This is a genomic window from Bacillus sp. EB106-04-02-XG92, assembly GCF_058791995.1.
Genome location: NZ_JBYTEA010000011.1, coordinates 1 through 54,895, shown reverse-complemented (window position 1 = coordinate 54,895; position 54,895 = coordinate 1). Strand labels below are relative to the sequence as shown.

Genomic DNA, 54,895 nt, shown 5'->3' with positions numbered 1-54,895 from the left:
GGAGAGACAGAAACGCCAGGTGGAGAGACAGAAACGCCAGGTGGAGAGACAGAAACGCCAGGTGGAGAAACAGAAACGCCAGGTGGAGAAACAGAAACGCCAGGTGGAGAGACAGAAACGCCAGGTGGAGAGACAGAAACGCCAGGTGGAGAGACAGAAACGCCAGGTGGAGAAACAGAAACACCGGGTGGAGAAACAGAAACGCCAGGTGAAGAAACAGAGAAACCGGGTGAAGGAACAGAAACGTCAGGTGGAGAAACAGAAAAGCCAGGTGAAGAAGTAGGAAAGCCTAACTTACCAGAAAAAGAGCAAGGCAGTTCCAATAATCAAAAACTTCCAGCTACAGGGCATAATACAAATTACCTTCCATTTATAGGTGTAATTCTTTTGTTATTAGGAATGCGTTTAAGATTTATGACTAAAAATGGCTAATAGGTTTATAAAAGGCAGAAGAGAATGTTATCTTTTCTGCCTTTAAGTTTTTAAATAGAAGAAATAAGGTAAAACCTTCTGTATTGACCTGCAAACGCCCTTCAAGTAAACTAAAGAGAGTTTGCAAATGAAAAGGTGATAATGTTGTTAATTTCAATTAAAACGTTACAAGATGATCGTTTTTTACGTCCGCTGCAAAATATTAGCGGCTTATTTTTTGAAGATAGTACGATTGGATTTGAACAAGAGGAAGCAAATCTTATCGTTGATATACACATTGAAGAGAATGTAAAAGCATCTGCTCGTTTAACAGATGTTGCGACTAGAAATGTGTATGAAGAAACATTCGCAAAAGATTTATCTGCTTTCACAGATGAAAAAGAGCGTATGAAGCAAGTGAAACACGTTGTTTCTTATGTATATCTTTCTGTTCTTCAGCAGTTAACTGGCATTGAACAAAGCTGGGGTATTTTAACGGGAGTTCGTCCGACGAAACTTCTTCATAAAATGCTTCAAAATGGTATGTCAAAAGAAGAAGCGCATCAAGAACTTCGTGAAAGCTATTTAATTCATGAAGAGAAAATTGAACTTCTTCAGCGTATTGTTGATTGCCAATTAGCGGTAGTTCCAGATTTATACCGTTTGAAAGAGGAAGTAAGTATTTATATCGGTATTCCATTCTGCCCAACAAAATGTGCATATTGTACATTCCCGGCTTATGCAATTAATGGACGCCAAGGCTCTGTTGATTCATTCTTAGGTGGTTTACATTATGAAGTTCGCGAAATTGGTAAGTTTTTAAAAGAAAAAGGTGTAACAGTTACGACGATTTATTACGGCGGCGGTACACCGACAAGTATTACAGCAGAAGAGATGGATATGCTGTATGAAGAAATGTATGAAGCGTTCCCAGATGTGAAAAATGTGCGTGAGGTAACAGTTGAGGCAGGTCGCCCAGATACAATTACGCCAGCGAAGCTAGAAGTGTTAAATAAATGGAATATTGACCGTATTAGTATTAATCCGCAGTCATACCATCAAGAAACATTAAAAGCAATCGGACGTCACCATACTGTAGAAGAAACAATTGAGAAGTATCATTTAGCTCGTGAAATGGGAATGAACAATATTAATATGGACTTAATTATTGGTCTTCCTGGTGAAGGGTTAGATATTTTCAAGCATACGTTAGATGAAACAGAAAAGTTAATGCCAGAATCGTTAACAGTTCATACGTTATCATTCAAACGTGCTTCTGAAATGACGCAAAACAAACGTAAATATAAAGTAGCAGGTCGCGAAGAAATTACAGCGATGATGCACGAAGCAGAAGAGTGGACGCAAAAGCATAATTACGTACCATATTACCTATACCGTCAAAAGAATATTTTAGGTAACTTAGAGAACGTTGGTTATGCAATGCCGACGCAAGAAAGTATTTACAACATTGTTATTATGGAAGAAGTTCAATCAATTATAGGACTTGGCTGTGGTGCATCAAGTAAATTTGTTCATCCGAAGACAGGTGCAATTACGCACTTCGCAAATCCGAAAGATCCAAAATCATATAACGATGGCTTCGTAAAATATACAGAAGATAAACTGAAAATTTTAGAAGAGCTATTTGTATAAGAAGAAAGAGGTTGTTCCAATTTGGAATAGCCTCTTTTTTATCCTGCTATTTGCGGGAACCAATCGGTGTAGGCCGATTAAAGTTCCACTTTATTTTGTCAGTTTTTGTCGGTAAGTCGATATATTCGAAAAATCGCTGATATAAATGGAGTTACGGTCGATATATTCGAAAAATCGCTGATATATTTCAATTTACGATTGATATATTCAAAAAATCGCTGATATAATTTCACTTACCGACAAGCGGAACCTTTTGTAAAACTATGTCGATAATAATCAGAAAAATTAGTCAAATCATTAAAGGACAATGTCTACTTATGGACGAAATGATAGATTTATGAAAGAGAAAAGGGGGAAATTGTTGGCATGTACATGACGATAGGGAGAATATTCGATTTAGCTGTTGGTAAGTATCCGAATAAAGAGGCGTTAGTAGAGCCGGAAAAAAATATTCGCTGGACGTATAAAGAGTGGGATGAGCAAATAAATAAAACGGCGCAAGCTTTATTGAAAGAAGGGGTAAGAAAGGGAGATACTGTATCTGTTTACTTATATAATTGCCGTGAGTTTGTAAACGTTTACTTAGCCTGTGCGAAAATTGGGGCAATCTTTAACCCGATTAACTTCCGTTTAAAAGCAAAAGAGTTATCGTATATTCTCCAGGACGCAGCCTCGAAAGTAGTAGTCTTTGAAAAAGCGGTTGAATCAACTGTTGCTATCATTGAACGGGATTTTCCAAATTCGTCTTTTTGGTATGTAGAAGACGATACACCTTCCTATGCTAGTTCTTACCATGAAAAAGTGAATGCAGCATCTTCTGACAAAGTAGATATTGAAATTGATGAAATGGATTATTGTTCTATGCTATATACGAGCGGTACGACAGGTCATCCGAAAGGCGTACTACATCGCCATCGTGAAATGGCTGAGCATAGTATGATTTGTACGTATTTCTTAAAATATAATAGAGATAGTGCCGGGCTTGTAGTGGCGCCTTTATATCATTGTGGTGAGTTAAACGCTGGAATCATTCCGCGCATTCAAGTTGGTGGAAAGAATGTTATTTTACATCACTTTGATACAGATAGAGTATTACATACGATTCAAGAAGAGAAGATTACGACATTTTTTGCAGCACCGACGATGTGGAATATGTTACTGCAAAAAGATTTAACGCAGTACGATTTAACATCGATGAAGATTGGTATATATGGAGGAGCGGCGATGGCTCCAGCACTAGTGAAAGAATGTAAAGAACGTCTTTATATTGATCTTGTACAAATATACGGAATGACAGAAATGGGACCGGTTGTTGCGTTTCTCGTAGAAGAAGATCAAATTACGAAAGCAGGTTCAGCGGGAACACCGTGCTTTAGTCATGAAATTCGAATTGTAAAACCAAGCGAGGATGCACCAGCAGAACCAGATGATGTATTACCTCCTTATGAAGTAGGGGAGATTATTTTGCGCGGCCCAACTATGATGGCTGGTTATCATAACCGAGAAGAAGCAAATGCAAAATCGATGTATAAAGGATGGTATCACTCTGGTGATTTAGGTTACTTCGATAAAGATGGCTATTTATTCGTCGCAGATCGTGTGGATGATATGGTAATTAGCGGAGGCGTTAATATTTATCCACGTGAAATTGAAGATTTCCTTCATAGTCATCCTGGTGTATTAGATGTTGCGGTGCTTGGCGAGCCAGATGAATTATGGGGAGAACGTGTTGTGGCTGTTGTCGTAAAGAAAGATGAAGCGATTACAGAAAATGATTTAGAAATATATTGTAAAGAAAGTGATGAATTAGCGGATTATAAACGTCCGCGTCATTATTTATTTGTGGATGAACTTCCGCGTAATGCGAGTGGAAAATTACAAAAATTTGTCCTGAGAGAGTCATTGAAAGGTGCGAAAAAATAGAAAGTGCCGGATGTACTATACCTATGTGATTTTCGCCTGTTTTTAAATAGACGAAGCAATATCTTTGTTCTTTTGTAGAGGTGGAGAATTAAGTGAAGATCAATCAATCTTCACTTAATTCTCGTTTCTTTGTAAAGAAGAGTAATTTATGTATTTGAAACAATGTGAAAGAACTAAAGGGATGTAATGTACAAAAAAAGACACCCTAAGGTGCCTCTTTCCGACTTGAACCATTTTCATTTCATACGATTCTATCCGTATTACCCCTTTGTTATAAGTGTAAACACATACTATAAAACAGAATCGTCTATATACACTAATTGTTAGTTTAAAAAATAAAAGAGATTTAAACTTAGTATTGGAGTAACGCCACATCCCCTATAATGATTGATATGTTACGCCTTTTAAAAGAATCTGCTTTATAGAACGTGTCCACAGATTTTATTTTACTACATGTAATATTCATTTAGTTTATTTTTTGTGAATATGTATAATTACATAAACTTCATAAGAAAAAGGGAGTATACTTTGTTATTTTATAATAAAGGAAAAGCCCGCCTACAAATAGGGGGCTTTTCTTATTTTTTATAAATATTTATTCCAATTATATTATCAGATGAATCTAAACGAACATACACGTCATCTGACAAAAGGTGGGCATTATATATTCTTTGTTTATACGTTGATATCTCAAAGCGTTTTCCATTTGATTCACATTCCAAAATAATCATATCTCCATGCTCTTTCCAATTTACTAATCTAGCAGTTGTATTCATTTTTAATCCTCCTCTAAATCATGTTATGAAAATTAATAGAGATAGTGTGAGGAAGGAGTTTATATAGTGAAAAAGAAAGGTGAAGAGATTGTAACATAGTAACTTTTTGAAAACGAAATATTTAATTATATAGATAATAATATTAATTAATATAATGTATTAATTTAACAGAAGGGAGGAATAGCCATGCAATTAGTTTGTTTTAAAATAGTAAGTGGTCAATACTTCTTATTTGTAGAAGGTATTCAAATTCCTGTACCAATTCCAGCAGTAGCTGCAGCTCTATTAATTGGTTTAGGAATAATTCCACTTTGTTCTTAATGTAAGAACTTTCAGCGGTTCTACTTTTTGGTTAAAAACCCCTCAAGCATATGAATGTTTGAGGGGTTTTTATTGTTATAAAAATCGTTGAATGAAATGGGGTTCGCAACATTGTTTGATGGTCATGTTGGAATGCCCACTTTCTACTTTTATTTACGTGAAAATCCTTCTTCATCAAGGTATTCCGCAGCTTCTGGATAAGAGTTGAATGTACCGTCTAAGTTTACACCAGCGTACACGTTCCACATATCGTCCTCTGAGATAAGAGTAAGGATATGACCGTCTTCGTTATGCCATTCTTCTTCTTTCGCAGGTTCTACAGGAACTACTACTTCTTCTTGTGAAAGTAATTCAATTGATTGCTCGATTACTGAGCGTAATTCATCTGCTGAAAACTCGCGGATGTTAACCATACCTTTATCATCCGTTTTGTAACCTTTAATACCACTTGCATATACAAATCCGTTTCCGTTTGGATGTAAGTGATAAACAACGTTCTTTTTATCTAAACGACTTTCTTCAAAGTGAAAGTTCACGCGTTTTAATGATACGTTTTTTCTTTCTAATTCAGGGAAAGATTCAATGATTGATAATTTTTCTTCAAAAGTTAGCATAGTGCCTCCAAATATATAATAAAAGATTTAATTTATCTATTATAGCATAGTTATAATGGTTTCCAAAGGTAAGGAGAGGCTATAATTGAATGCGTTTACGTCACGATACTGTAAAAAGTGGACTAACGAATGTATTCTTTTAGGTGTACAATGGAATGTGGACTTAATGTGAAGGTGGTTATTTATATGTTTCAAAAAATAGCAAAGGAATGTTTAGCAGGTTTTACTGTTGCGATTGTTGCGTTGCCACTTGCCATTGCATTTGGTATTGCAGCAACGGGAACGTCTGAGGGTGCACTAGTCGGATTGTATGGTGCGATTTTTGCAGGTTTATTTGCGGCGTTATTTGGTGGTACACCTGGACAAGTTACAGGGCCAACTGGACCGATTACCGTTATCGCAACAGGAGTTATTGCAACGCACGGATTAGAGGCGAGTTTTATAGCGTTTATGATGGCGGGACTGTTTCAAATTTTATTTGGTGTATGTAAGCTTGGTTCTTACGTTCGATATATCCCATATTCTGTCGTTTCAGGATTTATGAACGGTATCGCATTAATTATTATTTTAGGTGAAATAAAGCATGTGCAAAATAGTTTTCTACTCGTAGTATTAACGATTATTGTCATGATTGTTTCTGGAAAGTGGATTAAGGCGATTCCATCTAGTTTAGTTGCATTAGTAGGTGTGACAACTATGCTTCCTTTATTTTCTTCGGCGTTAGAAGGGCTTACAGTGAAGTTACCGGTTATCGGAAACTTGTCATTAAATAAGGTGATTGAGAAGATTGGGACGATTCCAGAAGCGATGCCGACGCTTCATATTCCATCTTTAAGTGGAACAGGCATCGCAGAACTTATTTTACCAGCGCTTAGTATTGCTTTATTAGGATCGATTGACTCGTTGTTAACATCGGTTGTAATGGATAATGTGACGGGGACACGTCATAAAAGTAATAAAGAACTGGTCGGACAAGGTATTGGTAATATGGTGAGCGGGTTGTTTGGCGGATTAGCAGGGGCAGGAGCAACTGTACGGTCTATCGTGAATATAAGAAGCGGCGGTAAAACGGCGCTTTCAGCAAGTATGCATAGTGTTATATTATTTATTTTCATTATGGGACTTGGGTCAGTCGTGCAATACATTCCACTTGCTGTGTTATCAGGTATTTTAATTTTAACTGGTATTGGCATGTTTGATTGGGAAAGCATGAAGAAAATGCATGTAGCACCAAAAGGTGATGTTATTGTTATGCTCGTAACGATGGTTGTCACAGTGAAGTTTGATTTAATGATTGCTGTTGCGTTCGGTATTATTCTTTCGTTCATTATATACATGGTGAAATGTAAAGAACGTAAAGCTTCTATTGTAAAAGAGAAGGAAGCAACATATAAAATTAAAGGCCCACTTTCATTCCTAACAGTGGATCGTATTTTTTATGCTTTACAAGACGTAAAGTCTCCGGTTATTTTACGTATGAAAGATGTGCGCTATATGGATGTATCGGGCGCAATGGCGTTGCTGAACTTTGTTGAGCAATCGGATAAAGTAGGTGCGAATGTGACGCTGGAGCAAGTGCATCCGAGTATTGAACAAATAATTGTGACGATGGCAAGTGCTGAGCAGAGGGATCAATTACAATTTTTAACGGCCAAAACAAGTTAGAGATAAGGACCCTCACGTGATAAAATGTGAGGGTTTTTGATTATTCGTATATGTATGTATTGAATTTGAATATCTGGATGTTATACGTCTGTTGACAATTATTACACTTAGCAGTATAGTAACATCTTAGATTAGCAGTATGCTATCATAATAAGTGTAAGAATTTTAAGATTTCTTTATACTGAAAAGAAATCGCTTTAAGCTGGAGGGAATATTTGATGTACAAACAGTTACCACATGGAGTAAAAGTCGGGATTACACGTTCAATCGTTGCTTCTTTTGAGAAGTATATGAAGGAAATTGAATGGAACGAAGCAAAGTTTGACATACAACAATTTGTTGAACAGTGGAAACAATATCTATATACAAAGTCAACTTGGATTAATAAAGTAGATGACAAGTTGAAAGAACATCCAGATTTCCATCAAGCGTTAGCAGTGAAAGTGAATGAAAAAATTAACGAGCTTATTAATGAAGAGCCAACTGAAGAGCAATTGAAAATTTTAAAAGATCACGAAGTAAACAATATAGAGGATTTTTGTAAGTTGGAAGCAGCGTATCATATTGAACGTTTGTAGTTGAATTACATAAAAGTTTACATAGGAAAACGCGTCGTATTCATAAAAGAATACGACGCGTTTTTGATTATTCGCTTAGCGAGTAATGACGGTTATTGTGGGATAAAGGCTTTCCACTTAGATAAATCGATTGGTTCTTTTGATACTGAATCAGCCGGGAATGTAAAGGTCCAAGGTTTCGTAGAATTGGCCTTAATTTGAAAATCTTTTAATACAAATATTCTTTCTGCAACGGTAGATTCAGAGCGATCTGAAATATGCAATGGAAGTTGCTCAAGGGTTATATTTTGGTTATAGCCATTACGAATTAAAATAGTTGCGTTCAAATCTCCGTTTTCTTCTACAACTGCGTTTAGCCCTTGGAAGTTAATTTCATCTTCTGCAGGTGGATTTAAGTTAGCAACAATTTCTTGTAATTTTATTATTGCACTTGCAGGTAGCTTTTCTTGCCATATAGGATCTAAATCTAATGAATGTTTTCCTTTTAATTCAAATACTAGTTGCCAGTCTTCAGCTGATAGCGTTGCTCCCGTAATTGAATTTTCTTCAAAGACGAAAGTCCAAGGCATATTTACATTTGATGGGATTTCTTCTAAGTGTGATAAATCAAATGTTTGACGCGCACACGTTTCTCCATTTTTATTTAATAAAGAGAGAGTAAGAGTTTCAAATTGAATTGGATGTTTTACACTGCTACGAATGAAGGTAGTAATATAATAAGCATTTTCATGTTTTTTACTTTCAATACCAGCTAGTGAAATTTGATTTTCTTGTAAGGTAGGCAAAGATTTGTGTAAAAATTGATAAATATACTTCTGTTCTTGTGAAACCTCATTCCAAGAAGGATGGAAGTATAAGTTAGGTTTTACGTTTTTTGTATGATTACTATTTTCTTCGGTTCCTAATAATTGAGAACCAGAAATTACAGAGTCTCTACCTTTTTTTCTTGCCTTTTTTAAAAATGATAGCATGCAATTCACCTCATTATATATTTTGTGGGACATTTATATATCTTGCTAAATATAAAGCAACCTCTTTTTCAAAATGGCTAAATGTGTGTAAAAAGATTTCAAAACCTTCTTTTTGATAAAGGCGTGCCGGATCCTCTTGTTGGTATTGTCTTAAGCCAATACCTTCTTTTAAATGTTGCATTGCACTTAAATGGTTTGTCCAACCAGAATCAAGGAAGTGCAAGCTAATTTGACGTAATACTTCTTGTGCATCTTCATTACTTTCTAAATCTTTAATACGCTCTATATAACTTGTAAGAGTATCTTTTAATAGCTCTTGTAAGTCCTCAGCGGAATGAACGTTATTAGCAGATAATGCTGGAATTTCTTCGGTAGATAAAACTTCTTTTAAAGCTTCTACTAGTTTAGTGAAATCCCATTCTTCAGGAAGCATTCCTTCTAATAAATGATCTTTAGCAATAACAGTTAGTGTATTTTTGATCATTGGAATGACAATCTCTATCATATTTACTTCTTCGTTTAAAAGGTTATTACGAAGTTTATAAACTACATTACGTTGGTCGTTTATGACATCATCTAATTTCAAGTTGTATTCACGCATTGAAAAATGACTACCCTCACAAATTAATTGTGTACGGTTAATTAAATCATAAATTTTAGTATTTAGAATTAAACCGTTTTCATCAGATTTAAGTGATTTTTTTAGCTTTTCTACCTCTTCACCTGCGTAGCGTTGCATCATTTCATCTTCTAGTGAAAGGAAGAATTGAGAACTCCCAGGATCGCCTTGTCGTCCAGCTCTCCCTTTTAACTGATTATCGACGCGGCGAGATTCATGTCTTTCGGTTCCGATTACATGTAAACCACCAAGCTCATGAACACCTTTTTCTAATAGAATATCCGTTCCGCGTCCTGCCATGTTTGTAGCGATTGTAATTTTTCCTTTTTTGCCAGCTAATGCAATTAAATCAGCTTCTTGTTCAGCACTTTTTGCATTTAATAATTGATAAGGTAAATTCGCTTCATCCAAATAACGAGCAACGGCTTCTGATTGAAGGATAGACATCGTACCAATTAATATAGGGCGTTTCTTCTTATGTATATTTATTACTTCTGCACAGACAGCTTTATATTTCGCATCGGCTGTTACATATACGACGTCTTTTTTATCTTCACGAAGTATAGGACGATTCGTTGGAATTGAAATAACTTCCATATTGTATACGCGGTTAAATTCTTTCTCTTCTGTTTTTGCAGTACCTGTCATACCAGATAAGGCTGGATACATACGGAAGAAATTTTGAATAGTAATAGATGCTTGCGTTTGATTTTCATCTGTAATTGGTAAGCCTTCTTTCGCTTCAAGTGCTTGATGTAACCCATCACTTAAAGAGCGACCATCCATAATACGTCCTGTGAAAATATCAACAAGCATAATTTTTTCGTCTTCGATAATATAATCGACGTCTAGTTGGAAAGCTACGTGTGCACGTAATGCTTGAATCATATAATGATATAAAGTTTGATGCTCTATATCATATAAGTTATCAATATCAAATAAATCTTCAATCTTTGTAATTCCATCTTCTGTAAAGTTACATGCTTTTGTTTCTGCATCGTAAGTGTAATGTAAAGTGTCTTGGAATGATTTCATTACTTTCGCGCATAAATGATGGAAATCAGAACTGCTTGATTTTTTCCCAGCGATAATAAGAGGAGTTTTAGCTTCATCAATTAAAACGCTATCAATCTCATCTATTATAGCAAAGTGATAGGGGCGCTGTACTTGTTGTGACTTAGATGATGCCATATTGTCACGAAGATAATCGAAACCAAACTCAGTGCCAATTCCGTATGTAATATCAGCTTCATAAGCGCGTTTTTTGTCCATAGATTCCATTTGTGCCATATTTAATCCAACTGTTAACCCAAGAAATTCATGAACTCGTCCAATCAATTCCTTATCACGCTTTGCTAAATAATCATTTACTGTAATAACGTGAACACCTTTTTTCTCAAGAGCACGTACGTAAGTAGGTAAAGAAGAAACGAGAGTTTTTCCTTCCCCTGTAGGCATTTCAGCGATGTTTCCTTCTAGTAATACAAGGCCACCGATTAACTGAACATCGTAGTGACGAAGACCAAGCACTCGTTTTGCAGCCTCTCGAACGACAGCAAATGCTTCTATTTTTATATCGTCAACTGTTTTTCCATTTTGTAACATATGTTGGAAAGTAACAGTTTTTTGGCGTAATTCATCATCTGATAATGTTTCCATTACAGATTCTAATTGATTAATATCATTCACAAGTTGTTCATAATTTTTAATCTTTCTTTTTTGTGAATCTCCCAATAATTTCTTGACCGAATTCAGCATTTTTGTAACACTCCTCTTACTGACAATAGATACATTATAGTATAGTTATACTAGAAAAAAGTAGAAATGGAAAGTGGTAGGAAGTTTGAGTGAACTCGTTTTTGGAGTAAGTATACTTTCAAATTGCTGTAAAAAAGAAAGTATTCAATATATAAGAAATTTGGTATGATAATTTAATGAGATAAAATACGGTCTCTATAATTTGTAACAATACGCTTAAGAATATATGTATAAAAGAAAAGAGAAGGTACATGAATAAGAAGTTTGTAAAAGGTGCAGCAATTTTAACAATTACAACTTTTTTGTCGAAATTACTTGGTAGTTTTTTTCAAATTCCGTTACAAAATATTGCAGGAGATGAAGTGCTTGGTATTTTTCGCCTCGTATTTCCTGTATATATGATTGCTCTCACATTGTCAGTAGCTGGTGTTCCGCTAGCAATTTCAAAATTGATTGCAGAGTTAAAAGAAAAAAATAAAGAAAAACAAATTGCAAAGTTATTTAAATCTGCATCGATTATAGGAATGGCTTTCGGTGCATTTGGATGTTTGGTGATTATATTATTTTCTACTGAAATTGCAAGTATGCTTGGTGGACAAGAAACGAGGGGGCCCTTACTAGTTACGTCATTGGCGTTACTCGTTGCACCGTATATGGCGGTTTATCGTGGATATTTTCAAGGTTTCGGTGATATGAAACCGACGGGAGTTTCACAAGTCATTGAGCAATTTGTACGAGTATTTTTTATGTTAATCATCGCTTATATATTAGTATATTGGAATGAAAGTAGTGCTGTTATTACTAGTGGGGCAATGATTGGATCTTTTCTTGGGGTAATAAGTTCACTTATCTATTTACGTATGACGTATAATAAGAGTGCATACCATTATAAGGGAGATTCATATTCTCTTAGAGATTTGAGAAAAGATGGAAAGAAAATATTGCAAGTATCTATTCCAATTGCTATTGGAGCTTTATCCATGCCATTGTTAAATTTGGTAGATTCGCTGACAGTGCCGCACGTGCTACAAGGATCTTCGGCCGAAATTCAAGCGCAATTTGGTATATATAGCCGTGGTTCTGCATTTACACAATTAATTGTTGTTTTTGCAAGTGCAATTGTATTTCCATTAATACCATTATTAACGTCTGCGCTAGCAAAAAAAGATATGAATTTAGCAAAAATGACAGTTCAAAATACGAACTCACTTATGCATGTGTTAACAGCCCCGTTAACGATATGGTTAATGGCATTAACGGTTCCGTTAAATGTGGGATTGTTTACAGATGCGAAAGGAAGCAGTATGTTAGCTGTTATGATTGGTAGTTCGTATTTCACGTCAGTTATGGTATTATCAATAGGAGTTTTACAAGGAATTAACCGCTCTGCCCAAGCTGCATGGATTGTTATTGGTGCAAGTTTTGTGAAAGTATTGTTAAACATTGTGTTAGCAAGAAAGTTTGGTATAGATGGAGCGGCGTATAGTACATTGATTATATATGTGTTAATCTGCATCATAAATCATCTGTACATTCGAAAATATCTTTCCTATTCTGTTCATATAGGGAGATTTTTTATTGTAATAGGTGTATCTTGTATTTTAGGATTAGGACTATATGAAATATCTACTATGATAGATGTTACATCTTCAAGAATTATTGCGTTATTATATAGTGGTATAGCAATTACCATTGCAATAATTTTGTATGCGGTATGTGCTTTGAAATTAAATTGGATATCAACAAAACAAATACCATTTTTGAAAAAATAAATATAGAAATATGAAATGTAAGGATTGGAATTCGGACGGGCTTATTGTGATGATGCTTTTTTAGGTAAGGAGTTGGTGCCAGTTATGACGTGTGAAATAATTGGTTACCAAATGTTGGAGGAGATTAAGAGTGCGGTTAGTTTTATCAGGATATTATGGTTTTTATAACGTTGGAGACGAAGCTATTCTACAATCGATTATTGAATCGTTACATAAAGAGAATCCGAATATTGAACTCGTTGTGCTGTCAAATGACCCTGACTATACAAGGAAAATGTACGGAGTAGAAGCGGTGGATCGTTGGAGTATCAAATCGGTTTATGATGCAATTAAAAAAAGTGACGGGCTTATTAGTGGCGGAGGGAGCCTCCTCCAAGATAAAACGAGTATAAAAAGTATTTTGTACTATACGGGTATTATGGGGTTTGCTCGTATGTTAAAAAAACCATATTACATTTATTCACAAGGAATAGGTCCAATCACCAAAAGGCATAATCGACTATTAGTGAAATGGCATTTGTCGAAAGCTGCATATATATCAGTTCGAGATGAGGATTCATTTTTATACTTAAAAGAACTTGGCATGAAAAGGGATATTGAACTTGTTCCAGATCCAGTTTTAACATGGAAACGAAAAAAACAATCAGATTGGCTACAAAAACATTCTCTGCATGGGAAAATAATTGCAGTGAGTGTGCGTCACTGGAATGCAAAAGAAGATTATATAAAAAAGTTAGCGATTGCTTTAAAAAAATTAAAGCAAGAAGGGTACCAAATTTTATTCGTCCCGATGCATGGCCCGTTTGATCAAAATGCTTCGCGTGATGTAGTGGATTTAATGGGGGAAGAGACGTATATGCTTCCGTATAAAATGGATATTGATGAGAAAATATCTATTTTATCAGAATGTACCCTTTTAATTGGTATGCGTCTTCATGCTCTTATTTTTTCGGCTGTCGCGAAAACACCGATGGTTGGAATTTCATACGATCCAAAAATCGATTCATTTTTAAGACAAGTGAATCAACCGGTTATAGGAAGTGTGGATGGAGACTGGAGTGCTGACGATTTATATAAAATTGCGAAGAAGCAAGTGATGCAGCATGAAGAAATACAGCAATCTCTGCAAAGAAGAGTAGATGAGCTGCAACTTCAAGGAGAACAAGCGGCTCAGAAAATTATTTATCATATAGAAAAAAACACTCTACAGAAAAAGTAGAGTGTTTTTTTTGTTAGTGTATTTCTTTACGTCGAAATCTTTCTTTCGTATATTGTGTAATGAGATAGACACCGTAACCTTGTATGATCATAAATGTCGGTATGATAAAGTAGCGATAACGCGATTGAATTTCAATGAAGAAGTGCACGCCTGCGTAACCTAAAATTAATAATGAGAAGAACAGTAACGTTTTATTTCGTTGTTCTTTTATCGTTTTCATAGAAGCTATGCAAGCGAATAGGCACATGCTTACGTAGCATAATCTTTCTAACGTCCACAGTAATTTTGATAATTCGGGTTTTGGATGTCCTTCTAATCCCCAATAAATGGCTGCGTCATAATCTCCCCACATAACTTTAAATTTATCTTTGAATAACAATAATAGTTGTCCTTTATCGGAAGTTCTTTCTTTAATGAGCTGTTTTTCAATTTCGAAACGTTCCTCGCCAATTGGATATTGAAAAACAAGTTTATGGTCAGGGAAAGAAAATCCACCTGTTGTTTCAGGATTGAATCCGACTACAAATTTCCAATAAGGGTCTCTACTAGACAATGGATATTGTGTAACCCCTGTAGCGATTAATGTATAGCTAAAGATGAAATGCACGATATAAAAAATGCCAATCATGCCAATTAGCTTTGATATAACCATTTTTTTATTCAATTTTTGATCACCAATTATATGAGTGATCAGTAAGAAAAGAATGAGAGCTAGTAAAATAACAATACCAATCGGTCTCATAATATCGCCAAATGCAATAAGGATACTAACGAATATCCATGCATATGAATGCGAGATTCCTTTTTTTACGAGAAGATAAAAACCAGCATAGAATAGAAATGTTGCGAGATGCTGATTTGTTAGTACAGAAGTCATCATAATGTTAGGAATGTACACTGCGAAAATAAGTGCGGCAACTCTACCGCTAAATTCATTAAATAGATGCGTAGCTATGCGGTATATAAAGTACGTAATGCCAGTGCAGTACAGTATGTTTAATAATTTTATCGCGAGTACACCTTCACCAAACAATTTGATGACACCAGCTTGGTGCATTGTAAAGCCTAATTGATATACCCAAGTAGTAAAATATGCTTTGTCTGCGAATGAGAAATTGTTATTTGCTGCATCAACGGCTCCGTTATACATTTGTTCGAAATCTTGTACGACATTTGTTTGAACTGTTAACACCCATGCGAGACGAAGGGTGAATGCTAGTAAACAAAGAAATATGATAAATTGTGTTTGAGTGAAAAATCGATTCACGATGATAGACATGAATATAATACCGATTAGAACGATGATAAGTGCCACTATAAGGAAATAGGGATGATTGTACTTCGGTTCAGTTATTAAAAATTGCAATGAGTATATAAGAGTCATTACAAAAAATAACAATGTTAATATTTGCAGTGATTTAAATGCAAATGCATATAATCTAGGCATAATGATCCTCCGTCGTATGTAATATCTTTGTAGTTATTTCTATATAAACAGAAATAACTACGTCATTATATCATAAAGGGTTTCACGGTTGTAAAAGGAAGGGGATACATAAGAAGGTTAGTAGGGAATACGTTATTTTTGTATAATAAAATACTTATTTTAAAATGGCTGTATGTTAATTTTTGTTTATCATGTTTATATAATTAGTATATAATCGGTGTTGGAATAATAAATTCGTAGATTACGAGGAGGATTACATAACCGTGAAGAAATTTTCAAAAGGTATTACAGCAGTTGCGTTAACGGGGTCATTGCTTTTAACTCCTATTTCAAGTTATGCGGCGAGTGATGATATTACAGGTCATCTATTTGAGCAGCATATGCGTACTCTTATTAATAAAGGCATTATGTCAGGGTATGGAAATAATGTATATTTACCTGACAAAGAGATAACGAGAGCGGAGTTTGCTACATTAGTAGCGAAAGCCCTGCAACTTCCACAAGCAGATTCGAATTTTAATGATGTGCCTAAATCATACGGCTTATATGACGGTGTAAGTAGAGCATTCGGAGCAGGAATTATTAAAGGGCGTAGTCCTGAGACTTTTGCACCAAACGATGTGATTACACGTGAAGAAATGGCAGTAATGGTAAAACATGCATTAGACTATAAAAATATTAAAGTAACTGTAAACCCACTTACATTTGCTGATACAAATCGTATTAACTATAAAGAACATGTACAAGTTATGGTAGCTACTAAAATTATTAGTGGATACCCAGAAGATAATACATTTAGACCACAATTATCAGCAACAAGAGGTATGGCTTCGGCGATGCTGAACTTAATGCTTGATAAAATTGGAAATAATGGTGGGGAAACACCAGTAGAAACAAAGAATTATGTATTGTTAAATGATGCAGGCAAAATAGTAGAGCGTTACACTACATATAAAGAAGCTGTTACAGCCGCACAAAATAAAGGCATCAATGCAGTGAAATATGAAAATGAATACGTATGGATTAAAGGTGGCTTTGCCGCGGCGAAGCAAATTTCTGGAGATACAATTAATGTGTACGGTGATAATTTACAAACAGTATATACGTACATTCAGTATGGAACTGAATTTAAAGTGTTAGAAGTTGGAGAAGATCGTGTGAAAGTGCAACTCTCTGACCTAACTGGTTATGTAAAGAAAAATGAAGTTACTTTAATTCCTGAAAATGAAATGAAGAAGTCATCTTATTACGTAAAATCAGATGGATATTTATATCACAGATATTTCACGTATAATACAAGCACACCTAAATATACAGAATATAGATTTGGTGCAGCCCCTTCTTTCATGAAGCAAGGGCAATCAATGTATAGTGTAGATGGAAAAACATTCGGAAATGAAACATTCTATCAATATTTTAATTACGTATCATTACGTACGAAAACAGAGTACACAGCAGAACAATTAGATAGTTATATAAAATCAGTTAAAGCCGATTCTCCATTGATCGGTTTAGGTGCGAAATTTAAAGAAGTAGAAAGTAAGTATAATGTAAATGCATTATTCCTATATTCATTAGCCGCTCATGAGAGTGATTTTGGGACAAGTAGGCTTGCACGAGAAAAAAATAATTTATTTGGCTTAAATGCAACAGATAATAGTCCATTTGGTAACGGTCTATCATTTAATTCAAAAGAAGATTGTATTGAACATGCTGCAAAAGTATATATGAGTGAAGGTTATTTAAATCCAGGACATTGGCGTTATACTGCAACATATACAGGTGATAAAGCAGGCGGTTTAAATATGAAATATGCATCTGATGCAAACTGGGGTAAAAAAGTAGCTGGGCATATGTTCCGTTTTGATTCGTACTTAGGTAAAAAAGAGTACAACAAATATAAGCTTGCACGTGTAACGAATAAGGTAGAAGCGAAAAAAGATCCTCGTACGTCGAATGAACGACTGTATAACTTAGCAGCAAATAAAGTTGTTACGATTACAGGCGAAGAAACGATAAATGGACAAGCATGGGTTAAAATCATTTCTGATGATCCTGCTGTAAATGAAGCGTATGTTGCAAAAGAAAATGTGCAGTACGTAAAACATTAATAAAGAAAACAAAAAGACTGATCACTTAGGTGATCAGTCTTTTTGTTTTTCGAATAAGATGCAAGAATGAGTAAAATGCTATTTAATAACATTTATATGAAAAAAATTCCGTTTTATAGAAAATAATAACAAATAATTCGACAAAATAACAAAAATAAAGCTAATTGTTGTCGAAGGATGTCGATAATTTTAAAAAGTGTAGATTGTCATTTCATTTGTATTATGTGCTATAATGCTATTTGTATATTAAATACAAACGATGTATATACGTTTACATATTAGAAAAGTTGATAAATATACAATTCGACAAACATTATAAATTTGTCGAATTATGCGATAAAAAAATCTTTTAAAAAAAAGAATTATGACGTATTATATACATGGTTTAACTTTTTGGAAAAAGATAGTATTTATTATGGCTGATAAATTACTATTTTTCAAAAAGTGTTTGTAAATTAATATATGAATTTAGTAAATAACTAGTTTTTCAAATACATATTTCTAAAGCTAGTATTATATTTCTCAAGGAGGAAATAAATCAATGGCAAAAAATAAGTCTTTTAACAAATTAATGGCTGGTACAATGACAGCTGCAATGGTGGCTGGCGTAGTAGCTCCAGTTGCTACAGCAGCAGAAGAAAGTGCATTTAAAGATGTTCCTAAAGGACATTGGTCTGCAGATGCAATCAACGCTATGGCTGCAAAAGGTATTATCTCAGGTATGGGTGATGGCCTATTCGGATTTGGTGAAGATGTAACTCGTGCTCAAGTAGCTACTTTCATGGTAAAAGCGAAAGGTATCGAAACTGGTTCAACAAAAACTCCATTTACAGATGTAGATGAAAAAGAATGGTATGCTCAATTCGTTGCAGCTGCTGAAGCTAACAAAATCATGGGTGGTTTAGGCGACAATAAATTCGGTCCAAAAGATAAGTTAACTCGTGCACAAATGGCACAGCTTCTTGTTAACGCATACGGTTTCAAAGCTGACGAAAACAACAAAAAAACTTTCAATGACATCGATGGTTTATCTTGGGCAACTGCAAAATCTTCAATTGAAACTCTTGCAAGCCTAGGTCTTATCGCTGGTGAAGGTGAAGGCAAATTCAATCCAAACGCTGTTGTAACTCGTGAGCAAGCTGCTCAGTTCATCTACAATGCTATGAACTATCATCCAGAAGTAAAAACAGATGCTAAAGTTGAATCTGTAAGTGCAATCAACGCGCAAGAAATTAAAGTTACATTCACAAACCCAGTAAATGAAAAATCTGCAATTAACGAAGGTAACTACATTTTCAAACAAAATGGTGCTGATTTAACATCTGCTGATTTTGAAGGTGAAGCTGGTAAAAAAGGTGTTCTTTCAAAAGACGGTAAGAGCGTAACGTTCAAATTAGTAGCTGGCAAAGCATTTGCTAACTCTGACAAATATGCAGTACATTCAACTACAGGCGTATTAGGTGCTGATTCAAAACCTGTAGAAAAATACCTTGATTCAGAAAAGACATTCTCTGATTCAAAAGCTCCAGAATTATTAGGTGCACGCGTAGTTGGTAACGCAGTTGAATTAACATTTAACAAACCAGTAAAAGAAACTGCTGACGTTAAAATTGACGGCGTTAAAATCGAAGGTGCAAAAGTTGCAAGTAAAACACCAGGTGTATACACTTTAACAACTTCTGCAATTGCTGATAAAGGAATCTTCGCAAAAGGCGATCATGAAGTAGTTGTATACGATGCTGAAGATACATTACGCGTAAATGCTAATAAAGCATCAATCTTAACTACAAAATACACTGTAGCTTCTGATACAACAGCACCAGAAGTGAAATCAGTTAAAGCAATTAACAACCGTTCTTTCAAAGTTACATTCTCTGAGCCATTAAGCCAACACCCAGAAGTAACTGTGAAAAAAGGTAACTACACATTCCCGACAGCAGCATATGATACGGTTGGTGGTAACGGTGTAGTACAATTTACAATTGATCCACAAGATGCAACTTCATACATCGTTTCTATTAAAGAAGATACAAAGGATGCTCGTAACCCATTATATGCAAGCGGTGAAAAGAACGTTGACTTAAGTGTTAACCTTAAAAACTTCAAAGATACTGTAAACTTACTTGGTAAACCAGTTGATATGAATGTTTCTTTAACTGAAGATACTGCTACACCAAAAGTATCTACTGATAGCTTAAACAAAATTGAAGGTAATAACTTACTAGTTAAATTCAATGGTAAAATTGCTGTGAATGATGCTAATCAAATCGTAGTACGTGACAAAGGCGGAGTAGTTGTAGAATCTACTTTCGTAGCTGAAGGTGACGTATTAAAAGTTACTCCTAATAATGGTAAAGTAACAGATGAGCCTTACTCAGTAGAATTAAAAGCTGGTGCTATTAAGTTTGCTAAAAATGAGGAGTTAGCTTCTTATTCTGTAAACACAAATAGCAACGAAGCATTTATTACAACTGTTGGTAAAACAGGTATCGTAACACCTGTTGTAGAAAAAACTGCTGACATTATTTCAATCGCAGGCGATGTAATCACTGTAAATTATGGTGAAGACATGAGCGGTAACGCGAAAGATGTAGAGAATTACAAAATTGACGGTAAAGCATTACCAGCAGGTACAACTGCAGAATTCGTTGGTAACAAACAAATCGTTAAGATTTCTTTACCTAAAAACTATTTCGCAAAAGCTCAAGATGCTAAATTTACAATTAGCACAAACGTATTAACTGCTTCTGGAAGCAAAGTAGTAGCTAACGCTCAAACAAAAGCTCCAGTTGAAAGCTTAATTAAATTCTCTGATAACACAGCTCCAAAATTAGCAAGCGCTGTTTATGTGAAAGCTACGAATGAAGCTGAAGTTTCAAACACAATTAAAGTTACATTTAATGAAAACGTTAAAGAGTTCGCTGCAGATGACGCTCAATTTATCAATGACTTAAAAGTTGTTGTAAATGGCAACAATGCAGCAGTTAAAGGTATTAAGCATGGCGGCGAAAAAGAGAAAAATGTTGTTTACTTAACAACTGAAAAAGATCTAAACGTTGCTCAAGCTGCAACAATTAGTGTAGTACCAAAAGGTGCATACAACCCAGAAATCAATATTACAGATGCTGCAGGTAACAAGTTATCACTTGGTAACGTAACTGCATCAACTGCTGTAGTTGCTAAATAATAATAGATTCTATATCTATTATTGATGAAAACCCCTTGTAGGAAATTTCCTACAAGGGGTTTTTCTATATAATGCAGTTATTTGCAAGCGGGAGATTTATCCCACTTTAATGGGCAGGGCTAATAATCAGTGGGGGATGAAGAAAACCCCCACTGATTAAAGTTTCACTTTATGCTGTTTGATTGTTATGAAGTATAAAAAATGCCATGCCCTTAAAATAGGGGCATGGCATTTCAATGTTATTCAATTTCCAAATCAACAACCATATAAGCAAGTATGACAGTAAAGAATATACTTACGGCTGGTGCTGTTAATACGTGTCCAGACATAAAGCCGATCCCGAGTGATAGGACGAGTGTGCTAGCTAGTAGCATATGTTTTACGCTAAATAGTTTCTTGAAGTTTGTGATGATGCGAATGAATATTTTTATACCGAAATAAAGAAGCGGCAGTAAGTACATAAGGAATCCGACAATACCAAATGCGAAGAATAGGTCGTGGAAGTCCATTTCGACTAACTTCATTTTCGTTGTATAGTTCCCAGCGTATCCCATTCCAAATAGTTTTTGAGATAGTGGTGCTTCTTTATAGTATTGTTTATATACTTTTAAAAACTTGTCGCGATCACTATAAATTAAACTTTTCATTTCAGAGTCTGTTAGTTCGCCTTGTTTATGTTCTTCTTCTTGAACTTCTTTTCCTTCTTTTCGGTCTTTTTCTTCTTGTACTGATTTTTTGTATTCATATATTTGTAAGTGTATGCTCATGTTTTTTGCGATAGGAGTTTGCGGTGTAAGAACGAGTAAACCACCTAATACGACAGCAGCAACGACTGTATTTACAAGATATGTGAATCCTTGTCCTTCTTTTTTACGATGCATCATATATTGAATGAATGAGAATAGTAGCGCAACGCCGAGCGTAACAATAATTGCACCATATCCGACTTTCGTTCCGACCATAAGGCTTGCATACATCGCGAGTACAGTTGGAATCCAGTAATAGAATTTTGAGAAAGACGTTGTTTTATGAATTGAGTATAAGACAACGATTGGGAACATAATTGCAAAAATAGCACTTAAATCATTCCCTGCAAAGAACCAGCCTCTTGAACCGATTTTTGAGTGCGGGTAGCTTTGGAAGTCTGTACCTGTTACCATTGCTGCAATGAGTGAAATACTCAAAATTAATGTTGCATATAAGAAATACGTAATGATTTTATGAAATACATATTCATTATTTTTTAATTCTTTTAGTGCGATAATATATCCAAACAGTAGTACAATTGGATATACACTTTTCAAAATAAATTTCACTTCTTCTCCAAATGAAACTGGAGATTTAACCATTACATTATTCACAAGGCCGATTGTGAGTACGATGCCAAAGAGACATAAATAAAGAATATACTTTTTCGCGCCTTGTTGTTTATGGTGAAGAAGTAGATAACCTAATGCAAGAAGCATAAAGGCGAAACGGACTACGATTCCGACTGTTGCACTCATGTGTAATACATAGATTGAAAAAGATGTTAATAAATCTAAAATTGGTTGAAACACAATGAATAGCAGTAGGAAATGCGGGAAGGAGTTAGCCGTCTGTTTTAACTTTGTAACCATATGTGCCTCCATTTCTTCATTCCTTTATTTCAGCACTTCTATATAATAGGAAGGAAAATGAATTTCTATATTTGATTTTTTATATCAAACTTAAGAATACACCATTTCATTGTAATGGTAAATAGATGAAAAGTATGGATAAACCGACTTTAATTGCTATATTTTTCAACGGAATTGTATGTTTTATACAAGATTATATGCAAATTACGCGATTATTAGACAGAAAATTAAGAAAAAAGAAGGGTTTTTCAATGCCTTTCTATAATTATATAAGTATAATCTTTATGTAGAAAAGAGGGGTATATATAATGGAAGTAACAAGTAAAACAGAATCTGTCATTGTGAAATATGAAGGGCACGTTGCAACGGTTATGGTCAATCGCCCAGAGGTGTTAAATGCATTAGATGAGCCAACGTTAAAAGAGCTATTACAAAAATTGAAAGAAGTAGCGGAGAGTTCTGCACATATTGTTGTGTTATGCGGAAATGGCCGCGGTTTTTCTGCGGGCGGAGATATTAAATCGATGCTTTCAAGTAACGATGAAAGTAAGTTTGATGGTATTATGAATACTATTTCTGAAGTTGTCGTGACTTTATATACGATGCCAAAGCTTGTTATTAGTGCGATTCATGGACCAACTGCTGGTCTTGGATTAAGTATTGCATTAACAGCTGATTATGTGATGGCGGATATTTCATCCATTATTGCGATGAACTTTATTGGAATCGCTTTAATTCCAGATGGCGGCGGCCATTTCTTCCTGCAAAAGCGCGTTGGTGAAAATATGACGAAGCAAATTATTTGGGAAGGAAAGAAATTATCAGCGACAGAAGCGCTTGATATCGGTTTAATTGATGAAGTAATCGGTGAGGATTTCCAAACGGCTGTGAAGCAAAAAATTAGTGAATGGTCACGAAAGCCGATTAAAGCGATGGTTCAAACGAAGCAAATTTTATGTGAAGTTAATCGTTCTAACTTAGAACAAACATTGCAACTTGAAAAACGCGGCCAATATGCGATGAGACAAACAGCGGATCATAAAGAAGGCATTGCTGCATTTTTAGAAAAACGTTTACCAGCGTTTAAAGGGGAATAAAGTGAAACTTTAATGAATGGTAGTTTTACTACCCGTTAATTTAGGGTAAAGGGGAGAAAGTGCTAACACATTTTAGTATAATTGTGTTAGCACTTTTTTTAAGGAGTAATATATGAAAAAAATTATCGGTGTTATCGGCATAATTGTAATAGCATATTATGCGTTGCATAGGACACCATCTATGGCGGTGCGAACTGCGTTGTTTTTTGAAGGGCATCCAAGCGTTGCGTTTTCTGGCGAAGTGACGAAAGAAACAGATGTGAAAAAAGAAGCAATTCCAGCCGAATACCAAACTTTATATGGCAAGGAAGAAGAATCAGAGCACTATTTCTTTCCGCATGTAAGGGCACATGGATCAGGAATTGATATGCTTAGTGCATGTGTGAAGAAAAAATGGTTTTTCTATAAAGCAGAGCTCGGATGTTATTAAACATAGGAGGATGAATGATGTCAGCATATAACAAGTTAGTAAGAGATCGTGTTCCGGAGAAAATTTTAATGTCTGGAAAAACATATACAGCACAAAAGTTAACAGGACAAGCATACATACAAGCTTTAGCGAAAATTGGAACGGAAGAAATTCGTGAATTTGCTTCTATGAAAGAACGTGAACATGCACTTGATTCTCTTGCAGATGCACTGGAAGTAATTATTTCATTAGCGCGTGCAGAAGGGGCAACAATTGAAGATGTAGAACGTCTTCGCAAGCAAAAAGAAATAGAGCGCGGTGGCTTTGAGAGAGGCATTTATTTATTAGATGTGTCAGAAGAATAGGTTGCTAGAAAGCATAGTGTTCATGAATAACGCTATGTTTTTTTGTTAAAGCGAATTTTAATATAATTTAGAAAATTAAACTATATTAGTAGAGGATTTATAGTAAATTCGGTATACTAAATAGTAGAGAAAATGAGGAGGAAACGACAATGGCACATCATACGAAAGAAACGATGGAACTGATTAAGGAGCTTGTCTCTATTCCAAGTCCGTCTGGGAATACAGAGAAAATTATTCGTTTTATTGAAAACTACGTAAGTGAGTGGAGTGTAGAAACGAAGCGTAATAATAAAGGTGCTCTTATTTTAACAGTAAAAGGGAAAAATGATGCACAGCACCGTTTATTAACGGCACACGTTGACACGTTAGGTGCGATGGTGAAAGAAATTAAGCCTGACGGTCGTCTAAGTCTTTCTATGATTGGTGGATTTCGCTGGAACTCTGTAGAAGGGGAATATTGCGAAATTGAAACATCAAGCGGTAAGACATATACAGGGACGATTTTAATGCATCAAACATCTGTGCATGTATATAAAGATGCAGGTGAAGCGAAACGAGATGAGAAAAATATAGAAGTTCGTATTGATGAGCGTGTGTTTTCAGCTGATGAAGTACGCGAATTAGGCATTGAAGTAGGAGACTTCGTTTCATTTGACCCACGTGTTCAAATTACAGACAGTGGATACATAAAATCACGTCATTTAGATGATAAAGTAAGTGTTGCAATTTTATTAAAATTAATTAAGAGATTACAAGATGAAAACGTAACATTACCATATACAACTCATTTCTTAATTTCTAATAATGAAGAGATTGGATACGGTGGTAATTCTAACATTCCAGAAGAAACGGTTGAATATTTAGCGGTTGATATGGGGGCGTTAGGTGATGGACAAGCATCTGACGAATATACAGTATCTATTTGTGCAAAAGATTCTAGCGGTCCGTATCATTATGCACTGCGTAAACATTTAGTAGAGCTTGCGAAAACGAACAATATTGAATATAAAGTAGATATTTATCCGTACTATGGATCAGATGCATCAGCTGCGATTCACGCTGGATTTGATGTGAAACATGCATTAATTGGAGCGGGTATTGATTCTTCCCATGCATTTGAGCGTACACATGAAAGTTCGATTGCACATACAGAAGCGTTAGTATATGCATATGTAATGTCTCATTTAATTGAAGCATAATTTCATAGAAAATAGAGAGGGCTGATTAAAAATGTTATTTTTAATCAGCTTTTCATTTGGTAGGTAATGAATCACTTTTTATATTCATTGTTCCTTATATATTCATCTTTAATAATTTAGGCAGGAAACATATTTACTACAGTGGTAGAATGTTATAAACTATTATAGGAGTTATTTTCCAATTAATATTTTTAATATTAGTTTGATTAAGAGAATTGTATAACGTGAGATTTCGAGAGGAGATTTAATTTTTATGAAGTACAAGGCAATAGCTGCTGGTATGTTAGCAGCAAGTTTACTAGCTTATCCAATTAGTAGTTTAGCAGAAACAAAGAAGTTTTCAGATGTTGCAGACGATTCATTTGCAAAAGACGCAATTTACTATTTAGTAGAGCGAGATGTAATTAGCGGTATGACAAGTGATACGTTTGCGCCAAAAGGTCTTTTAAAACGTGCGGAAGCAGCGACAATTATAGCGAAAGCAATTGGATTAAAAGTGGATCCAGCTGGGAAACCATCTTTTAATGATTCAAAAAATCATTGGGCAGCTCCGTTTATTGCAGCAATTGAAAAAGAAAATATTATTGGAGGCCGAGGAGCAGGCGTATTTGATCCTGATGGAAAAGTAACGCGTGCTGAAATGGCTTCTATGCTTGTGAAGGCTTATAAATTACAAGGTTTAGTACAAGCCCCAATTACGAATAAATTTACTGATTTAGAAGGTCATTTCGGTAAAGAAGCAGCAAATATTTTAGTAGCGTTAGAGATTTCTGCTGGTACTGGGAAAACAATTTGGAGTCCAGATCTTTCTATACCACGTGAGCAAGCAGCGCAAATGACGTATAAAGCGGACAAGTTAAAGAAAAATAATGATAACACTAGCAAACCAGAAGAAACAACGAAGGAAATGTATATAGATCGTAAGTTCATTACATATCATCAACCATCTTTATCTTCAGGAATTACTGACATGCAACATGATCCACAAAAAGTTGTAGTAAAAGAAGAGCGAGATGGATGGATTAAAATTGTAACGAGCAAAGGTGAGAAGTGGACACCTTTAAAAGAAAAAACAGAAGTTATTAATGAAGGATTTACAACATATGCAGAAGCGTCACATTCTTCTAAAGTGCTAGCGAAACGTGAAGCGCAAAAAGTAGTAGTTATTGAAGAAAAAGATAGCTGGATTCGTATCCGTACAAATAGTGGTTTCCAGTGGGTTGATAAAAATCAATTAAACCCAGTGAAGCAAGGTAACTTCTTAGAAGGTAAAGCGATTATTATTGATCCAGGTCATGGTGGAATTGACTCGGGTAATCCAGGTTATTATGAGAAAGAAAGCGAAACAGTATTAGACGTATCATTACGATTACAGAAAATATTTGAGCAAAAGGCACCATTTACTGTGATGTTCACTCGTACAGATGATACACGCCCAGGAACAAGTGGTCCTGATTCATTAAAGAAACGTGTAGAGTTTGCTCAAAAAAATAATGGAGATATTTTTGTAAGTATCCATGCTAATGGTTCTGAAAAGAAAAATGGACAAGGTACAGAAACATTATATTATAAGTCAGCAGCGCCAAGAGCAACGAATCCACATGTACAAGACAGTATTTTATTAGCAAAAAAAATTCAAGCCCGCCTTGTAGCAGCACTTGGAACAAAAGATCGTGGTGTGAGACATCAGGACTTATACGTAACTAGAGAAAATACAATGCCAGCTGTATTAACAGAATTAGCATTTGTAGATAATAAAAGTGATGCGGATAAAATTGCTACACCAAAACAGAGACAAGCTGCAGCAGAAGCGATTTATCAAGGTATTTTAGATTATTACGAAGCAAAGGGTAATAACGTATCTTCTTACCGCTAATAAATCAAAAGAGATTGCCAATAGGCAGTCTCTTTTATTTATTAACGTTTCTCTTTATTTCCGGCATATGATATCATTTAATTTTATAAGAAAAAGTATTGTAGTAATTGTAATTATAACGATATAGAGGATGATCATAGATTGAATAATCATAGTAAAACACCTGCATGTATATATACGTACGCATTTCGCGAGGAGGAGCGTGCTTTATGTTATTTGGAAATGCGCTCGTTCTTTGGAACGGAGTCTCACGTTAATATTTTGAAAAGTGATGTCAAAATTGACCCGAGTAGAAGTGCGTTTATAAAAGAGCGCGTTGAGGTTATGTATGAAGGAGATGACTTAGAAAGCATTTTAAAACAAGTAGAACAAATTGATTTGGCAGGGGCGTCATTTAAAGTTATATTCGTTAAAATCAATGACCTCGTTGGAGAGAATAAAATTGAATATGGAGAAAGACGTCTCATTGAACGCGACCTCGGCATGCATATTGAAGGAGAAGCGGATGTTCGTAATCCAGAGCGTGTATTCGGAATTGTTCCTCTTGGAGGACGTTGGTACTTCGGACACTATGTAGAAAGCGAGCCAGTTTGGTATCATCACATAAAAAAACCGCATAGTTATTCGACATCTCTTAGCACGCGTGTTGCGAGATCAGTTGCCAATATCGCTGTACCAAATCCAGAGGGAGTACGAGCAATTGATCCGTGCTGTGGTATTGGAACAGTAGTAGTAGAAGCACTTTCTATGGGAATTAACATCGTTGGTAGAGATATAAATCCACTTGTAGTGCTTGGAACGAGAAAAAACATCGCACATTTCGGATTTGAAGGAACAGTAACAAAAGGGCCGATCGAGGAAATTACTGAGAACTACGACGTTGCCATTATCGATATGCCGTACGACTTATTTACGCACGCGACACCAGAAGATCAGCTCTCCATTCTTTCAAGTGCGCGCCGCATCGCTAAAAAAGTAGTCGTTGTCACGATGGAAACAATGGACGACATGATCCATGAAGCAGGATTCGAAATTACAGATCGCTGTGTTACAAGAAAAGGATCATTTACTAGACAAATTCTCGTTTGTGAATAAGAAAAAAAGGTCACCCGTTTGGGTGACCTTTTTTTGGTTTGTATTGCTGTGTGATTGGTTGGTGGAATGGAGGAGTGATTTGTCGGTAAGTCGATATCCTATGTCGAATCGCCGATATCGCTACATTAGTATATTACTGTTCTTTTAATTTTTCTTGTTGTGCGATTAGTAAATTGCGTAAGATATGTCCGCGGTAACTTTCTAGTTTTCGTCCTTCGTGATAGCGCACACCTAATTTTTTTAATTCAGCTACGTACCAGCCTTTTGTTCCGTAGTACATTAGATCACTTCCTTTTTGCTTTTGAACAGTATATGTTGGGGGTGGAAGTAACTTTCCATTGAAAATAATAAGCCTGGCTGTATCAGGGTGTTCCATAAAATAATTTCCGGACAGTGTATAAACAAATAGACAGTAGTGTATGCTTTTTTACACAATGTATACAAATTTATATCCTATGCGTTGGCATGATATTTGCAATGAAAATAGTATCAACATATAGGGGAGAGATAGAAATGAAGGTTAGTAAAGTGTACACGACAATTGATGCTCACGTAGCTGGGGAACCGCTTCGAATTATTACAGGCGGCGTGCCGGAAATAAAAGGAGACACGCAGCTAGAAAGACGCGCATACTGCATGGAACATTTGGATCATCTTCGCGAAGTTCTTATGTATGAACCGAGAGGACATCACGGTATGTACGGTTGTATCATTACACCGCCTGCAAGTGCTCATGCTGACTTTGGCGTATTATTTATGCACAACGAAGGATGGAGTACGATGTGTGGTCATGGCATTATTGCTGTTATTACAGTCGGAATTGAAACAGGTATGTTTGAAGTGACAGGTGAGAAACAACAGTTCATTATTGATAGCCCTGCTGGGGAAGTCATTGCGTACGCAAAATATAACGGGAGCGAAGTAGAGTCCGTATCATTTGAAAATGTTCCTTCATTTGTATACAAAAAAGACGTTCCTATTAAAATAGATAACTATGAATTTCAAGTAGATATCGCATTTGGCGGAGCTTTTTATGCGGTAGTAGATAGTAAAGAATTTGGTTTGAAGGTAGATTTTAAAGACTTACCTGTAATTCAAGCGTGGGGCGGTAAAATTAAGCACTACATTGAGAGCCAGATGGAAGTGAAGCATCCACTTGAAGAAGATTTAAAAGGAATATACGGCGTTATTTTCTCAGATGAACCGAAAGGGGAAGACGCAACTTTACGAAATGTAACAATCTTTGCTGATGGGCAAGTAGATCGTTCTCCTTGCGGCACAGGAACTTCCGCAAGAATCGCAACTCTTTTTGAGAAAGGTGCCTTACAAAAGGGAGAAATTTTCGTCCACGAATGTATTACTGACGGGGAATTCGAGGGGGAAGTATTGTCGGTAACCGCAGTAGATACATATGAAGCTGTCGTTCCGAAAGTAACGGGGCATGCATTTATTACAGGATTTCATCAGTTCGTTGTAGACCCAAGAGATGATTTAAATCGAGGGTTTTTGTTAGGATAGAAGGAGGAGGTGGAAAGATATGCTAGTCATAAGCGCGAACGAACAACGAAACTTAGTAAATATGAAAGAAGTCATTGAATACGCGGCGCTTGCTTTAAAAGAATTTTCCGCAGAAAGAACGATCACACCAATTCGAGGCTCATTGCCATTTGCGAACGAGAAAAATACGGCATTAATTATGCCCTCAGTAGCGGAAGGGCTTGAGGCACTTGGCTTAAAAGTAGTAACAGTAGTCCCAGAGAACAAAAAGATAGGAAAGAAAACGATAAACGGGATTGTGATGCTATCAGACTTTCAAACGGGAGAACCGCTCGCACTTTTAGAAGGATCCTACTTAACGATGATTCGAACAGGCGCCTTATCAGGAGTAGCGACAAAATATTTAGCTCGTCATAACGCAAAAACTTTATGTATCATCGGGACGGGTGAGCAGGCGAAGGGAATTGCTGAAGCTGTATTTGCGGTAAGAGCTATCGAAAAAGTCATTTTATACAATCGAACAGAAGAAAAGGCGTATGCATTTGTGGAATATATACAAGAGAGATTCAACAAACCTGCATATGTTCACACAAATGCAAATGAAGCAATAAGCGAAGCAGACATCATCGTCACAACTACGAACGCATCCACACCAGTCTTCTCAGAAAAACTACAAAAAGGCGTCCACGTAAACGCCGTCGGCTCATTTAGACCAAGCATGCAAGAACTACCATCCCACGCCATCGCGGGAGCAAACAAAGTAGTAGTCGAATCAAAAGAAGCAGCACTAGAAGAAACAGGTGACCTTCAAGTTCCAGTGCGAGAAGGTTTATTTGAAGCAAGCGACATCCACGCCGAACTCGGCCAAATCATAAGCGGAGAAAAAGCCGGCCGCGAAAACGACGAAGAGATTACTATTTTCAAATCAGTTGGTTTGGCAGTAGTAGATATTATCGTTGCGAAGTATTTGTATGAGAAAGCGGTGGAGAGTGGGGTGGGGAATAAGATTGAGTTTTGAGGGACTGCCTTTTGGTGGTCTTTTTTTGCATGGAATTTTGTGAAGCAAGAAAAATTGAATATTAATATTCTAATATTCAATAGAAAGATAAAATGTTTAAAAATTCATAATAAAATATTATAATTGTATTTAGTAAAATTAACCAATTTATATTTTGCTCATTATGTATTAAAGGGGAAATGAAAATGGCTGGACAAATTCGTATGTCACCAGAGGAGCTTAAATCAAAAGCGACTCAATATGGACAAGGTGCAAATCAAATTGAGGACATTTTAAGTCAATTACAAAACTTACAAAATGAATTAAGAGGAGAATGGGAAGGCCGTGCTTTCGAAGGTTTTGATCAACAGTTCAATCAATTAAAGCCAAAAGTACAAAACTTCGCACAGTTATTACAAGAAATTAATATGCAGCTTAATAAAACTGCAGAGGCTGTTGCTTCTCATGATGAAGAATTATCACGTAATTTCGGTTTGAATTAAAAACGCTTTATTCTATATAACAAGCATTTCAAATGAGCCATACAGCTTATATTGTATGGCTCATTTGATTGTATGCCTAGCGAGTCATATTGATAGGGATATATATTTAATGAGATTTCTTTGATGCGTTTGGAAGACTTATAGAAAGGGTTTGAAAGAATGGGACAATTTCAAAGTAATTTACAAAAAGCAACGCAAATTGCTACGAAAATGGGATCAGCCTCTGATAGGATTCAAAGTGCAACCAGTCGTTCTATAACAAAGGCGACGCGTACAACGTTGTCTGTTAACTTCAAATCACAAGAAGCGAATCAGCAAGTTCTAGACTTGACGAAACAATTTTCCGCCGCCTTTCAACAAGCGGTTGATAATATTCATTTGGTATCTAATGAATTTGAGAGAATGGATAACGAACTTCACAATACTTTTCGCTAATGTGACAACCTACGTAAAGTAAAATAGTAGGAGGAAAAAGATGGATCGAGATATTGAAAACAAAATTACACAGTTAAATCAAAAGTTACGAAGTGTATTTGAAGAACAGGATCGAAATCAATCTGCAATTCAAGCTCAAGAACAAGCGGAAGCAGATTTTTATGAATGTAGAAGTCGAAATCGTCGTTTGTTTGATCGAATTTTAGGAACTTGGCATGGTGATAGAGAAATGTCTCAGTTTTTTATGAATACGTATCAAGATGCACAACATATTGAACGAAAAGTCACATTTGAATTGGAAAACAAAAAAGAAACATTGTTTAAAGAAAAACGAGATCTTAGTGATTTAGAAAACGACCTTTCATATCAGCAACAACAATTAGTAAAGGAGACCAATTCATGAGTTTAAATATGTATTTGGGAGAAGTACAAAACCAAACTCAAAGTATGAATGCTGTATGTATCGCTACTATTCAAGGTATGGAACAAGCCATTCAGTCGATTGACGCTTTTGCAATTGATACTGTTCTACAAGGACAAACCTATAGCAGTGCAAAATCATTTTTTGTACAAACTTTTCGTCCTTTAGCGCAAGGGATCATTTATTTATGTGAAGAATTGATTCGTCAGAATGATGGTTTTCCAATTCAATTTCAATCACAAGTGGCTTCTACAGATGTTATTGAAAAAGAAGTAAGAGAACAAATACAGGAAATCAATCAATCGATTGCAAGTATAGAAATGATGAATGCCGTTACACCAATGCCTGGAATAGATGCACTTGTGGCTGTTTTAGTTGAGATGAGAAAAAAACTTGAAGAAAAACTAGAGCATCTATATGAATTTAATTATACTTCTAGTAGTAATTATGATACAGCACTTCAACTAGCATCTAGTATTGCTGCAGGTCTTGCTGAAGTTCAAAGTGGAAAAGGATTTAGTGCTGTAAGTGGTACGTTTAGTACACAAGGGTTGAATATGGAGTGGACGGGTCCTATTCAAGTAATTACAGAAAGTAAAGCTCGTAAAGCACAAATTGAAAAAGCAATTGCTTTACGAGAACAAGAAGCCAATAGACCATGGTATGAAAAAACAGCTATCAGTACTTGGGAATTTATGAAAGAATTTTTTCAAGGCGCTGGCAGCGCGGCTTTCGAAAGCGTTATTGGACTAGAATCACCTGATAATGATGAATTAGAAAGCAAGTTAACTTATCAAGCGGGAAGGTTCACGGGAAATATTATAGCAGGAGCGGCATCCATTATAGAAATTCTAGAAGGTCTTACCGTCATAGGCGGCTCTAATTTTTTAACTCTAGTCGCAACAGTAGGAACTGGTGGATTAGCATCACCAATTGCTATTACATTTGATGCAGCTGCTACAACAGCTGGAGTTAGTCTTGTTGGACATGGTGTATTTGTTGGGCGTAATGCAATTCAAAATGGTAAGGATACTCTTCAAAAATTCCAGTCTTCTTCTAATGGATCTAGTGGTGGAGTTAAAAAAGAAGTCGATAATACCTTTAAAGCGACTCCTAAATTAGAAAATCATATTAAAAACATAGACCCCTCTGTTCCAAGAAGGAGAGGTATTGGTGGAGCACACAACAGTGAAGAGTTCTTTAAAAACGATATAAAAATAGTCAGTGAATCACCTTCAAAAATTCCAGGTGTAAAAACAGTAGAATACAATATGCCTAAGTTAAATATGGATGGCACTCCTACAGGAGAGTATGGAAATAAAGTATTCACAAAAACCATTTATGATCCTAAAATTATAAGTGATAAGGAATTTATTAACCGTGGAATTGAAGCAGCTAATGACGCTAAATTAAAAACTAGTGATGGAGTTCTTTCAAGAGAATGGACAGGTGTTGACAGTAAAGAGATAACTTGGAGAGGATACCATAAAGATGGAGAAATTTCTTCTTTTTTTCCAGAATAAATTAAAGATATACGAGGAGAGATATGTATGCAAAGAGAATTTAGATTAAAAGATGAGGATTTAATAGATTTAACTCATTTCCCTATACAAGCAGTGTTTAATATGGTAGATGATGAAAGATTTTTAAAGGTAATCAATTCAGTTTGTGAAGGAGTAGGATTTGGAGAGGAATATGGCGTATGTACTTTTCCAGGAGATTTGGATGAGTATGATATTGCCAATGGAGATTCATTTGAAGGTGTAGAATTTGCATTATACAGTGGTGATGAGGTAATAATTGATTATCAAACACTTTATCATTATTTAAAAAAAATGTGTGAGGATTATTCAAAAAAGTATCCAAACAAAATTAAGAGATTAGAAGACAGTCTTAACAAATTTATTGAATTATACAATATTAATAGGTAGAGACTATTTATAACTTACCCAAAATCATTATAAAAGGGTTACCGCCACATTGCCATCAAGCTAAAATTTTATTGTATCCCCAGAACGAGATTTTGTGCTAATTGGTCACAAAAAAGCTAGTTTTTTGGTTTTTAATATTTTAATTAGAAAAAGAAGACTACTATTTGCTTTTTAATAGGTTGATATATATTTTAAAAGAAATTAAAGGAGAAATGTATCAAGGATATCATCCTTTTCTTCTTTATTGATACCAATGTATTTAAGTGTAATTTGTGGTGTGCTGTGATTCGAAATTTCTTGTAACATGGCTACATCTTTTGTTTGTTTATAGAACCAATAGCCAAAGCTTTTGCGCATGGTGTGAGTCCTAATAGATTCGATACCGGCAAAATCTTTGGCTTTTTGAAATTTTTGATAAGCCTCTAGATCGTATTAATGGGTTGATCTTCTTTTCGAGAAGGGAATAATATTTCACAGAAGGTGTAAAAGGGGATGGTGATTTAGAATAGTATTAAAGATATGGTGAAAACAGGTTCGAAAAAAACTTAGTCAACAGTAGCAGGGTGGTTTAATTAACATGAAAAAAAATACAGATTTTAATAAGAAAGCTTTTGCACATTATATGGCTCTTTATCCTGTAAATGAAATAAGATTCCAAATAATTGCCCTTGTTCTTGTGGGAGCGGACATATTTATTCTGTTGCCCGCTTTTGCGAATCCTTTTCGATTACTCTATGTATATATAGTAACTCCTCCAGTTGTTTTTTTAAATTTGTGGGCGATATGGATTGCTATCAACCCTCGGAAACGACAATTACAATACACCCTATTTCGAGGAGTATATGGCGCCATATGTTCAGTCGGATTATTGGTTATAACGCAAAAATATGCTTATGAAGTGTTACAATTACAAACTCCCATCTATTTTATTCTTTCATTTGGTTTGTATGGCTTTGCTTTGTATTATTTTTATAAAAATCATATTGAAAAACTTCAGGAACCAAGAAAAAAATCAAAATCATCGAAAGGAACTGGTGGTGTAAAAGTAGCAGCTATTGCAGCGGGATCGGGGCAGTTAATTGCTAATATAATTCTTAGCATTGCAACACAACAGATGGGGGCAATTGTATTTATGTCTGCATGCACAGTGTTTTCGTTTGTTTTGTTTTATATGATTATAGAACTCCATAAGTATTATTATTTACGGAAGCATATAGAAGATGGAGGGAAAATACGTATAGGCTTTTAAAGAGGATTTGTTGCATTTCAAGTATATAATCGCATTCTTCTTATAGTTGGTTAAAGGATAGAAAAAATAGGAGGGAGAGTTAATCTCATGAATGTGGAATTACATTTAGATAGCAGAGATATCTTTTTTCTATTTTGGGTGATAGGGATAAATAATACTTAATCGAAAACGGCAGGATGGTGCAAGTGAGATTCTGCGCTATTCAAATAATCTTTGAAAAATATATAAGCCGTATAAGAAAGGGCGGAGAATTATGCAATTTTCTAAAGAAAAGCTGTTACCAAATGGCTCTATTGTTCTGTTAAAAGGTGGGACAAAAAAGGTTGTAATTTACGGAAGAAAACAACTACTTATGGTTGAAGAACCGGTTATGTATGACTACATAGGCTGTTTTTATCCAGAAGGATATATTGATCCTGATTATACATTTGTATTTAATCATGATGCTATTGAAGAAATTATATTTGTAGGTTTTATAGATGAGGAAGAAGAGGCATTTGTAGGATTGCTTAATTGAATGTGATCTAGAAACAGGTGACCTCCAAATTCCGATAAAACTAGCAATCTCCACACCGAACTTGGACAAATCATAAGCGGGGAAAAAGCCGGCCGCGAAAACGACGAAGAGATTACTATTTTCCAATCAGTTGGTTTGGCAGTAGTAGACATTATCGTTGCGAAGTATTTGTATGAAAAAGCGGTGGAGAGTGGAGTTGGGAATAGGATTGAGTTTTGAGAGACTGCCTTTTGGTGGTCTTTTTTTGTTTGGTTTGTCGGTCCATATATTTTGGCACATGAAAGTATATTGAGATTATGGCGTTCTTTTTGTTTATAATGCCTGTATGCATCTCAAATGTGATGTATCATATATTCTGTTGAAATTAAACAAAAATGCAGGTGAGAAACTTTGGATTTAGTTCGAAAATTAACTCATATTTATGGCTTAGGACTTTGCTGTGGGTTGTGGAGTAAAGCTGAAGTAACACTAAAAGAAGCAGACTTCAAAAAATCTAGACCAACACATGATAGAATATGCAGTAAGGCATTATATGAACAAATAGTGAAAGACCCTAAATTGGCTTCAAAATTCACAGAAGAAGAAATAGAATTATTTAAACATGGGGAGGTACCTGATGCATTTACATGGCATCACCACCAAGACACAGGACGAATGCAACTCGTAGATTATGAATTGCATAGAAAAACTGGTCATACTGGCGGATATAAAATTGGGGGCAAAGATAGTGATGAATAAGGGGGACTATATATGAATAATGTTACTTGGATTGGGGTAAATAAAAAAGAAATTACAGATGAACATATTCAACAAGTAGAACAATATTTGGGTGTTAAATTTCCTATTGATTTTATTGAATGTGTGAAAAAATATGATGGTGGTTATCCACGCCCTAAAATATTTGATATACCTAATCAAGATGAAAATGTGTTTAGTAAACTTTTAACTTTTGATTTAGAAAGTAGAAATTCCATGATTCAAGTATATGAAGATATAAAAGATAGATTAGTAGATAAGGTATATCCTTTTGGCAAAGATTCGTTTGGAAATCACTTATGCTTTGATTATCGGAATAATTCTCAATCACCAACTATTGTATTTTGGGAACATGAGGAAGAAGAGATAGAAAAAGCAATTTATCCTGTTTGTTCATCTTTTACTGAATTGCTTAATAGCTTACGTGATTATGAAGACGAGGACGAATAATTAATTATGAGTAACAAAGGTAAGACTTATGTGTATTACGCATAAGTCTTTTTAATATTATCCCCAAGTTAAGAAGAAGTTTTTATTGTTTTTATAGTAATTAATATGTACTCTGATTCGTATACAGCATCTAGAATATTACGTGAAGAACTTAAGGATGCAGGGATTGAACCACCCCCATATTCTAATGCAGCACATCATCTAACACCTTGGAACGATAGTAGGGCAGAAAAGGCACAAAAATTATTAAAGGAATTTGGATAGACCATGATTCGACGGCTAATGGAGTATTTTTACCTTATAAAGTTAATGAATACGTGACTACTGAAGTCTTACACATAGGAAATCATAGTTCAGAGTACATACTTGAAGTAGAGAGAGTATTAAGTCTTGTTAAGAAACGGGACGGTACTCAAGAAGATGCTGTTGACGCCTTACATGATATAAGAGAACGGTTATTGAATGGTGAATTAAAATTAAATAAACCGAAGAAAGAGTAATCTTATAATAGAAAAATAACAAAGGAGAGTAAAAATGAAGATTTGGGAATTAAAGAGTTCATTTGATGACTATGAATCCTTTCAACTATTGAACTTAGAAGAAGATTCTAAAAAGTATTTTGAAGGAAAAATTGACTCAGCAGTAAAAGCATCTGATTCATGGGGAGAAATACGTATTAAATGTGTAGAAGAAGGAAATCAAAGTGATTTGCCTCATTTTTGGGGAGAAGTTGGTACACCAATGGTTAGTGGGAAAGCTAAAAAATTCTTAGAGTCTATACTTGGTGATAATGTAGAATTTCTTCCCCTAATTCATGATGTGACGGGAGAAGTGTATTATATAATTAACGTTTTAAATGCAATAGATGCTATTGACTATGAGAAAGCTATACTAAAGAAACTACGTTCTGGTTTAGTAATAGATTTCAAAAAATACGCATTCTTACCTAATCTGGTTAAGAACCAAACAATATTCAAAGTTTACTTAAATGAAATATTACATATTCCTTCCATTTTTGTATCAGATGAATTTAGAAATACAGTGTTAGAAAGTGATTTAAAAGGTTTTGAATTTATAGAGGTATGGGATTCAGAAGCAAACATGTAAAAGAAAGGCCTAAAATAACTGATAGAAGCTGAAGCAATGGTTTACATTAACTAGACACTTACAAGATGGAGAGAGTATTGATATAGATTGGCCTATACCAAAATATAATATTTATCCTAAAGGGGAATAAATTGAGAAAGAAGGTTTTTATATGTGGAAAGATACGCTTTTAGAAGTTGAAAAAACAATGAAAAGTTTTAACCTCAAACTGAATAAACCAGCAAAAGATACTGAAGTTCAAAGATTAAGAGAACGTGTTAAAGAAAGCTTTAATATTGATTTGCCTAATGAGTATGAGGAATTTCTTAGAACTGTAAATGGCTTCGAATTTGATGGTCTGATAATTTATGGAGTTGACCCTTCTTTACTAGAAACAGAAAGAGATGAAACAGTTTATGGACTTTTAGAAAATAATAAGATTTGGTATGAGAATGAGTGGCAACAAGAGTACCTTTTCCTTGGAGATTCAGATATAGCATGGTTTTGTAAAAACATATCTGAAGGTACTTACTTAGAACTTGATAAACCATCTGGTACAGTGATGGAAACATATAATGATTTCAATACAATGCTTGAGGAAGCATTGAAACCAACTCTTCTTTAGTAAGGAGGTAGTAAAAATTATGTTTAACTTTTTGAAAAAATATGTTGTAGCAGACAAGAGTGTTAAATCTAATCAAACACCTATTTTTTATCCTTTACCAAAAGAAGAGATAGCAGAAGCAGAAGATTTGTTGAAAATGCAGTTTCCAAAAGAACTAAAGCGTTTCTATGAGGAAATTGGCTATGGATTTTTAAAGACTAATAAGACTCTTATTAACAGATTCATGGACCCATTTTCTGTTGTAGATTTTCGTTTAAGACAAGATATTTATGAATATAATCCTAATTTGGACGATGTCGATGATGAAGAATCACTAGTATTTTTTGAAGTATCAGAGATTAGCTTTTTAACAATTAAATTTAAGCAGGAAAATGAATTAGGTCAATGTCCTATATATTATGGTTCAACGAAAATAGCGGATTCTTTAGAAGAATTTTTAATAAAAATGGAAGGAAATCCTGATTATTATATTTAATAGATATCAATTCTATTTTGTAGAGTGTGCATTATTGGTTCGTCCTTTTAAGAAGTGTTTTCTAGCTTATGTGATTGCAAAGACAAATAATAATTAATTATGAGTAACAAAAGTAAGACTTATGTGAATTACGCATAAGTCTTTTTAATATTATCCCCAAGTTAAGAAGATTGAGGGGGAAAATTCTCATGAATCTAGGGGGGCTAGTTTAAAAGAAATTAAAAGACAATTAAATATACCTAGATTTCAACACCCGATTAGTAAAAAAATGGTACCATTAACAGATAGTAATGGTAAAAGGATATTAAATGATAATAAACAGCCTATTATGACTCGAGAATTTACATATGAAGTAAAAGGTCAATCAAGATCATTCAGAGGCTCATAAGTTTGGAGAAGGTGGAGTTGGAGATCATCCACCGCATCATAATGTAAGACCTGAATACAATACACGAACAGGACAGGTAGATGGTATGGAGGATCATTATTATTTTGAGAAGAGAAATAATAAATAGGGAGTATAAAAATGATTGATCAATTTAAATTTTTAAATCCACAAGCGTTAATTAGTATTTTTGGGAAAATACCAAAGTTGGAAGAATCAGAGTTATTAGAGGTGCGTCTTAAAAGAGATGGTCCGACTTTAGTTATTCAATTGATGACAAAGGAAAATGTTGAAAACAAGCCAAAGCGATGGAATAAGTGGGATGTAATTTATGTAGAGATATCTTTCTTTACTATTCATAATTTAACAATAAAAGGTTTAGGTACAGAAAATATAATTGATTATTTTGAAATAAATACGATAGAAGAAGAGGGTTTATTAAAAATTAAGTGTAAGAATCAAATGTTAGTTGAGTGCTCGTTTGAATGGGCAAAGGTAGAAGGGGTAACCCCAGGTTTAATAGGATTACCATAATTTTGATGGGAAGTAGATAGTTAATTTTTATAATATTCATATTTTAATATTTTGGGGTTAAATAAGGAATGTATAAAGGACATTTGAAACGTTGATAGTATTGCAAACATATGAAGCGGAAATTACTAAAATTAAGATACCTGATTATATACCTGTATTAGGTGATTATGATAGAAGTGTCAAAGGTGAGATTATAATAGGTGGGTATGGTTATAGATTCCGCAGGAGTTTCATTTAAGTTTGAGAAGGAAGCGAGATAATAGAATGCAAAAATTTTCAAAAATAGTTATATGTGTTGGTGCGTTAATAATGATTATACTGGGCATGATTGTACATGATACATGGAAGGATAGGATTTATTTTTCTTTAGCTGTACTTTTTGTTACCGTACTTTCTTTACTATGGAATATAGTTGCTCATAATATTATGGATAAATTTAGAAAAAAGGAGAATAAATAGCTATGAAACTTTTACCGATTGGAACAATAGCAGGGTGGTTTAATTAATATGAAAAAAAGTATAGATTTTAATAAGAAAGCTTTTGAATATTATATGGCTCTTTATGCTGTAAATGATATAAGATCGACTATAATTACTCTTGTGATTGGGCGCAATAGGTTTGAAAGGTAGCGCTGGAAAAGAAACTGGTATAACAGTTCCTGTTTTAGAGGGGTTTACTGTGGAAAGTAGTTTTAAATTTGAAAAACCTGAGGAGAAAAAATGATATGAAAACACCATCGTATAAACCATTATATATTTTAGTTTATATCGTAATATCCGTATCTATTATAGGGTTAATGATTACTCCATCCAACAATTGGTGGGAAAAGTTGTTAGGAACTATCGTTCTCATTCTTTTGGGAGCAGGTTTAATATGTTTTTTGAAATTCGGACGGTGGGCGCAAGAGAAATTTTATGATAAATTTACAAAAAAACGGGATTAATATAAGACTGGAGTAATTAAGATATGCGTACAATAAATAGAATTCTGACTTTTACTGTATGTATTATGTTTATGTTGTTAATTGGGGCTTCTTCTACTATACGGTTAGAAGATAAAATTTTACTTATAGGTTTGCTGCTAATTTGCAATGTTATTGCATACTTTACAGTAGAGTATATCTATAAACGTATAGAAAATAAGAAAAAATAGTAGATTTATAATTCGGAAAATTCATTTAATATTTAGGAGGAAAAATTATCAATGAAACTATTACCAATTGGAACAGTAGTTAAGCTAGAAGATATGGTGAAAACGGGTGCGAAAAAAACTTAGTGAACAGTAGCGGGGTGGTTTAATTAACATGAAAAAAAATACAGATTTTAATAAAAAAGTTTTTGAATATTATATGGCTCTTTATGCTGTAAATGATATAAGATCGACTATAATTACTCTTGTGATTGGGATAGCAGATATATTTGTGCTTTTACCTGCTTTTGCGAATCCTGTTCAACCGATATATATGTACATAATAGTTCCACCAGTTGCTTTTTTAAATGTATGGGCAATATGGATTGTTATAAATCCTAGGAAGCGGCAATTACAATACACTCTATTTCGTGGGGTATTTGGAATCGTATGTTCAGTAGGATTATTAGTTATAACCCAAAAGTTTGCATATGGAATGTTAGGATTACAAACTCCTATCTATTTTATTTTTTCGGTTGGTTTGTATATTTTTGCTTTGAATCATTATTATAAAAATCATATTAAAAAACTTCAGGAACCAATCAAAAAATCAAAATCATCGAAAGAAAACTCTGGTTTCGGAGTAGTGGCTTTTATAGGATTGAGTCAACTCGTTGCTAATATCAGTCTTGGTTTTGCAACACAAAAGATGATAGCAATTGTATTAATGTGTGTATACTCCATGCTTTCGTTTATGTTGTTTCATTTCATTATGGAACTCCATAGGTATTATTATTTAAGGAAGCATATAGAAGATGGGGGTAGAACACATGAAACCTTTTAAAGAGGTTTATTGAATTTTAAGTATTGTGATTTATGGAAGGAAACAAAAACTTATGGTTAAAGAACCTGTGATGTATGACTATATTGGCTGTTTTTATCTAGAAGGAGGAAAGCTGATATGCAAGCATTTAAAGTTGGGAAATTAGTCACATTCGTTGCAATTATAATACTTCTTGTAGTTGCTATTTTATCTCCTTACAACTTATTTAAAAAGATTTATTTTATTATGGGTGTTCTTATTATTGGCGCAATTTCACTTGGTGCAAATAAATTATTTGAACTAGTGCACAGTAAATTTAATAAGAAATGATATTACTTATGTGATAGGGGAATTCAAAATATGAATAAATCATTAAGGATTTAAAGGGGAATTTCCACAATATAATTTTACAGGATTACATAGAAGAAATTAATCAACCTCTTATGATTTATGGAAGAAAGCAACAACAAGCTGATAATAAATTATGGGATTATGTTTCTTGCCCATATCCTCATGGTAATTTATCAAAAGAATATAATGTGTTTTTTAATCATAATCAAATAATTCATTTATTATTTAAGGGTTTCGAAACAGAGGATGAATTAGAATTAAGAAGTAAATTATCTGAGTTTTAGTGGAAATGGAGAAAATATAATATGGTTTTAGGAATTTTATATTCTGATATTTTTCGTATCATAATTATTGTTTTGGTTTTTTTCATTTTTTGGAGATTGAATACTTGGTATAATAAAAAATATAATGTTCCTAAGGTTTTTCAATGGTTTCCTAGAAGATGGGGAAAAAGAAAAGTTTCAGAGCATTTGTCTCAACTAGATAAAAAGTTAGAAGCTGAAGGTAAAGGTATCTGGGTTACAATCTATGCTATAGATTTGTACATTGTAACTATTCCTTGTACAGTAAAAAAATATAAATCTTAATACATATATGTGTATAAAAAAGACCTTTTATTTTAAAATAAAAGGTCTTTTTTATACAGTTTCATTATTTTTTATGATGATTGAAATAGTAATTTTAAGTAAATTAAATTTGAAATGCATCAAGAATATTATCTTTTTCCTCTATATTAATTCCAATATATTTCAGGGTGATGTGTTGTGTGCTATGGTTAAGAATTTCTTGTAACATAGCCACATCTTTTGTTTGTTTATAGAACCAATAGCCGAAGGTTTTTCGCATGGTGTGAGTACCAATGGATTCTACATCGGCAAAATCTCCGGCTTTTTGCAATTGTCGATAATACGTGTTTTTTCGTCATACAAAAACCTCTACATATAAGTAGAGGTTTTTAAATTATATATGAATGAATTATGCTTTTTTAGATAAAGCAAATCGAGTTCAGATAAACGAAGATTATAGAATACATAATTTTAACTAGACTTATTATTAGCTAGTGTATCCCCACCACCAAGCTCCGCCTCAATCTGCGAAGTCTTCGATGACTCATCCATACGCCAATACGTAATAAAGCTGATCGCGATACATCCAGCTACGTAGAAGTAGAATAGTGATTCCATTCCGATGCTCTTTAGCCATAAAGCGATGAACTCGGCTGTTCCGCCGAATATCGCAACGGTTAGTGCATACGGTAAACCTACGCCAAGTGCGCGAATTTCAGTCGGGAAGAGTTCTGCTTTTACAATTGCGTTAATCGATGTGTAACCAGTAACGATAATAAGACCGACCATCATGAGTAAGAATGCTACGATTGGTTCTGTCGTTTTTTCTAGGAAGAAGAAGATCGGTGCTGTTAGTAACGTTCCGAGAATACCGAAAGCCATTAATAGTGGGCGGCGTCCAATTTTATCGGATAGTAGCCCCGCAATTGGTTGAAGTACGACGAAAATAAGTAGTGCGACAAAGTTAATCCAGCTTACAACTTCTTTCGGAAGACCGACTGTGTTTACCATGAACTTTTGTAAATATGTTGTGTACGTATAGAATGCGACAGTGCCTCCTAATGTTAGGCCGACTACTGTTAATACTGCTTTCGGGTGTTTCATAAGAGCGCGAACGGTTCCTGCGCTTTCGCGTTTTTGTGATTTTATGTTTGCGAACTGCTCCGATTCATCCATCGTGCGGCGAAGCCATAATACAGCTACTGCGCCCATCGCCCCAATAATGAATGGAATACGCCATCCCCATGCTTTCATATCTGGTTCGCTTAGTAATTGCTGAAGAACAATTTGAACGCCTAACGCAACCATTTGTCCAGCAACGAGCGTTACATATTGGAAGCTTGAATAAAAGCCCCGGCGACCACTACTAGCCATTTCAGATAAATATGTGGCAGAAGTTCCGTACTCTCCCCCAAGTGATAATCCTTGTAGTAAACGGGCAAGAACTAAAATAATTGGTGCCATAATACCGATGCTTTCGTAACTAGGGGTACAGGCGATAATTAAAGAACCACCAGCCATAACTGTAATCGAAAGCGTTAACGCTGCCCGGCGTCCGTGCCGATCCGCATAGCGTCCCATTAATAAACTGCCGATAGGGCGCATTAAAAACCCAACTGCGAAAATAGCTGCTGTGTTCAGTAACTGGCTCGTTGGATCTCCTTTAGGAAAGAACTCTGCTGAAAAGTAAACAGCGAAAGCAGAGTAAACGTACCAATCATACCATTCAATTAAATTGCCGACTGAACCTTTGAAAATATTGCCGGCGACTCGATTAGATTTTGCTTGAGCCATAATCATTCCTCCTCGTGCTTATAAATAAAATGATAATTATGAAAGCGTGTTCATTATAGTTGAATTGTACTGTCTGTAGAGTGAAATCTCAATATTATGACAATTTTATTCTTTTTGTACTTTATGTACATGGAGAGTTTTTATAGTTGCTTCATTATTAGTTTTGTCATAATAATAGAAAAAGGAGATTGATAGTTTTGAATATTTTATCAAAGGATATGAAGCATGAAGAAATCACGCAAAGTGTCATTACAAACGAAAATAGTAAGCTTAATTATTGCGTTAATTTTATTTGTCGTTCTCCTATTAGCGGGAATATTTGTGTACATTCAGTCCGTTGATACGAAGCGCCAAGTGGAGCAGCTAGCGCTACAAACAGCGAAGTCGCTTTCTTTTATGCCTGCTATAAAAGATGCTTTTCAAAATAACGAGCATAAAAGTACGATTCAATCCATTGCGGAACAAGTTCGTGAGCAAGCTGGCGCAGATTATGTCATTATAGAAGATCGCTTTGGGGTGATGTATTCCCATTCTAATTCGGAGTTAATTGGCACAAAGAGTAACAATCCATATAACTATGAGGCACTCACTTTTGGTGGCTATTATACGCTTGAAGGAAATGGTGAAAGTGGTCCTGCTTTAATGGCGAAGGCGCCCATTATTGTTCATAACGGAGACTACGATCAAGTCGTAGGCGTTGTAACAGTAGAGTTTTTAATAAAAGGTATTGAATCTAACATACTGAGCAGAACGAAAGAAATTATACTCTTTTCCTTAGCTGTATTACTAGCTGGAATTGTGGGTGGCATTCTCTTAGCACGTAGCATTCGTAAAGATACACTCGGTTTGGAACCGAATGAAATCGCAGCGCTATACCGGGAACGAAGTGCGATATTACTATCTATAAAAGAAGGGATTATCGCCATTGATCAAAATGGTTTTATTACGATGATGAACACGTCGGCAGAAGAGATGCTACATGTAAATGGTGATTATATGCAGCAGCACATTTCAAAAGTTTTACCAGAATTTAATATGGAGAGAGTGCTAGAAAACGATCAAGAAATCGCGTTTCAAGATAAAGTGTTTATTTTAAATAGGACGCCGATACTCGAAAATAACAGTACGGTAGGTGTTGTATGTAGTTTTCGAGATAAAACAGAACTGCAAAACCTTGTGAACACAATATCTGAGGTAAGAAAGTATTCAGAGGACTTACGTGCTCAAACACATGAATTTACAAATAAGCTTTTCGTCTTATCAGGATTACTTCAGTTAGGACATTACAAAGAAGCGATTGAATTTATCCAACAAGAATCTAATATTCATCAAAACCAAAACCATATTTTATTCCATCAAATTCATGATGCGAAAGTACAAGCTATTTTATTAGGGAAAATCGGAACAGCGTCTGAGAAGAAAATTGATTTTCATATTGAAGGAGATAGTGCACTTCATCCATTACCAGATCATATAAAAGTTTCGCACCTCATTACGATACTTGGAAACATAATCGACAATGCATTTGATGCGGTGAGTGGGCAAGAGGAAAAGAATGTTTCCTTCTTTGTTACGGATATTGGGCACGATATTGTATTTGAAGTAATAGATAGTGGGATAGGGATACCGGCAGAAAAAATAACGACCATTTTTCAAAAAGGATTTTCAACGAAAGGAAATGATCGTGGTTACGGACTAGCCAATGTAAAAGAAATGGTAGATGTCCTAGAGGGCACAATTGAAATTCAAAACGAGAAAAATGGGGGAGCAATTTTTACAATTTACCTTCCGAAAACATTGAGAGAAAGTATATGACAAACAGGAGGATGGGCATATGTTGAAGGTTGCAATTGCAGAAGATGATTTCCGCGTCGCACAAATTCAGGAAGAGTTTTTATTAAAAATAAAGGACGTAAAAGTGATTGGAAAAGCATTGAACGCGAAAGAAACGATGGAACTACTACAAAGGGAAGAAATCGATTTGCTTCTATTAGATAACTATTTACCAGACGGAATCGGTACGGATTTATTGCCAAAAATCCATGCTAACTTTCCAAACGTTGACGTCATTATGGTTACTGCGGCAAATGAAAACCATATGTTAGAAAAAGCAATTCGAAACGGCGTAAGCAACTACCTTATAAAACCGGTCACGTTAGAAAAATTCGTTCGCACAATTGAAGACTATAAAAGAAAGAAGCAATTATTACGTAGTAACGATGAAGTGAATCAAGCACTCATCGATAACTTCTTCGGCATTTCGCAAACACAAGACATAAAAAACTTACCGACAGGTGTGGATCCGTTAACACTGCAAAAAGTGAAAGGGATTATAAAAGGATTCGAAGAGGGCATTACAATAGAAGAAATGGGAGAACAAATGGGTGCCTCCAGAACAACCGCAAGAAGATATTTAGAATACTTAGTAGCGACCGGCGAATGCACAGTAGAGTACACATACGGCATTATCGGACGACCAGAACGAAAATATCGAATAGGGCGAGGACTATGAAAAAACGATTATTACTATGTATATGGATCATGACAGGAGTAATAGCTGGTTGTTCCTCGGAAAAATCCCATACGAATAAAGTGAACATCGACAAAGTAGAAATCGTTGCACCAAACGTTCAAGGCGCAGGCTGGGACTTAACAGCACGGGCAATGCAAAAAACACTAACAGAAGAAAAAATCTTCACAAAACCAATCACAGTCACAAACAAAGTAGGTGGCAGCGGTGACGTCGGATGGAAATATACGAAACAAAAAGGTGGTCACGTACTGGCGATTAACTCAAGCTTACTCATAACGAACAACCTACTAGGCCACAGTAAACTAACATATAAAGACTTCACCCCGCTCGCGCTACTTGCATCAGACTGGGAAGTCGTTGTCGTATCAAAAGAATCAAACATAGAAAACGCAAAACAACTAATGGAACAACTAAAACAAAACAAGAAAAACTTCAAAATCGGCGTTGCCCCAGGCCTAGGAAACGACGATCACCTATCTTTCGTACAAGTAAGCAAAGCATTCGGCATAAACCCTGTCGAACTACAATTCTTCGTCTACGAAAACAAAGAAAAAATCATAAACGCCCTAACGAACAAACAAATAGGCGCCGCAACCATGACCCTATCCGAAGCCGAAAAACAATACAAATACGGCAAAATAAAAATACTAGCTGTATCTGCACCAAAACGGCTAGACCGCCTACCAGAAATCCCAACATGGAAAGAACAAGGAATCAACGTTATCTTCCAGCACTGGAAAGGTATTATGGGCCCGAAAGATATGACGGAGGAAGAGGTTGCTTATTGGGATAGTGTTATTAAGAGGATGGTGGAGAGTGATAGTTGGAAGGGGATTTTGAGGGAGCGGGGGTGGAATTCTTATTATAAGGATAGTGGGGAGACTAGGATATTTCTTGAGCGGAGTAGTCAGGAGTATGGGGAGTTAGTGAGGAATAATAGGAATTAGTAGATCATACGGTATGGTGTATGATTTTTCTTTTATACATAGTTTGGTAAAATAGTAGTAATTGTAATTAATTGTAACGGTGGGGATGAAAATGTTAGAGCAACTCATAATTGAATTGGCTAAATTAACGGAGCAGGTTGAAGATATAAATGGTGATAAAACTTATTTGGTTATAAATAAAGATGATGAAAGATTATACGTTGAAGCTAAATTTTGACGTGAGCAATATGAAGAAGAAGCATCACCTTATTTTAAAGTGAGTTTTGAAATTCTTAAGGATGCTTGGAGAAAATTTATCGCTATGCGTACAGTAAAGAGTGAAGATTTTGGACAAGCGGGTGAATGTAATACTTTCTTGGTAGCTTTCTTTTCACAGCTTCCATTTGTGGATGTAAAAGAATCGGGAGCTATTACATTTAAAGAATTCAAAACCGATAATCTACCAAGTGAAAAATATGATAAAGTCATACTCTTCTTAGAAGAGATAATAAATGGTACATATAATCCAAGTACGTTAAGTGAACAAATGGATGGAAATTTATATAGTAGGAAGTCTCGCGCGCGTCAAGATTTAAGGTTGTTGGGCTTTTTGAATGAATCTCATGAAATGAATCAGCTGCTATTAAGCGAATATGTTCAATCGGAAGATAAGAAAAACTACATGGCACAGCTAGTTTTAAAACAAGAATATTTCCGTCATGCTTTATTTGTTCTTGGGTTGTTAGAGAAGTATTCAAAGGATGAAAAGAAAGCAGCTCTAGTTGATTTGGGAATGACGATTGTCCGAAATTCATTAGGAGATAATTTGATGGTTGAATCAGTAGCGAAGCGGCGAACAAATAACCTACTAGATTGGCTTGAACAAGTAGGACTAATTAATGATGAATGGATTCCTGTTGAACAATATGTAAAAGATGATGGGGAAAAGGGCGATAGTATGAACAGTAATTTACGTGAAAAGTTTTTAACTGTTATGAATGAGTATTTACAGGCAAGAACAGAAAGATTTGCGGGTCATAAAATGGGAGCGGTTGTTAGGAATGAGATGACAACGGAAATAACGAGGTTACCATTTATTGATCATAATCAGTATGTTGTCACAGGATCAATTGGACAAGGAAACTGGGCTGCTGTTCCGTGGCTTGCAATTATGAATAAAGATATTACGACATCCACACAGAGAGGTTATTATATCGTTTACTTATTTAGTGAAGATATGGAACGATTATATTTAACGATAGCGCAAGGAGTAACTAAAACGGATAAAGAGGAATTGGATAAAATTAAAGAAGAAATTCGCGAGCAAATACATATGTCCCAAAATGTGAAAAAAGATGATGAGATTTTCCTAGGGACAAGCTCAAAAGCGAAAGGCTATGCGAATTCAACAGCTGCATATATTGCGTACGATGCTAATAAAATGCCAAGTGAAAAAGAGTTAGTAGAGGATCTAGAAGAAATGCTTCGCTATTATGAGGGATTCATAGCGTATAAAGAGGAAGGAACGAAATATGAAGTGATTTATGGGAGGAAAGAAGTTCATTTAGATCAGCAATCCATTATTGATCATGTGTCTTCTTATATTCAAAGTAAAGGTTTCTTTTATGAGAAAAAAGATCTTATTAATTTCTTCCTTTCATTAAAGACGAAGCCATTTGTGATTTTATCAGGTATTTCAGGTACAGGGAAAACGAAAATTGTGCAGTGGTTTGCGGAGAGTTTAGGGGCAACAGAAGAGAATGGACAATTTACGCTCATTCCAGTTCGACCTGATTGGAGTGATAGTTCTGATTTGCTTGGCTATGTGAATCTTCAAGGCGAGTTTCAAGAAAGACCGTTAATTAAGGTGCTTGAAGCTGCAGATGCAAATCCAAATAGACCGTACTTTGTAGTGTTGGATGAGATGAACTTAGCTCGAGTGGAGTACTACTTTAGTGACTTTTTAAGTGTAATTGAAAGTCGTAAATGGAAAGATAGAAAAATTGTTACGTCACCAGTTCTTCCAGAATCAATTACGAATAAGCATATTACGATTCCATCAAATATATATATTATCGGGACGGTAAATATGGATGAAACGACACATCCGTTAAGTAAGAAAGTATTAGATCGCGCGAATACAATTGAGTTTAATACCGTTAACTTAGATTATTTTAATTTCTTAATGGATATGGAAGAGAAGGAAGCTGAAATTGTTTCTAATAGCTCTTTAGCAACCAAGTATCTTCATTTAAAAGAATGCTTTAAAGAAAATGAAGATCTTGTAAGAAGTATATCGAACGTTTTAATAGAAATAAATAAAATACTTGAATCAGTAGGTGCTCAAGTTGGATACCGTATACGAGATGAAATTTGTTTCTATATGGCATACAACGAACAAGGAAAGTTATTGTCATTTGATGAAGCACTTGATTATCAAATATATCAAAAGATTTTACCGCGTATTGCGGGGAGCGATGGAAGAACAGAAGAGGTATTGAAGCAGTTGTATGTATTATGTGCAAATGAAGAATATGATAGTGCTAATAATGACGCTTCATATGCTAAGTATCCTCGTTCAGCTAACAAGCTATCTCATATGTTAAGGAGGTTCGAGTATGATGGTTTCACCTCTTTCTGGATCTAATAATGAGATAGAGCTAGTTAAGATTGAAACAGAAGAGCTATCATTGACGATTAAGGGAAATCCTTATCATGAAAAATACGAGAGTTTAAAAGAATATCAAGCTATGCACGTAGATGAAATGATGTATTTTCGTGTAGATGGGAAGGCGGAATCCGTTTCTGTATTTGATGCGAGATTGCAGAGGCTAGATGAATGGAACGAACACCCACCAATCTTTTTTGAAAATAGAAGTTATCAGCTTGTTGTTGTTCCGAAAAATAACAAGCAGCTCTCTTTTTATCATGAACATCCGGGATTTCGAAAGCAAGTTAGTTCCATTCAAATGGGATCACTTCACGTGTTAATGGGAAAGCTTTCTTTTCCGAATGAAGTAGGAAATACAACGTTTGAAATTAAAGATGATAAAGAAACTTTATTAACCGTTACATTTGAAGTTTTTCCAGTAAAACTTGATTATAAGGATGATTATAAAGCTTTATTAGATGAGGTAAATGATGAAATTTATAATTTAGCGTTTCATCTACTAAAGAGAACTTACTTAGGAGCATCTGCAATTTACGCTACCAATCCATCGAAGAGTGAATTTTATCGTATTTTAAATGATTCCTTTGAGCGATTTATGAAGTCAATCTCTCATATTAAAAGGCAACCGCATCATACGCTTATGACTAGGCATCAACTTGTACGAGGAGAAAAAATTCGTAAATTGGATTCTGTCGGAATGAACTATTTGCGAAAGCGACCACACTTGCTGCAAGGAGAAAACAGTATACCGACTAAAGGTATTACAGCTTATAAGGAAGTATCTTATGATACGCTGGAAAATCGATTTGTTAAATGGATGATTCAAAGAGTCGTACATAAAATAGAAGATTTACTTAAGACGCTAGAGCCAAAGTCTAGATATACACGTGGTGTAACTGATGAAGATTTACTAGAGCGTGTAAAAAATATGAAGTATCGAATGAAAAATGAAGTGAACGATCCATTTTGGCGAGGAATAGGAAAATTAGATCGCTCAGTCTTTTCACTCGTTATCCAAATGGCGGCAGGCTATAGAGATGCGTATCAAATCTTCTTAATGCTATCGCGAGGTTTAACATTACGAGGACAAATATTCAAAATGTCGGTAAAAGATGTTGCTAGATTATACGAATACTGGACGTATTTAAAACTTGGACAAATTCTATCGAAAAAGTATATACCGCTCCATCAAGATGTTATTCAAGTTAAGCAAGACGGGTTATACGTAACGCTTGATGAAAGTAAAACTGCAAAAAGAACGTTCAAGCATCCAGTCACTGGTGAAGTAATAGAACTGTATTTCCAGAAAAGGAACGGTAGACTGCCAACAGTTACACAAAAGCCAGATACGATGCTCGCTATTGAGAAAAAGGGAAAGAACTATCAATATCAATACATTTTTGATGCGAAATACCGAATTGATTTTGCTGAAAGGTCTTATTATAAAAAGAAGTATGGTACTCCTGGCCCAATGGAAGAAGACATTAATATAATGCACCGCTACAGAGATGCATTAGTTGTGGAACAAGATGGACCTTTTGAGCGGACAGCTTACGGAGCGTACGTATTATTCCCATGGAACCAAGAGGAAGCGTACGAGAACCATCCATTTTATAAAAGTATCGAAAAAGTAAATATCGGTGGCTTTCCATTCTTACCAAACGCAACAAGACTAGTCGAACAATTTCTAGACCATCTCATTGAAAAAAGCCCAGAAGAAATTATAAGAGAAGGCATCCTTCCGAGAGGGACAAAAGAAGAATGGCAGTCTTCACTAGAAGAAAAAGTATTAGTGGGCAGCGTAAAAACTGAAGTCGACTATGAAACATATAGGAAAGAAGGCTTATATCAGCTACCAGTCACACAACTAAAACCAGGGTGGCAAGAAGCAAAGTACATAGCATTATATGCACCGAAAAAATGGCACGGAGAAAAAGGCGGAATCCAATACGTAGCCAAAATCAAGTATATTCAAATGCAACAAAACGATGAGTATGTACATTTCGAACTAGAGCCATGGAAAAAACTAGACCACCTCATCCGCCCAGTAGGATATGGCATTCAAACATACACAATAACAACTATGTCGTTATTAAAAGAAGTACAAGAACTCCCAGAACTCTTCATGAAATCAAAGGAAGAACGAACTCTTTGGAAAACACTGCGTCGTTTTACGAAGCAAGTTAAGGTGGAACTGGATCATAACAACTTAGATGAGGCTTCTTCTATTAAGAGTTATTATGTACAGGATGTTCAGATTTGGGTTGATTATGAGAAGGAGGTTGTTATGGTGGGGAGAGATGGGCGAGTTAAAGAGGTTCCTTTGGAGTTGGTTGTTGGGAGAGGATCGGTGTTGTTTAAGGAAGTTTTAGAAGTATTACATGTTGAGGAATAGTGCTTAGATACAAAGGGGATTAAGTAATGGATAAGAGACCGAATTTATTTTCACATGGAACAAGTGAGTTGTCGCAAGATGCTTTTATTTGTTGGCTAGCAGAGTGGGCGAACCCAGTCTATAAAGAAACTGATAAATGCTTACATGAAGCTGGTATAGATTTTATTAGAAGAATATATGACTTACATAAAAAGAACTTTCCAGCTTCTATTAAAGAAATTAAGGTTACGAAACAATTTAAAGGTTTAGATATACTTATTGAAGTTAACGGTAATCAGGCTATTTTAATTGAAGATAAAACATATACAAAAGAGCATTCTAATCAATTGAAGCGTTATTATGAAGAAGTGGTTAAATTAGAAAAATACAAAGAGAGCGACCTATTACCCATCTACTATAAAATAGGTAATCAAAGTGATTATTCAGCAGTGATTGATGCAAAGTATATGTTGTTTACAAGAAAACAAATGCTTGAATTTTTACAAGAAAATATAGATAGAGGCGTTCAAGATCAAATATTTTTAGATTACTATTTTTATTTAAGAGAAATAGAGCAAAAATATGATTCATATAAGACACTTCCATTAAGCGAATGGAAAGGTAAAGCTTGGGAAGGGTTTTATGAGGAGTTAAAGCAACGCGGGATCAAAGGTCAATATGGGTATGTAGCTAATCCGAATGGTGGGTTCTATGCCTTATGGTGGAATGAACAAGAAGATAATAATTGTAAGCAGTATTTGCAGTTAGAAGAAGGACGTTTATGTTTTAAAATACATGTTGCTGATAAGGATAGAAGAAAAGAACTTAGGGATAAGTGGAGTAAAGCGCTGATTGAACGAAGTCATAATTATTCTTTTAATATGGAGAAACCTAGGTTTGGCAATGGGCGATATATGACAGTTGCTGTGGTGAGGGATTATAGAGTGGGAGATGGAAAAGGAAGAATTGATATTCCTGGAACGATGGGAGTTTTAGGTAAAGTGGAGAAATTTTTAAAAATGATAGATGTAATTGTGAAATAGATTAGATAAATATTAGTCGGATAAATCGTATTATTAGCTATGGGAAGAAGAGTATATGAGATTGAACTGCACCCCAATTGTTAGACACAGTCTAACAATTGGAGGTGCAGTTTTTCTATGGCTAAATTTACAGCTGATG

The 54,895-nt window shown here is 35.0% G+C and carries 49 protein-coding genes and 8 pseudogenes; 47 read left to right on the top strand and 10 right to left on the bottom strand.

Annotated features, from left to right (window positions below; genetic code table 11):
• The 3 genes from AC3WVA_RS22470 to AC3WVA_RS22460 all read left to right on the top strand — a co-directional run.
• Positions 1-432 (top strand): LPXTG cell wall anchor domain-containing protein (locus AC3WVA_RS22470; protein ID WP_492322189.1); only part of this gene is annotated, 432 nt, incomplete at its 5' end.
• Between the two features lie 141 nt (positions 433-573).
• Positions 574-2,064: a coproporphyrinogen III oxidase gene (locus tag AC3WVA_RS22465; RefSeq protein WP_492322188.1), complete on the top strand. Its 1,491-nt coding sequence runs from the start codon at positions 574-576 to the stop codon at positions 2,062-2,064.
• Positions 2,065-2,430: 366 nt separating this feature from the next.
• The gene (locus tag AC3WVA_RS22460; protein ID WP_098881393.1) at positions 2,431-3,987 is read left to right on the top strand and encodes a fatty acid--CoA ligase; all 1,557 of its coding nucleotides are present in this window, start codon (positions 2,431-2,433) and stop codon (positions 3,985-3,987) included.
• Positions 3,988-4,565: 578 nt separating this feature from the next.
• Here AC3WVA_RS22460 and AC3WVA_RS22455 read toward each other — a convergent pair.
• A complete protein-coding gene (locus tag AC3WVA_RS22455) occupies positions 4,566-4,763 on the bottom strand; it encodes a hypothetical protein (RefSeq protein ID WP_001098287.1) in 198 nt (65 codons plus the stop codon).
• 186 nt (positions 4,764-4,949) lie between these two features.
• Here AC3WVA_RS22455 and AC3WVA_RS22450 point away from each other — a divergent pair, with 186 nt between their 5' ends.
• The gene (locus tag AC3WVA_RS22450) at positions 4,950-5,084 is read left to right on the top strand and encodes a hypothetical protein (RefSeq protein ID WP_257192421.1); all 135 of its coding nucleotides are present in this window, start codon (positions 4,950-4,952) and stop codon (positions 5,082-5,084) included.
• Positions 5,085-5,233: 149 nt separating this feature from the next.
• Here the strand turns inward: AC3WVA_RS22450 and AC3WVA_RS22445 are convergent, their stop codons facing one another.
• Entirely contained in the window at positions 5,234-5,698 is a 465-nt protein-coding gene (locus AC3WVA_RS22445; RefSeq protein WP_098254869.1) for a hypothetical protein, read from the bottom strand.
• A gap of 186 nt (positions 5,699-5,884) precedes the next feature.
• Here AC3WVA_RS22445 and AC3WVA_RS22440 point away from each other — a divergent pair, with 186 nt between their 5' ends.
• Together AC3WVA_RS22440 and AC3WVA_RS22435 are read left to right on the top strand one after the other, a co-directional pair.
• Positions 5,885-7,363 (top strand): SulP family inorganic anion transporter, encoded by a 1,479-nt coding sequence (locus AC3WVA_RS22440; RefSeq protein WP_098881394.1) that lies wholly within the window; start codon positions 5,885-5,887, stop codon positions 7,361-7,363.
• Positions 7,364-7,581: 218 nt separating this feature from the next.
• The gene (locus AC3WVA_RS22435) at positions 7,582-7,941 is read left to right on the top strand and encodes a hypothetical protein (RefSeq protein ID WP_048526421.1); all 360 of its coding nucleotides are present in this window, start codon (positions 7,582-7,584) and stop codon (positions 7,939-7,941) included.
• Between the two features lie 92 nt (positions 7,942-8,033).
• Here AC3WVA_RS22435 and AC3WVA_RS22430 read toward each other — a convergent pair whose 3' ends face one another.
• The gene (locus tag AC3WVA_RS22430) at positions 8,034-8,912 is read right to left on the bottom strand and encodes an accessory Sec system S-layer assembly protein (protein WP_141539423.1); all 879 of its coding nucleotides are present in this window, start codon (positions 8,910-8,912) and stop codon (positions 8,034-8,036) included.
• 13 nt (positions 8,913-8,925) lie between these two features.
• Complete coding sequence (secA2, locus tag AC3WVA_RS22425; protein WP_071759230.1) at positions 8,926-11,289, bottom strand: accessory Sec system translocase SecA2; 2,364 nt, start codon at positions 11,287-11,289, stop codon at positions 8,926-8,928.
• A 251-nt stretch (positions 11,290-11,540) separates the two neighbouring features.
• Here secA2 and AC3WVA_RS22420 point away from each other — a divergent pair, with 251 nt between their 5' ends.
• Both AC3WVA_RS22420 and csaB read left to right on the top strand, forming a co-directional pair.
• The gene (locus tag AC3WVA_RS22420; protein WP_071759229.1) at positions 11,541-13,061 is read left to right on the top strand and encodes a putative polysaccharide biosynthesis protein; all 1,521 of its coding nucleotides are present in this window, start codon (positions 11,541-11,543) and stop codon (positions 13,059-13,061) included.
• A gap of 130 nt (positions 13,062-13,191) precedes the next feature.
• Positions 13,192-14,280, top strand: a complete 1,089-nt coding sequence (gene csaB, locus AC3WVA_RS22415; protein WP_071759228.1) for a polysaccharide pyruvyl transferase CsaB — start codon at positions 13,192-13,194, stop codon at positions 14,278-14,280.
• A 13-nt stretch (positions 14,281-14,293) separates the two neighbouring features.
• Here csaB and AC3WVA_RS22410 read toward each other — a convergent pair whose 3' ends face one another.
• Positions 14,294-15,727, bottom strand: coding sequence for a glycosyltransferase family 39 protein (locus AC3WVA_RS22410; RefSeq protein ID WP_492322187.1), 1,434 nt, complete (start codon positions 15,725-15,727; stop codon positions 14,294-14,296).
• Positions 15,728-15,990: 263 nt separating this feature from the next.
• On the opposite strand from AC3WVA_RS22410, the gene AC3WVA_RS22405 reads away from it, so the two are divergent.
• Together AC3WVA_RS22405 and AC3WVA_RS22400 are read left to right on the top strand one after the other, a co-directional pair.
• Entirely contained in the window at positions 15,991-17,838 is a 1,848-nt protein-coding gene (locus AC3WVA_RS22405) for an S-layer homology domain-containing protein (protein WP_098520006.1), read from the top strand.
• Positions 17,839-18,379: 541 nt separating this feature from the next.
• The gene (locus tag AC3WVA_RS22400; RefSeq protein ID WP_098881396.1) at positions 18,380-21,025 is read left to right on the top strand and encodes an S-layer homology domain-containing protein; all 2,646 of its coding nucleotides are present in this window, start codon (positions 18,380-18,382) and stop codon (positions 21,023-21,025) included.
• A gap of 239 nt (positions 21,026-21,264) precedes the next feature.
• On the opposite strand, the gene AC3WVA_RS22395 is transcribed toward AC3WVA_RS22400, so the two are convergent.
• Positions 21,265-22,644 carry an O-antigen ligase family protein gene (locus AC3WVA_RS22395; RefSeq protein WP_088314495.1) on the bottom strand — a complete coding sequence of 460 codons (1,380 nt, stop codon included), beginning with the start codon at positions 22,642-22,644 and terminating at the stop codon, positions 21,265-21,267.
• A gap of 308 nt (positions 22,645-22,952) precedes the next feature.
• Between AC3WVA_RS22395 and AC3WVA_RS22390 the strand changes: the two genes are divergently transcribed.
• The 6 genes from AC3WVA_RS22390 (at position 22,953) to AC3WVA_RS22365 (ending at position 28,685) form a co-directional block, all read left to right on the top strand.
• The gene (locus AC3WVA_RS22390; RefSeq protein ID WP_048526430.1) at positions 22,953-23,741 is read left to right on the top strand and encodes an enoyl-CoA hydratase; all 789 of its coding nucleotides are present in this window, start codon (positions 22,953-22,955) and stop codon (positions 23,739-23,741) included.
• A gap of 112 nt (positions 23,742-23,853) precedes the next feature.
• Positions 23,854-24,171, top strand: a complete 318-nt coding sequence (locus AC3WVA_RS22385) for a YjcN family protein (RefSeq protein WP_492322186.1) — start codon at positions 23,854-23,856, stop codon at positions 24,169-24,171.
• Positions 24,172-24,188: 17 nt separating this feature from the next.
• The gene (locus AC3WVA_RS22380; protein WP_001277353.1) at positions 24,189-24,515 is read left to right on the top strand and encodes a nucleoside triphosphate pyrophosphohydrolase; all 327 of its coding nucleotides are present in this window, start codon (positions 24,189-24,191) and stop codon (positions 24,513-24,515) included.
• Between the two features lie 149 nt (positions 24,516-24,664).
• Positions 24,665-25,714, top strand: coding sequence for a M42 family metallopeptidase (locus tag AC3WVA_RS22375; protein ID WP_088314501.1), 1,050 nt, complete (start codon positions 24,665-24,667; stop codon positions 25,712-25,714).
• Positions 25,715-25,967: 253 nt separating this feature from the next.
• The gene (locus AC3WVA_RS22370) at positions 25,968-27,590 is read left to right on the top strand and encodes an N-acetylmuramoyl-L-alanine amidase (RefSeq protein ID WP_088314504.1); all 1,623 of its coding nucleotides are present in this window, start codon (positions 25,968-25,970) and stop codon (positions 27,588-27,590) included.
• 141 nt (positions 27,591-27,731) lie between these two features.
• Entirely contained in the window at positions 27,732-28,685 is a 954-nt protein-coding gene (locus tag AC3WVA_RS22365; protein ID WP_048526434.1) for a TRM11 family SAM-dependent methyltransferase, read from the top strand.
• Positions 28,686-28,818: 133 nt separating this feature from the next.
• Here AC3WVA_RS22365 and AC3WVA_RS22360 read toward each other — a convergent pair whose 3' ends face one another.
• Positions 28,819-29,061, bottom strand: coding sequence for a YflJ family protein (locus tag AC3WVA_RS22360; protein WP_000400883.1), 243 nt, complete (start codon positions 29,059-29,061; stop codon positions 28,819-28,821).
• 89 nt (positions 29,062-29,150) lie between these two features.
• On the opposite strand from AC3WVA_RS22360, the gene AC3WVA_RS22355 reads away from it, so the two are divergent.
• The 7 genes from AC3WVA_RS22355 (at position 29,151) to cdiI (ending at position 34,469) form a co-directional block, all read left to right on the top strand.
• Complete coding sequence (locus AC3WVA_RS22355; RefSeq protein WP_142342048.1) at positions 29,151-30,203, top strand: proline racemase family protein; 1,053 nt, start codon at positions 29,151-29,153, stop codon at positions 30,201-30,203.
• 19 nt (positions 30,204-30,222) lie between these two features.
• Positions 30,223-31,200: an ornithine cyclodeaminase family protein gene (locus AC3WVA_RS22350; protein ID WP_429603842.1), complete on the top strand. Its 978-nt coding sequence runs from the start codon at positions 30,223-30,225 to the stop codon at positions 31,198-31,200.
• Between the two features lie 185 nt (positions 31,201-31,385).
• Positions 31,386-31,682 carry a WXG100 family type VII secretion target gene (locus tag AC3WVA_RS22345; RefSeq protein WP_016133740.1) on the top strand — a complete coding sequence of 99 codons (297 nt, stop codon included), beginning with the start codon at positions 31,386-31,388 and terminating at the stop codon, positions 31,680-31,682.
• 159 nt (positions 31,683-31,841) lie between these two features.
• Entirely contained in the window at positions 31,842-32,117 is a 276-nt protein-coding gene (locus AC3WVA_RS22340) for a TIGR04197 family type VII secretion effector (RefSeq protein WP_071759216.1), read from the top strand.
• 40 nt (positions 32,118-32,157) lie between these two features.
• Positions 32,158-32,520, top strand: a complete 363-nt coding sequence (locus AC3WVA_RS22335; protein ID WP_098881400.1) for a DUF3958 family protein — start codon at positions 32,158-32,160, stop codon at positions 32,518-32,520.
• Positions 32,517-34,061 carry a T7SS effector LXG polymorphic toxin gene (locus AC3WVA_RS22330; protein ID WP_098881401.1) on the top strand — a complete coding sequence of 515 codons (1,545 nt, stop codon included), beginning with the start codon at positions 32,517-32,519 and terminating at the stop codon, positions 34,059-34,061. The genes AC3WVA_RS22335 and AC3WVA_RS22330 overlap by 4 nt, the downstream gene beginning before the upstream one ends.
• A 27-nt stretch (positions 34,062-34,088) precedes the next feature.
• Positions 34,089-34,469, top strand: a complete 381-nt coding sequence (cdiI, locus tag AC3WVA_RS22325; protein ID WP_098881402.1) for a ribonuclease toxin immunity protein CdiI — start codon at positions 34,089-34,091, stop codon at positions 34,467-34,469.
• Positions 34,470-34,670: 201 nt separating this feature from the next.
• Here the strand turns inward: cdiI and AC3WVA_RS22320 are convergent.
• A pseudogene (locus AC3WVA_RS22320) lies at positions 34,671-34,936 on the bottom strand (tyrosine-type recombinase/integrase); the annotation flags it as partial.
• Positions 34,937-35,046: 110 nt separating this feature from the next.
• On the opposite strand from AC3WVA_RS22320, the gene AC3WVA_RS22315 reads away from it, so the two are divergent.
• From AC3WVA_RS22315 to AC3WVA_RS22230, 18 genes and pseudogenes are all read left to right on the top strand, one after another.
• A complete protein-coding gene (locus AC3WVA_RS22315; protein ID WP_429603840.1) occupies positions 35,047-35,718 on the top strand; it encodes a hypothetical protein in 672 nt (223 codons plus the stop codon).
• A gap of 253 nt (positions 35,719-35,971) precedes the next feature.
• Complete coding sequence (locus tag AC3WVA_RS22310; protein ID WP_001160636.1) at positions 35,972-36,235, top strand: DUF4176 domain-containing protein; 264 nt, start codon at positions 35,972-35,974, stop codon at positions 36,233-36,235.
• A gap of 10 nt (positions 36,236-36,245) precedes the next feature.
• A pseudogene (locus AC3WVA_RS22305) lies at positions 36,246-36,454 on the top strand (ornithine cyclodeaminase family protein); the annotation flags it as partial.
• A gap of 171 nt (positions 36,455-36,625) precedes the next feature.
• A pseudogene (locus AC3WVA_RS22300) lies at positions 36,626-36,700 on the top strand (protein kinase); the annotation flags it as partial.
• Positions 36,692-36,973 (top strand): annotated as a pseudogene (locus tag AC3WVA_RS22295) (HNH endonuclease); the annotation flags it as partial. The pseudogenes AC3WVA_RS22300 and AC3WVA_RS22295, both read left to right, overlap by 9 nt.
• Before the next feature lie 12 nt (positions 36,974-36,985).
• Complete coding sequence (locus AC3WVA_RS22290; protein ID WP_098881593.1) at positions 36,986-37,441, top strand: SMI1/KNR4 family protein; 456 nt, start codon at positions 36,986-36,988, stop codon at positions 37,439-37,441.
• 242 nt (positions 37,442-37,683) lie between these two features.
• Positions 37,684-37,941, top strand: a complete 258-nt coding sequence (locus AC3WVA_RS22285) for an AHH domain-containing protein (RefSeq protein ID WP_429603847.1) — start codon at positions 37,684-37,686, stop codon at positions 37,939-37,941.
• A gap of 34 nt (positions 37,942-37,975) precedes the next feature.
• Positions 37,976-38,548, top strand: a complete 573-nt coding sequence (locus tag AC3WVA_RS22280; protein WP_098881594.1) for an imm11 family protein — start codon at positions 37,976-37,978, stop codon at positions 38,546-38,548.
• Between the two features lie 151 nt (positions 38,549-38,699).
• A complete protein-coding gene (locus AC3WVA_RS22275; RefSeq protein ID WP_000265347.1) occupies positions 38,700-39,152 on the top strand; it encodes a YrhA family protein in 453 nt (150 codons plus the stop codon).
• Between the two features lie 19 nt (positions 39,153-39,171).
• Positions 39,172-39,627 carry an SMI1/KNR4 family protein gene (locus AC3WVA_RS22270; RefSeq protein ID WP_098881595.1) on the top strand — a complete coding sequence of 152 codons (456 nt, stop codon included), beginning with the start codon at positions 39,172-39,174 and terminating at the stop codon, positions 39,625-39,627.
• A 425-nt stretch (positions 39,628-40,052) separates the two neighbouring features.
• Positions 40,053-40,142, top strand: a pseudogene (locus AC3WVA_RS22265) (HNH/endonuclease VII fold putative polymorphic toxin); the annotation flags it as partial.
• An 11-nt stretch (positions 40,143-40,153) separates the two neighbouring features.
• A complete protein-coding gene (locus tag AC3WVA_RS22260) occupies positions 40,154-40,546 on the top strand; it encodes an immunity 50 family protein (protein ID WP_098881596.1) in 393 nt (130 codons plus the stop codon).
• Positions 40,547-41,271: 725 nt separating this feature from the next.
• Positions 41,272-41,490 (top strand): hypothetical protein, encoded by a 219-nt coding sequence (locus AC3WVA_RS22255; RefSeq protein ID WP_429603839.1) that lies wholly within the window; start codon positions 41,272-41,274, stop codon positions 41,488-41,490.
• A 360-nt stretch (positions 41,491-41,850) separates the two neighbouring features.
• The gene (locus AC3WVA_RS22250) at positions 41,851-42,519 is read left to right on the top strand and encodes a hypothetical protein (protein WP_341013797.1); all 669 of its coding nucleotides are present in this window, start codon (positions 41,851-41,853) and stop codon (positions 42,517-42,519) included.
• Between the two features lie 13 nt (positions 42,520-42,532).
• Positions 42,533-42,625: pseudogene (locus AC3WVA_RS22245) on the top strand (DUF4176 domain-containing protein); the annotation flags it as partial.
• A gap of 11 nt (positions 42,626-42,636) precedes the next feature.
• Positions 42,637-42,828: a hypothetical protein gene (locus tag AC3WVA_RS22240; protein ID WP_071759192.1), complete on the top strand. Its 192-nt coding sequence runs from the start codon at positions 42,637-42,639 to the stop codon at positions 42,826-42,828.
• 113 nt (positions 42,829-42,941) lie between these two features.
• A complete protein-coding gene (locus tag AC3WVA_RS22235; RefSeq protein WP_000639128.1) occupies positions 42,942-43,133 on the top strand; it encodes a DUF4176 domain-containing protein in 192 nt (63 codons plus the stop codon).
• Between the two features lie 21 nt (positions 43,134-43,154).
• Positions 43,155-43,436 carry a hypothetical protein gene (locus AC3WVA_RS22230; protein WP_098346350.1) on the top strand — a complete coding sequence of 94 codons (282 nt, stop codon included), beginning with the start codon at positions 43,155-43,157 and terminating at the stop codon, positions 43,434-43,436.
• 103 nt (positions 43,437-43,539) lie between these two features.
• Here AC3WVA_RS22230 and AC3WVA_RS22225 read toward each other — a convergent pair.
• A pseudogene (locus tag AC3WVA_RS22225) lies at positions 43,540-43,755 on the bottom strand (tyrosine-type recombinase/integrase); the annotation flags it as partial.
• Positions 43,756-43,886: 131 nt separating this feature from the next.
• On the bottom strand, positions 43,887-45,209 hold the full coding sequence (locus AC3WVA_RS22220) for an MFS transporter (protein ID WP_128805725.1): 1,323 nt from the start codon (positions 45,207-45,209) through the stop codon (positions 43,887-43,889).
• Positions 45,210-45,434: 225 nt separating this feature from the next.
• On the opposite strand from AC3WVA_RS22220, the gene AC3WVA_RS22215 reads away from it, so the two are divergent.
• The 6 genes and pseudogenes from AC3WVA_RS22215 to AC3WVA_RS22190 all read left to right on the top strand — a co-directional run bounded on the left by AC3WVA_RS22215 (position 45,435) and on the right by AC3WVA_RS22190 (position 54,756).
• On the top strand, positions 45,435-47,024 hold the full coding sequence (locus AC3WVA_RS22215) for an ATP-binding protein (protein ID WP_492322185.1): 1,590 nt from the start codon (positions 45,435-45,437) through the stop codon (positions 47,022-47,024).
• Positions 47,025-47,043: 19 nt separating this feature from the next.
• Positions 47,044-47,721, top strand: a complete 678-nt coding sequence (locus AC3WVA_RS22210; protein ID WP_098346347.1) for a response regulator — start codon at positions 47,044-47,046, stop codon at positions 47,719-47,721.
• Positions 47,718-48,689 (top strand): tripartite tricarboxylate transporter substrate binding protein, encoded by a 972-nt coding sequence (locus AC3WVA_RS22205; protein WP_098881348.1) that lies wholly within the window; start codon positions 47,718-47,720, stop codon positions 48,687-48,689. The genes AC3WVA_RS22210 and AC3WVA_RS22205 overlap by 4 nt, the downstream gene beginning before the upstream one ends.
• A gap of 91 nt (positions 48,690-48,780) precedes the next feature.
• Positions 48,781-51,315: pseudogene (locus AC3WVA_RS22200) on the top strand (MrcB family domain-containing protein).
• Complete coding sequence (locus tag AC3WVA_RS22195; protein ID WP_142342043.1) at positions 51,290-53,734, top strand: restriction endonuclease-like protein; 2,445 nt, start codon at positions 51,290-51,292, stop codon at positions 53,732-53,734. Before AC3WVA_RS22200 ends, AC3WVA_RS22195 begins: the two are co-directional and overlap by 26 nt.
• Before the next feature lie 26 nt (positions 53,735-53,760).
• The gene (locus AC3WVA_RS22190) at positions 53,761-54,756 is read left to right on the top strand and encodes a PD-(D/E)XK nuclease family protein (protein WP_098881345.1); all 996 of its coding nucleotides are present in this window, start codon (positions 53,761-53,763) and stop codon (positions 54,754-54,756) included.
• The last annotated feature ends 139 nt before the right edge of the window (positions 54,757-54,895 follow it).

Coding starts and splice junctions, on each gene's coding strand:
- AC3WVA_RS22465 (WP_492322188.1), top strand. CDS start 574: ATGTTGTTAATTTCAATTAAAACGTTACAAGATGATCGTTTTTTACGT.
- AC3WVA_RS22460 (WP_098881393.1), top strand. CDS start 2,431: ATGTACATGACGATAGGGAGAATATTCGATTTAGCTGTTGGTAAGTAT.
- AC3WVA_RS22455 (WP_001098287.1), bottom strand. CDS start 4,763: ATGAATACAACTGCTAGATTAGTAAATTGGAAAGAGCATGGAGATATG.
- AC3WVA_RS22450 (WP_257192421.1), top strand. CDS start 4,950: ATGCAATTAGTTTGTTTTAAAATAGTAAGTGGTCAATACTTCTTATTT.
- AC3WVA_RS22445 (WP_098254869.1), bottom strand. CDS start 5,698: ATGCTAACTTTTGAAGAAAAATTATCAATCATTGAATCTTTCCCTGAA.
- AC3WVA_RS22440 (WP_098881394.1), top strand. CDS start 5,885: ATGTTTCAAAAAATAGCAAAGGAATGTTTAGCAGGTTTTACTGTTGCG.
- AC3WVA_RS22435 (WP_048526421.1), top strand. CDS start 7,582: ATGTACAAACAGTTACCACATGGAGTAAAAGTCGGGATTACACGTTCA.
- AC3WVA_RS22430 (WP_141539423.1), bottom strand. CDS start 8,912: ATGCTATCATTTTTAAAAAAGGCAAGAAAAAAAGGTAGAGACTCTGTA.
- secA2 (WP_071759230.1), bottom strand. CDS start 11,289: ATGCTGAATTCGGTCAAGAAATTATTGGGAGATTCACAAAAAAGAAAG.
- AC3WVA_RS22420 (WP_071759229.1), top strand. CDS start 11,541: ATGAATAAGAAGTTTGTAAAAGGTGCAGCAATTTTAACAATTACAACT.
- AC3WVA_RS22410 (WP_492322187.1), bottom strand. CDS start 15,727: ATGCCTAGATTATATGCATTTGCATTTAAATCACTGCAAATATTAACA.
- AC3WVA_RS22400 (WP_098881396.1), top strand. CDS start 18,380: ATGGCAAAAAATAAGTCTTTTAACAAATTAATGGCTGGTACAATGACA.
- AC3WVA_RS22395 (WP_088314495.1), bottom strand. CDS start 22,644: ATGGTTACAAAGTTAAAACAGACGGCTAACTCCTTCCCGCATTTCCTA.
- AC3WVA_RS22390 (WP_048526430.1), top strand. CDS start 22,953: ATGGAAGTAACAAGTAAAACAGAATCTGTCATTGTGAAATATGAAGGG.
- AC3WVA_RS22385 (WP_492322186.1), top strand. CDS start 23,854: ATGAAAAAAATTATCGGTGTTATCGGCATAATTGTAATAGCATATTAT.
- AC3WVA_RS22380 (WP_001277353.1), top strand. CDS start 24,189: ATGTCAGCATATAACAAGTTAGTAAGAGATCGTGTTCCGGAGAAAATT.
- AC3WVA_RS22375 (WP_088314501.1), top strand. CDS start 24,665: ATGGCACATCATACGAAAGAAACGATGGAACTGATTAAGGAGCTTGTC.
- AC3WVA_RS22370 (WP_088314504.1), top strand. CDS start 25,968: ATGAAGTACAAGGCAATAGCTGCTGGTATGTTAGCAGCAAGTTTACTA.
- AC3WVA_RS22360 (WP_000400883.1), bottom strand. CDS start 29,061: ATGGAACACCCTGATACAGCCAGGCTTATTATTTTCAATGGAAAGTTA.
- AC3WVA_RS22355 (WP_142342048.1), top strand. CDS start 29,151: ATGATATTTGCAATGAAAATAGTATCAACATATAGGGGAGAGATAGAA.
- AC3WVA_RS22350 (WP_429603842.1), top strand. CDS start 30,223: ATGCTAGTCATAAGCGCGAACGAACAACGAAACTTAGTAAATATGAAA.
- AC3WVA_RS22345 (WP_016133740.1), top strand. CDS start 31,386: ATGGCTGGACAAATTCGTATGTCACCAGAGGAGCTTAAATCAAAAGCG.
- AC3WVA_RS22340 (WP_071759216.1), top strand. CDS start 31,842: ATGGGACAATTTCAAAGTAATTTACAAAAAGCAACGCAAATTGCTACG.
- AC3WVA_RS22335 (WP_098881400.1), top strand. CDS start 32,158: ATGGATCGAGATATTGAAAACAAAATTACACAGTTAAATCAAAAGTTA.
- AC3WVA_RS22330 (WP_098881401.1), top strand. CDS start 32,517: ATGAGTTTAAATATGTATTTGGGAGAAGTACAAAACCAAACTCAAAGT.
- cdiI (WP_098881402.1), top strand. CDS start 34,089: ATGCAAAGAGAATTTAGATTAAAAGATGAGGATTTAATAGATTTAACT.
- AC3WVA_RS22315 (WP_429603840.1), top strand. CDS start 35,047: ATGAAAAAAAATACAGATTTTAATAAGAAAGCTTTTGCACATTATATG.
- AC3WVA_RS22310 (WP_001160636.1), top strand. CDS start 35,972: ATGCAATTTTCTAAAGAAAAGCTGTTACCAAATGGCTCTATTGTTCTG.
- AC3WVA_RS22290 (WP_098881593.1), top strand. CDS start 36,986: ATGAATAATGTTACTTGGATTGGGGTAAATAAAAAAGAAATTACAGAT.
- AC3WVA_RS22280 (WP_098881594.1), top strand. CDS start 37,976: ATGAAGATTTGGGAATTAAAGAGTTCATTTGATGACTATGAATCCTTT.
- AC3WVA_RS22275 (WP_000265347.1), top strand. CDS start 38,700: ATGTGGAAAGATACGCTTTTAGAAGTTGAAAAAACAATGAAAAGTTTT.
- AC3WVA_RS22270 (WP_098881595.1), top strand. CDS start 39,172: ATGTTTAACTTTTTGAAAAAATATGTTGTAGCAGACAAGAGTGTTAAA.
- AC3WVA_RS22260 (WP_098881596.1), top strand. CDS start 40,154: ATGATTGATCAATTTAAATTTTTAAATCCACAAGCGTTAATTAGTATT.
- AC3WVA_RS22255 (WP_429603839.1), top strand. CDS start 41,272: ATGAAAACACCATCGTATAAACCATTATATATTTTAGTTTATATCGTA.
- AC3WVA_RS22250 (WP_341013797.1), top strand. CDS start 41,851: ATGAAAAAAAATACAGATTTTAATAAAAAAGTTTTTGAATATTATATG.
- AC3WVA_RS22240 (WP_071759192.1), top strand. CDS start 42,637: ATGCAAGCATTTAAAGTTGGGAAATTAGTCACATTCGTTGCAATTATA.
- AC3WVA_RS22235 (WP_000639128.1), top strand. CDS start 42,942: ATGATTTATGGAAGAAAGCAACAACAAGCTGATAATAAATTATGGGAT.
- AC3WVA_RS22230 (WP_098346350.1), top strand. CDS start 43,155: ATGGTTTTAGGAATTTTATATTCTGATATTTTTCGTATCATAATTATT.
- AC3WVA_RS22220 (WP_128805725.1), bottom strand. CDS start 45,209: ATGGCTCAAGCAAAATCTAATCGAGTCGCCGGCAATATTTTCAAAGGT.
- AC3WVA_RS22215 (WP_492322185.1), top strand. CDS start 45,435: ATGAAGAAATCACGCAAAGTGTCATTACAAACGAAAATAGTAAGCTTA.
- AC3WVA_RS22210 (WP_098346347.1), top strand. CDS start 47,044: ATGTTGAAGGTTGCAATTGCAGAAGATGATTTCCGCGTCGCACAAATT.
- AC3WVA_RS22205 (WP_098881348.1), top strand. CDS start 47,718: ATGAAAAAACGATTATTACTATGTATATGGATCATGACAGGAGTAATA.
- AC3WVA_RS22195 (WP_142342043.1), top strand. CDS start 51,290: ATGGTTTCACCTCTTTCTGGATCTAATAATGAGATAGAGCTAGTTAAG.
- AC3WVA_RS22190 (WP_098881345.1), top strand. CDS start 53,761: ATGGATAAGAGACCGAATTTATTTTCACATGGAACAAGTGAGTTGTCG.